Source organism: Microcoleus sp. AT3-D2 (genome assembly GCF_036705715.1).
Classification (GTDB): Bacteria; Cyanobacteriota; Cyanobacteriia; order Cyanobacteriales; family Microcoleaceae; genus Microcoleus.
The window spans coordinates 76973-134643 of record NZ_JAUBVE010000005.1 but is presented as its reverse complement, the minus strand read 5'-3'; the positions used below and the strand labels follow the sequence as shown (position 1 = coordinate 134643).

Here is a 57671-nt window from a genome sequence, read left to right as displayed (position 1 = left end):
CGATCGCCCCTGGTGTAGGTACAGCTTGCTTTTCCAGTAGTAGGCGCTGTTTGTTCCGATATTCTGTGGCCGCATCGTTCAAATTTTGGCGCTGTTCGGTATTAAATTCTTCCATGCTGCGGCCGCCTCCCAATCTGGATCTATGAATTAAATCCAAGATTGCGCTTCCGCTGCTGCCGCCGGAAAATGGGTCGGTATTGTCTTGAGTTTGAAAGTCTTGCAGCGGTTGGGCATTAGTTACACCGCTGGCTTGAGCGAAGCTTGCTTGAGGGGAGAACAGAGCACAGGATGCGATCGCGCTTGCAGCAATCCCCACCATCAATTTGCCAGATTTGGAAGTTTTGGTCTTCATAATTTATTAGTTGAACCTTCAAAAAAACAATTCTATCTAAACAATATTCTGACTTGTGACTAAATATTATATTACTTCGCTGGGGCTAAGGACAGGGCAATGCCCATTGGTGTCAACTTAAGCCTGAAAGCCTTGATAAATCTCGTTTTTACCTGAGTCCAGATCCCCCTAAATCCCCCTTAAGAAGGGGAGTAGGGGTTGACTTTGATCCATTTCCGGTTCCCCCCTTCTTAAGGGGGGCTAGGGGGGATCTAGGCTTAATAGTCCAACACCATTCTGTGACTGGGTTTGACGTTAAGTTGACACCAATGGGCTTTTGGAGTGTCCCTACAATTGATGGTGCAGGTTAAACGATCGCCCGCAGATAGGCCGCGATCGCCCTAACTAAGCAAACCGTCGCCGCAGCAGCGGTTGAATGCTCAGCAGCGCCACCAAATCAAACGCCAGCAGCACTAATAGCGCTCCTCCAAAGCTAACATTACCCCAAGGAGCGTGCATCACGACACTGGCTAGCGACCAATCGCTGTGCAGGTACAGGTAGCGGATGGGTTCGATCGCGTAACTCAGAGGATTGAGAGTCACCACAACTTGCAGCCACTCTGGCATAAATGACAGCGGCGCGAGGGCTGTGCTGGCAAATAACAGCGGCAGGTTAGTAACAAAAATTACCGCTATTAATTCTACGTGACCGGGAAGAGCGAAGGCTAAACCCAGACTCAAGCCGGTGACGCCCAAAACTAATAGTAGGACAATTAGGGCGATCGCCCCCAGTCCGGCAATTCCGGGGAATCCCGCGCCCAAAAACGCTCCCGCTGTAACGATTGTGCCGGTTTGGATAAAGCTGAGGGTGACGATAAAAATAGCCGAAGCCAGGACGATCGAAAATCTGGAAGCCAACGGCGCGACTAATAAGCGGTTGAGAAATCCGAACTCGCGATCGAACATGATTGGCAAACCGGCATTCAGCGCCCCGGCAAAGGCAGTAAAAACGATTACACCAGCGCCGAGAAATTGTCCGTAATTCTGGCTTTCGCCGAACAAGCCTGCGGGTGCATTTTCAAACAGAGCTCCGAACAAAACCAACCACATCAGGGGCTGAATAATGCCTGCAACTAGCGTCGAGGGGCGGCGCTGCAATTGAATAAACAGGCGCTTGGTTAAGGCTAGTGTTTCTTGGATGAAGTCGCCCAGCAGGGAACTGGAAGTGTCAGCGGATGCCGTGGAGAGTGGCCGCTGCTGGTTGAGGTTGTTGGGGGATGTAACAGTACCGCTCATAATTGCTTGTTGATTAAATCTAACTCTCTTTACAGTAGCAAGTCTGGAGGTATTGGTGCTGTTGGGCGGGCGATCGGTCTTTGTGTAGGGTTTTGGTAAACTGAATGTCCTGTTACCTGTCTAATTAGTTGATGAGTGGCATTAAACGCGAACTAACACCAGACGCTAGAAGTAGTTTATTTGACAAACATCTTCCCGGTACGTCACAGGTGGAACGACTGCTAAGGAAAGAGGGAAAAGCTCATGTTTTCAATGACAGAGCTACACTAGATGCAGTGACGGAAGCTATTATAGACAGAGGATATCTGACAGGAGTTGAGGATGAAACCGATGACTACGAACGTTATGGACTCTTCTTTGACGATGCGATCGGCTATCAAATTAGATCAGAGGGTAGTCGTATTCCCCTTTATTACGCTGAAATAAAAATTATCAAAGGAACAGATAAATATCATGTTATCCCACGCACCCGACCTCGCCGAACAAATTAATGACTGGGAATTTATCGAATTGTGGGTAGACCCGATTGTTTTTCCCCCTCGTATTGTGATGTTAGTGAGTGGAAAGAATGGAAGTTTTTGTATTTATGACCCATCAGCAAACTATACGTCTCTGTTTTTAAGTTCAAGCTATGATGAGGCTCATTCATGGCTTTTGGAAGATGAGTATGAGCGCTGCGATGGTCGGCTTTTAGCGGAGGAAATTGCTTGAGTCTTTTAGAAGAAATATTGTGGTAAAATTAAGGAGATCGGCATTATCAAAACTTGATAATTATCGAAACTTTAGGATATAATTGTTTTGATTAAAAATTGACTTCTTCCACCAATATGCCAGCCAAAAACCTCTATCACAATGTTGTCAAAAATGCCCTCCTTAAAGACGGATAGAGAATTACCCACGATCCCTTGCGATTAAAATGGGGAATTAAAGATATGTACGTGGATTTGGGCGCAGAGCGGATTTTAAGTGCTGAGAAGGCTGGACAGAAGATAGCTGTAGAAGTCAAAAGTTTTGTTGGCGCATCAGACATGAATGACCTGGAGAATGCCCTGGGTCAATACTTAGTTTACCGTTCTGTAATAGCTAGAACTGAACCAGATAGAAAGCTCTATCTAGCTATTACACAATCAGTTTTTAGCGAATTATTGTCTGAACCGCTTGGTCAAATTATTAGAGCAGATTATCAAGTATGTTTAATCGTTTTTGCTGAAAAAAATGAGGAGATAGTACAATGGGAACCTTAGAAAATTATCGTTGCATTATCAAAAAGATTCTGACTGAATATGCTCAAATACCTTATGCTTATGGAGATATTCAGATTCAAACGGTTTTTGATAGCGATTCAGACCGTTATTTGCTAATAATATTGGGGCGCGAAAACGATATTAGGGTTCACGGATGTTTAGTTCATGTTGATATTATTGAGGGAAAAATTTGGATTCAAAGAGATGGAACTGAAGAGGGAATTGCGAATGAGTTAGTAGCGGGGGGAATCCCAAAAGAACAGATTGTTTTGGGATTTCGTTCTCCCAATATTCGGCAGTACACCGGATTTGCGGTAAATTAAATAATGTTTTGGGATCTGGTAGGGCTTAGGGGATGATTGGGGCGATCGCTCTTGCTGTGACAGTGCTATGCTAGATAAGAGAGCGATCAGAAATTGGCGGGGAAAAAATCTTGTCAACTATCACGGATATAGGAACTTTAATTAGCCGTCACCCTGACATACATGGTGGCTGTCCAATTATTGCCGGAACGGGTGTTACAGTTCGGCGCATTGCTATTTGGTACAAGCAAAGTTTGAGTGCAGAAGAAATTGCCGATCGCATCGGGCATTTAACTCTCACCCAAGTCTATGCAGCTTTGACTTATTATCATGCTAACCGAGAGGAAATTGATGCTGATATTGCAGCGGAAGAAGCTGAGGGCGATCGAATAGAAGCATTGAATTCTCAGCGTAAGATTCAGAAGCAGCCGACGGATATAGCTTTGGAAATACCAACAGTAGCCAACTATCCCAGTCGCCGAGAATTTATGAAATTACCGCTGGAAGAGAGGGGAAGGATTTTAGAAAGACAAGCTGAGGCAATGTTGCAACATTACCAGGAAGATAGAGAATGGCAAGAATTAGAGTATGAGTAGTCTCTTATAAAAAGGGATAGTCAGGGCCGGGAGGTTGGTCCAGGCCGGGAGGTTGGTCAATGCTGGGAGGTTGTGAGTTGGGGTTAAAAAAGGGAGATTGTGGGTAAGGGCTGAGAGGTTGTGGAATCGAGGTGACTGAGTGTCCACAGTCTTTTAGTCGCTGCAAAATACTTAGCGTATGTATATCATAAAGAGTCGTACCATGATCATAGACGGGGAGTTGACCTTTTGGAGCACTTAGACTGTAGTTGAGATCAGGAATATCTCGGTTAAAATAAGTGTATCTGCCATCAGTGTAACCACGAGTAATCCATCCTAAGCGTTCCCAAAGAATTACCAATTCCACTGGATCGGCGAGTGGAGAGAACCCGTAACCTTGGAAATAACTGTGAACTCTACCACCCTGTATACCGTAACCGCTGCTATTTATTCTATCAAATTCCTGTACTTCTTTTTTTTTCCAATCATCCGCTTTTTTACATTCTTCCAAGATACCTAACTGGATGCTGAAACCAAAACGTCCGTCACTGTATTGTACCCAAAGCTGGTCAACAGTGCGTAAAATAGAACAAGGAATGCAACGTTGTAATGTTTTCGGATTTAAACGATACCTCTCCTGATTTCTGGGTAAACCCATAGCTCGATTTGTCGTCACAGCGAGGAGTCGCTCAGTTTCTTTATTAGCCTCTCTCCACTTTCCAGAGGCGAGTAAGTCCCGCAAAGTATTCGTGCTTGCTTGGCTTTTGTATTCGTATATGTTGACTAAAGTGACAAAGGCAGCGATCGCGATCGCAAGCCCAATTAAAATTCCCATCGTTTGGAAGTCCTAAATCTTAAAGTTTTTAGCTTGAGTTTAGTAGAGAAGGATTTTCACAAATCCCTCTCTGTTGTCTTTGTCAACACTATTGCGAGCGGCATAAATTATCCGATTATCACAATAATTTAATTTAATATCTAAGCGATCGCCTCTTATCGAAAATGTTTCCAGTAAAGAAATTGTGCAACATTAAAAAAATGGCTCTCGCTCGCTTCTATCTGCTAAGGATTAACTAACACATCCTAATTTTGGATAATTTTCGCTTTAGTTTTAGACAGAAATTCTCATAAATCCATCTATTTTACCTTGATAAACACGATTGCCATCAACATAAACTGTGCCATTAGCCCAAGGATCTATAGAGAACTCAACTTCTCCCTGCTGATTAGTTCGTTTGCGATCTGTTTGTCCCTGCTTTAAAAAATCATTGTTTCCAACGCCAACCTCTTTCCCTTTGATGGGTTGTCCAGTTTTCGCCGAAATCAGTTGAATGACTACCATCTTTAGCTACCTCGATTATCCAAAAAGCTTTTACATATCCTAATTATTCACATCAGAGCTTGGTTATGACTATCGGAAAAAGTCAGATTTTGTCTGATCTTGAAAAACTACGATTGTTGGCAAATGTTAGAAAATGTCAGAAGATGTCAGATATAATTGGCAAAACCTCTAGCAGCTAGCCGACTAATGGATGTTAAAGAAGTGTTGAGATTTACCGACAACCTAGTTTTCGCCAAAACAGGAAAACACCTAGCCGATGTGCAAGAGACTGTACTGCGGGGTGTTTGGCAAGGTAAGACATACATTCAGATCGCCGAGGAATCTGGCTACAGTGAGGGTTACACTAGGGATGTTACCTCAAAATTATTGAAAGTTTTGTCAAAGTTATTAAGAGAAGATATAAATAAATCAAATTTTCGATCGACAATGGAAAGATATCAAGTTTCTCACAATTCTAATTTCCTCAATTATAATTTTTTAGAACAGGGTAACATCAACTTCTGCACAGAAGCCTCACAGCCTCCCCAAACTTCACAACACTCACCCCCAACACAAACCTCAACTGAAGACAAAACCCAACAGAAACCGCGACTCGATTTAAGAGATGCACCGGCTCTCAAAACATTCTACGATCGCCATTCATTTCCCCTCAGCGCCCTCGAAACCTGGATTCTAGAGCAAAACTGCCGCCTCCTCACCATCACAGGCATGGCAGGCACCGGCAAAAGTGCGATCGCCCGTCACCTCATCCCCCAAATTCAAACTCAATTCGATCGCATCATCTGGCGCAGTCTCCGCACCTCCCCACCCCTCGAAACAACCCTCAAAACCCTCATTCAATTTCTCTCAAATCAACCAGAAATTAACATACCCGCCAACACCGATGTTCAGTTGTCAATCCTAATAGAAACATTGCGCGAAAATCCCTGTCTCATCATCCTCGATGACGTGCAGCAAATTCTCAGCAGCGGGCAACTTGCAGGACATTATAAACTCGGATATGAAAACTACGGAACCTTATTTAAACTTATCGGCGAAATTCCCCACAATAGCTGCTTAATTCTCAATAGTTGGGAACCTCCCTCAGACATCATCACATTCACCGACGATAATTCAGCAGTACGTTTATTGCAGTTAACAGGTTTAGGTGAAGCAGCAACAGAAATTCTTAGACAAAAGGGTTTGTTGGATGAAGAATACTGGTCAGAATTGATTAACCTTTATCAAGGTAATCCCCTCTGGTTAAAATTAGTCGCTCAAACCATTAACAACTTATTTGGCGGTAGAGTCTCTCAATATTTAAGCTATCAACCAGTATTTTTAAGCGATGAATTGACACCGATATTGCAGCAGCATTATCAGCGGTTGTCCGAAATAGAAAAACAGGCTATTTCGCAACTTAGTAATGAAATCGAACCTGTTTCCTTTACTCAATTTCTGGCAAAATGTCAAGGTTCGCAGGGCGAATTATTTAAAGCAATTCAATCTTTAGCCAGACGGGGAATGATCGAAAAATTGAGCGGTGAAACTGAAACCGTTTTCACGATTCCACCTGTGTTAAAACAGTATGTTAAAATGGTGGCAGAATAGTCTTAAATATCTAGCTAAATGAGAGAAAACCATGACCGCAACTCCTACCCAACCTAAGCAGATTCTCAGTTTCGAGCAATTTGTGAAGCAACTTCCCGATGAAGAAGGCCGCTATGAACTTGTCAATGGAGAAATTGTGAAAATATTACCAATAAGATTGCATGAGGATGTTGCTGATTTTCTGATAAAACAATTTGATAGAGAAGTCGATCGCGTTCCGCTCAATTACAGGGTATCTGGCAGATTTATGCTGAGGACATTAACCCCGAATGGTAAAGAACAAGGCCGCCATCCTGATGTTACAGTAGTAGACAAAACCCTCTGGGAATCGCAGCCCTTCGCCTATTCAGCCCTAACTGAACCACCACAATTAGTTGTAGAAGTTGTCTCAACAAATTGGGAAGATGATTATATCGACAAGCTGGATGAATATCAACGGCTGGGAATTTCTGAATATTGGATTGTCGATTATTTAGCTTTGGGTAGCAGAAACTATTTGGGCAACCCGAAAGAGCCAACTGTTTTTGTTTACCTGCTTGATGAAAATGGGGTTTATCAAATGACTGCTTACAGAGGAACTGAGCGAATTATATCTCGAACTTTCCCCGAATTAGCATTGACAGCAGAGCAAGTGTTAGATGTATGATATCAAATCCACCTTGAATATCGGTTTATCTCTTAGTCTGCGAAGGCAGAATTCGTTTGTGTAGACTCGGTTTCTACCGCCGAAATACTTAACCCTCAAGATTGTTTTTGGGCTAACAAGCGCGATCGCACAACGCTGAGATCCGGTGGAATACCTAACAAAAGCTGACGGACGGAATCGGCTAATTGCTCGCGATAATTGAGATAAGCTTCTACTGCTTCTTGGTGTCGGAGATAATAGCCGATCGCACTATAGACATCGGACAACGACAGAGTTGAATAACGCTGTACAATAGATTCTGGCGACGCACCATCCTGAAAAGCTCTAATCACCAATTCCAGCAAAACTCTTGAGTTTCCCACCCGAATAGCACCTGTTGCATCTTCTCGGAAAGGAGGCGCTTCAACTTCTAAAACAAGATTCATCTATTAATATCTCCCAAAATTAGCATCTTATTTTTTCGCTCCCCTCTTAAGATTGTAGCTAAAAAAACCATCGCCCCTTCCTTGAATCAAAAAGTGCGTGAAGCGGAGCTATCCCCAAAGAGAATCGCCCGCATTAACTTAAATAGGACTAAGGCCAAAGAAACCCGGTTTCTGAGGAAAATCTGGTTTGGCGACCAGAAATCTGTCAAGAAACCGGGTTTCTGACCCCGCGCGCGGAGCTTCCCATTAAACTAAACTACGATCGCATCGCCTGTTTTTGCTCGGCCTTCAAATCGCGGTTGCTAGCAGCAGCCAACTCCGCATCCAACAGCGTCTTACCTGTCGCCGCCAAATACACATCATCCAAACTCGGCCGAGATTGAGCAATCCCAAAAGTAGGAAGTCCCGCATTTTTTAAAGCTTGCTGAATAGTCACCAGCGCATCGCTTTGCGGTGTTACTACTAAATTGAGAGAATTTCCTTGAGCGGTATTGACAATTACTTCCTGCACAAAAGGCAGCGATTGCATCAGATTTTTAGCTTTTTCGGCTTCTTCGATCGGCGAAAACTCCCGAATCCGCAAAGTCACCCGATCGCCCCCAACCCGATTTTTTAACTCCTCCGGCGTCCCCTCAGCAATCACCGTACCCTTGTCAATAATCGCCACGCGATCGGCCAAAGCATCCACTTCTTCGAGATAGTGGCTGGTAATCAACACCGTCGTACCTTCCTCCCGCAAGCGACGCAGGAAATCCCACACTACCACCCGGCTTTCAATATCGAGCCCGACAGTCGGTTCGTCTAACACCAAAACATCCGGCTGGTGAAGCAACCCAGCAGCTAAGTCGAGGCGTTTGCGGATACCGCCGGAATAAGTGCCCGTCTTTTTATTTTCCCACTCCTCCAAACCGAGGAGTTTCACCATTTTCTCAATCCGCCCTTTAATCGTATGGCGCGGCAAATGGTAAAGCGCTGCTTGCAGTTGCAGGAGTTCCCGCCCCGTCAGCACCTTATCGAGAGCCACTTCTTGGGCGACATAGCCTAGTCTTTGTCTGGCAATTCTCGGCTGGCTGACAGCAGAAATGCCAGACACTTCAATGCGTCCGCTATCGGGCGCACTCAAAGTACAAAGTACCCGCAGGGTTGTGGTTTTGCCTGCACCGTTGGGGCCTAGCAAACCAAATATTTCCCCCGGTTCTACCTTGAAGGAAACATCTTTAACGGCTTCTACAGTGCCGTAGCGTTTCTGAAGATTTTCAATTAAAACGGCGGGAGCCATATATTTTGGGGATGAACTGGTTGTTAATATTTTGACACTTCCGGACTCAAATTGCCGGAATGGTCGATCGACCAATGCGACTCGCTATGCTTGTAACGATCGCACCATCCTCCTCAACCGGAAACTGCTTATTGTTTTGATTTTTAATACCCGTTTATAAAATATCAACTTTCTAAAGGCTCCCAGCCCCTACCCCATCAGTCTTTCCCTATCTCAAATCTCAAATCTCACCTCCAAAAAATTATGAGTTTTGAGTTAATTTTAACCTCTGGGTTAACAACTCAAAACTCACAATTTTTCAACAAGTAGAGATGCACCCGAAACCTGTTATTTTATAATAATCTCTACCTATAGGCTGATGTGTAAGGCGATTTTGATAATTCACACCGCTCTCTCACGCCTCAAACTTTCGATCCAAGTATTAAACACAAAAAACTTCCTGAAGTGGCCATTTCTACTTTTAACCAGTTCGCCAAAAAATGTAACTGTAGCCCCGTGCTCTAAACCCCGATAGTTATCAGTCATTACCAATTCTTTAATCGATTTAATCGAAAATCGAAAATCGAAAATCGAAAATCGTATTAACTCCTCCTCAAGGAGGTTGACGGCCGCCTCTTTAATCGATAATTTTTACCCAACCGCGGCGCACGTTGTACAGAAGTCGGTTGATGATGGCATACTCATCTTCATTCAGCGTTCTTTCTAAGAGTGCAGATCTGAGCTGGCTCCGGTCGTGGCGAGTCACGACGCTGGAGAACATTATCTGACCAAATAACTCTTCGAGTGTCATTTGGGAGAGTGACATGATAAACCTCCTAGTTGATTGAGACATATAAAATTTTTACACCCTGACTTTAATAATCCTATTATGAGCTCTGGGAGCGACTCCAAAGGCGATCGAAAACAGTGACACAGTGTGATTTTTGCGCTACAAATCTGTGACCGAGACTTAGATGGCAAGTGACTCGGATCTTTTAAATTTGTGATGTTTGTCACGGAACTCAGAAGGAATAAGTCAAGGGTGAAGAAGTTAAGCGTGAAGAAGTCACCGGTCCGAAGGAAAAAAGTCATCAAGCGCGATCGGCAAATGATAGCTTCGCTTATCGCCCTCAAAAAATCTCAATCCCGTCCTCATGGCTTCTCAACCTCATTTTCCCCATAGCTAATTTTCCACCTTATTGAGGCATCGGTCAATAGTCGCCACAACCGACTGGGCCAACTCTTTGAGCGCGTAACCCCCCTCCAAACCAAAGGCGATGCGGCGGGTGATTTGCAGGCAATATCCCGTGAAAGTACCGTAATCTGACGGACCCAGAGTCATGCTCGCCAGCGGATCCGACGCAGTAGCGTCGTAACCGGCGCTGACAATCAACAAATCCGGTTCAAATTTTGACAAAAAAGGCACGACAAGAGATTCAAAGGCGCTCAGGTATTCAGCTATGCCGCCGCCCGGATACAGGGGGATGTTCAGCACGTTGCCGTAGGCCCCGTGCTCGTCGGCATCTCCCGTTCCCGGATAGCACGGAGATTGGTGCAGGGAACAGTAGGCAATTTGCCGGCTGTTTTCCACCACAGATTGAGTGCCGTTGCCGTGGTGCACGTCCCAGTCGAGGACGGCAACGCGGTTAATTCCCGGCTGTTCCAGGGCGTAGTTCGCTGCGATGGCAGCATTGGAAAACAAGCAAAAACCCATCGCGCGGGCTTTTTCGGCATGGTGTCCCGGCGGTCTGGCCAGCACAAAAGCCGGTTCCCCCGCAGCCAGCACTCGATCGACCCCATCGAGCCAAGCACTCGCCGCTAGCAGCGCTACGTCGTAACTTTCAGCAGAAATCGGCGTATCACCGTCGAGGTAGCCGCCTCCCCGATGAGCCAAATGTTCGACTTCTTTGATGTATCTTTGCGCGTGAACTTTTTTGAGAGCCGAGAACAGTGCTTGTTCGCGCTGCGCCACTGGGGTGGGCAGTTGCCACTCAATTTGGGCAGCCCAAGGAGCAGCTTTCAGAGCATTGACGATCGCCGTTAAACGTTCTGGTCGCTCTGGGTGAAGCATTCCAGTCTTGTGCAGCAAGAAATCTTCGGAGTAGATGACGGGTAGCATCGGCTGATTTTAGATTTTAGATTTTAGATTTTTAGTTGGCTTTAAGAAGGCCTTCGGTTTTGTGAAATTAAAATTGCGATCGAGTAACCATTTTAATTTCTTATATGGCCGTCAAAAAAACTCACGAAAGCATGAAACCCGACCGCCTAAAAAAACCTTTTTAGCTTGTGCCAACTGCTGACAAAATCACCAACTGACAAATCATCAATTGTGCTTGTTTCGTTCCTTAATTTTTCTGGCAACTTTCCCATAAAGTTCAAGGCAAATTGTGATATAATTTCAGGAGTAATTGGCAATATTTGGCAGCTCTACTGAATCCAAACCGATTTTATCGCATTTTTGAGATTTATAGCCGTCAAATTTAAATTTTTAACGGAGTTTTTCAACCTATGAGCACCTCTGAGTCGCGGATAATCCCGACGGATCTGGGTAATGAGATGTCCCGATCGTACTTGGAATACGCCATGAGCGTAATAGTCGGTCGGGCGCTACCAGATGCCAGGGACGGTCTCAAGCCCGTTCACCGACGCATTCTCTACGCCATGAACGAATTGGGCTTGACTCCCGATCGACCTTTCCGCAAATGCGCCCGCGTCGTGGGGGAGGTGCTGGGCAAGTATCACCCGCACGGAGATACAGCGGTTTACGACGCCCTGGTGCGGATGGCTCAGGATTTTTCCATGCGGGAACGCCTGATCAACGGCCACGGCAACTTCGGCTCCGTTGACAACGACCCGCCCGCTGCCATGCGTTACACCGAGTGTCGCCTGACAGCTTTGACGAGCGACTCCATGCTGCGCGATATCGACTCGGAAACAGTTGATTTCGGCGACAACTTCGACGGTTCCCAGCAAGAACCCCTCGTACTCCCGGCACGCATCCCCCAAATTTTGCTCAACGGTTCCTCCGGGATTGCTGTAGGGATGGCCACCAACATTCCGCCGCACAATTTAGGCGAAATAATTGACGGTTTAGTAGCACTAATCCACAATCCAGCAATTACTGACCTGGAATTGATGCAGTACATTCCCGGCCCGGACTTTCCCACCGGAGGGCAAATTCTCGGTAGAGGCGGCATTCGCGATGCTTACACCACCGGGCGCGGTTCGATTACAATGCGCGGAGTCGCCGGCATTGAAACCATCGAACATCCCGGCCGCCCCGACAAAGAAGCAATTATTATCACCGAATTGCCTTACCAAACAAACAAGGCAGCCCTAATTGAGAAAATTGCCGAACTTGTCAACGACAAAAGATTAGATGGAATTTCCGACATTCGCGACGAAAGCGATAGAGACGGAATGCGGATCGTGATCGAACTCAAGCGCGACGCCTATCCCCGCGTCGTCCTCAACAATCTCTATAAACAAACACCCCTCCAAGCCAACTTTGGAGCCAATATGTTAGCGCTAGTAAATGGGGAACCCCAACTACTTACGCTCTCCCAATTCCTCAATGTCTTCCTAGATTTTCGCATTGAGACAATTACTCGCCGGACTCAATATGAGCTCCGCAAAGCAGAAGAACGCGACCACCTTCTGCAAGGCTTATTAATTGCCCTAGACAACTTAGATGCAATTATTCACCTAATTCGCGCCGCTGCCGACTCCGCAGCAGCCAAACAAGAATTGATGGATAATTACGGTCTTTCTGAACAGCAATCCGACGCAATTCTGCAAATGCAGCTCCGGCGTTTGACAGCATTAGAAGCGCAAAAAATTCAGCAAGAACACGAAGAACTGCGAACTAAAATCGCAGACTTGGAAGATATCTTAGCGCGCCGGGAACGCATCTTAGAAATCGCCGAATTTGAAGCAGTCGAAATCCAAACCAAAATCGCGACTCCTAGACGCAGCGTCATCGAACACGCCGAAGGAGAAATCGATGAAAGAGATTTAATTGCCAACGAACAAGCAATTATTCTGATCACAGAGCAAGGTTACATCAAGCGGATGCCGGTCAGCACTTTCGAGGCCCAAAGTCGCGCTACTCGCGGCAAAGCAGGCGCGAAAATGAAAGAAGATGACGGAGTAGAACATTTCCTTTCTTGTTGCGATCACGACAGCGTTTTGTTCTTCAGCGACAGGGGCGTAGTTTACTCTGTCAAAGCTTATCAAATTCCCATCTGTTCCCGGACTGCCCGCGGCACTCCCGTGGTACAACTGCTGCCGATTCCGATAGAAGAAAAAATTACTTCTATGGTGTCAGTGACAGAATTTACCAGTGAAGAATACTTGGTGATGTTGACTCGCGGCGGCTACATCAAGAAAACCGCACTTTCAGCTTTTGGCAACATCCGCACTAATGGATTAATCGCCATTTCTCTAGAAGAAGGCGACCAACTGCGCTGGGTACGCAGAGCAAAAGTGGGTGACAGCATCATCATCGGTACGCGCCAAGGCATGGCAATTCATTTCCGCACCAATCACGAACAGTTGCGCCCAGTCGGCCGCGCGACGCGGGGTGTAAAATCAATGAAATTGCGATCGGGCGATGAGTTGATTAGCATGGACATTTTGCCCAGTTCAATTGTTGCCGAAATTGCTGAATTGGAAACTGAAGACTCGGAATTAGAGGGAGCTAATATTGCTCTATTAGAAACTGAAGACTCGGAATTAGAAGGAGGCGAAATTGCTGAATTGGACACTGAAGATGGGGAATTGGAAGACGAAGAATTAGAACTGCAAGCCGAGGAAATTGAAGGCGAAGAGGTCGAAGAAATTTCGACAGTTAGCAGCGAAGTTCCTTCGGTGTTGGTAATCACCACTAACGGCTATGGCAAGCGGGTTCCAGTTTCTCAATTCCGCCTACAAAGACGGGCTGGCAAGGGATTGACGGCTACTAAATTCAAGTCGAAAAAGGGTAAGGATCAGGTAGCTGCGCTGCGAATTGTCAACGAAGATGACGAGTTGATGATCATTACCAACCGAGGTATTATTATCCGTCAGGCTGTGAGTGCAATTTCCACGCAATCGCGCACAGCAACGGGTGTGCGGGTGCAGCGGTTAGATGAGGATGATTCGATCGTAGCTGTGGCTTTAGTGCCGCCTGCTGGTGAAGAATCGGCAGAAGAATTGGAATGTGACGAAGTGGCAGAATAGTCATAGGTTAATAGTTTGTAAGGTGCGCGTTGCGTACCTTACTGCTGAATGGTAAAAATGCGATCGTTTGTAGGGCGCTCCGTGGGTACTTTACTGCTGAATGGTAAAAATGCGATCGCGCCTACTCATATCAATTCCGGCTGCGCCACAATGATATCAAATCCGCGTTTCATCGTCCTGATAAAGTCGAATCAAGCTGCCAACAAATAATTCGCGCCATTTTCAGTTTTTTGACTCACAGTCAACAGTCAACAGTCAACAGTCAACAATCATTCCGGTGCAACCGGAATGGATATCAGAAGTTTTCCCTCAAAAGTCAAAGATTTTTTCCGGTGAGGTAATGATGAGTCAACTCCAAACCAAACTACTAACTGATACCTGGGTTACAGCGACTTGGGATGAATATATAGAAATTATTAAACAGCCGGAGTACGATCGAGCAAAATGCTACTATTACAACGGACAGTTGAGGATTGAAATGGCAGCAGTCGGGCCAGATCATGCTGATGACAACGGAATTATCGTCATCTTAATCAATTTATTTGGCATTGCTAAAGGTATAAAAATGAGACTGCTGGTCAACTGTAGCTACGCCAAAACGGGTGTCAGAGGCGCTCAACCTGATGCTTCTTACTACATCGGAGACCGGGTGCAAACGGCACCTCGCGGCAGTTCTGTAGTGAATTTAGATAGCCTAGTTTCCCCAGATTTAGCGATTGAAATTGCCGACAGTTCTCTCGTAGACGATTTGGGTACCAAAAGAATGATTTATGAAGAATTAGGAGTGTCTGAGTATTGGGTAGTAGACGTACAAAAAGCGCAAGTTATTGCTTTCAAAATAATTGCTAACCGTGGAAGCGAACGTCTGACGGAATCTCAAGTTTTGCCGGGGCTAAAAGTTGCTTTATTAGAGGAAGGTTTGCGCCGCAGTCGCCAGACGGACAATACAGAAGTAGGTAACTGGTTCTTAGAGGAAGTTCGCGGGAATCCTCAATAGTGCGATCGACTGCATTCTTTTTTTAGCTGGAGGCTAAAAACCCGGTTTCTACGAGTTTTGTGAACAGGAACGAGAAATATAGGAACAAACCGGATTTCTGAGGTCTGCGTGTGTCCAAGACACGGCAATGCCATGTCCGGCGCTTGAATCGTTGACAATCGATCCGATAATTGCTATAGCATAATAGAATCAAAAAGTTAATAGCAAAAGTCGGTAAAAATGCCTTATTTAACAGTAGCAAACGACATCACAGCACTCATCGCTCAATTTTCCAAAGCTAAAATCCTGTGGGTGGATACAGAAATCGCTGACTATAAATCCAACCCCAGATTATCTCTGATTCAGGTGTTAGCTGACTCCACAGATTCGACTGGAGATGCCACTTTTCTACTAGATGTCTTGGATAAACCTGAATTGGCAAAAGATTTCATTAACCAAATCATGGTCAATCCAGATATAGAAAAAGTCTTGCACAACGCCAGCTATGACATCAGATTTCTCGGCAATGACGACGCTCAAAATGTCACTTGCACATTGAAAATGGCGAGAAAGATTCCAGCTTACATTCTGCCCTTACCTAATCGACAACTCAAAACTTTAATAGAAACACTTTGCGGCATTGCTTATGTAGATAAAACAGAACAAAGCGGCGATTGGGCAAAGCGTCCCCTGACCCAGAAGCAGCTAGAATATGCCAAGATGGACGCGGTTTATTTAGCTGGATTGCATCGCCGCCTGCTAGAAATTATTGCCCAATGTTACCCCGAACCCGCAACAGAAAACTTGACAGCATTGGGCGAAAAATATCAGGAAATAGAGTCTCAGTGGAAGCCGCTAGATTCAGAAATCGCTGAAGTTAAAGAACGATTTAAAGCGGGGATGCTGGCGCAAAATCTCAAAGACAGTTCTTATTTTCAGCTTTCCAGTTCGATAACGATGAAAGTTGATTTTATGACGCTGGCCAGACTGACGCAAGCTGAGGGAATTGAGTTAAATTTTCCGGTGACGCTGACGAAAGAAATTCAAAAACAGTTAGGCAAACTCATCGATCATCCATCTTTGGAGGTGGAGGATATTGCTAGTTGGCGGTTGAATTCTAATGTACAGCAGCGGCGAAAATCTACTAAGAAAATTGCGCCGGAACCGGAGAGTGAGGATTTAACAGCATTGGGGGAAAGGTACAAAGAAATTTTGCCTGAATGGAAGTTGCTGGATTCTGAAGTTGAGCATTTGAAAGAGCGCATTAAAAAAGCAATGTTGGTGCAAAATCAGGAAAATACTCCCCATTTTAAGTTATCCAGTTCCTCAATTTTAAAGGTAGATTTTGCTAGCTTGGCAAAACTTGCGCTATCTGCAGGAGTTGAGTTAGATTTTATGGTGACGCTGACTCAATACATCCAAAAGCGGTTAGGGGAAGCAATTAACAAAATTGATGTGAAAATTGATTATATTACCAGTTGGCGGATGACGGCGAAGACTGTGGAAGATGAAGATGAGGAAATCCCGTTTTAAGTCCTAGGGTGCGTCGCCATGAAAAATATCCAAAGAAATATCGATAATATTACAGCGACGCACCTGATACAATAAACGAATAGTGTTTCGTTTTTGCTGTTTGTACCGATCGCAATTAACCTTGTTCTTCCAAATACTCTGCAACTGCTTGCAAATCTTCCAATCCTCGATTCAAGCTGTTAAGCATAGCTTCCCCAGTTTCAGTATCAAAGTTGAGTTTAGGATTTTGCAAAGCTAACTCTTGAATTGCTTCTAGCCATAGTGAAAGCGGTACCTGGCGAACAGCTTCCCGTAACCCCATATTTGCCAATACTGCAAGATAAAAACCTGTCAAGTCTTGCCCTCCATAGCCATAGAAACCATGCCGCAGTTCTAGCTTTTGGGGGGTGTAGGCTGCATATTGATCGAAAGTGATCGGTGTGCGATCGAGTTTTGGTTGTGGGAGTGGTGGTGTATCCATATTTTTTGACCTGATTTGTTACTAGGGGCTGCGCCTTTGCGGTTGATTTCAATCCGCCATATTTAACCAAGGTGGGCAAAAGCCCACCCTAATTCCTACTTCCCTACCGTGAAATACTCATTCTTAGCATACACGCTAATAATGCAGTCTCCCACTTCAAAAAACATCCCCTCTTGCTCATCTTTAGAAAATTGCAAGTTGCCGTATTTAGAATTAATTTCCTCAGCAGTCGCCGCTTTTGCCTCCATTTCATCCGGGATAAGTCCGGTAGAACCGATATAGAAAACCAGCGGTGAAACTTTTTCCCTGTACACTTTTTCGGCATAAGCTTCCAGTCGCTCATTCGCATTAGCTAAAGCAGCGACAAACTCCTCTCGCTTGACATCTTCTCCCTGCCATTTCGCTTGCAAAAGCCGCAGCAAACTATCTGCACCCACTTTGGCTAAAGTAGCGCTAATAATTCCGTTATCCTCCAACCCCAAAAACTCATCGAAAATCAGTTTCATCAAGTCGTCAACTTTGGTGATTTTTGTTCGGGATGACAGCGTTTTGTGGGCGAAGACAACAGGCTCATCTAAGGTGATGTCAAATGTCGGTTTGGCTAGCTTTTCGCCCGTGTTTTTGTGGTAAACTTCATAAAGGCGATCGAGAAATTTGTTGGCGGAGTGCAATTTGCCGAAGTTGAGGATGTTTTTGCTGCCGATGTCGATTTTGTAGCTGACTCGCGAATCTACTGAACCGTTGGCGATCGCACTTTTTAAATCTGTGTATTCCGTCGTCGTCGGAAAATTGATGTAAAGGCTTTTTGACAGATAATGCTGTTTCAATTCTTCCAATTGTTCCGCTGTGTAAGCCTCGGATTCCTCCTTCAAATGAGCCGAGAGAATGCTAGAGAGAATTTTGATTTCTGCGAGTTCCTCAAACACTCCGTCAAGGCTACCGTAACGCCCATCAAAAGGCACGAGAGGCAAAGTCTCTAACTTAATATCGTACTCGGAACGGAAGTCAAATTCTTGCACAGGCGAACCGTCTTTTTCAAGGACACCGCATTTTTTGAGCAAATCAAACACTGGTTTGCTGCTGATTTTGGTTCGCAGCGACTTAATATTAACTTCGCCGTCGCTGACAATGGTATAATTGTTGAAAGTATTGAGGTCTGTAACTAGAATTCCCGCCACTTCTGCGATTAAAGTTCCATCCTCAACTTTTACCAGCTTAGCTTTTCGGGTAATCAGCATATTGATGGTAGCGGTATTTTGATTGATGGCAAAGGAACCCATTTGCACGTATTCGCCACCATCTAAGAATTCAGTTTTCAGCCAAGGCTTGATAAGGTTGCCGTTTTCGTCTCGCTTTCCTTCAATTCGCTTCAAACCTTTTCGCTGATAATTTTCTTGCAAGTGTTTCAAGTTGATGATGATGCTGTTGCTGTTTTCCTCCAATATCTTGATTAACTCCAGCAGGGAAATTTTATCGCTGACTTTTACCCGATCGCCAATTTCATGATTTTTCAACACATCAGGCGCAAAGACAGCCTGTTCCAAATCTTCCGTAAACTCCGCTATTTGGGCATTTGTCAAAGCTTTCGCGTGTTTTTCCGTCAAAGTAGCGTCGAAGGTACTCACCAGCGCATACTTAGCCGTATTTAAATTGCCGTCAGCCAGGTTAGCTTTCGCAAAAGCGAACACCGACTCATCAGTTTGAGCAACGGGAACCTCTAGTTTGTCATACTCATCTTTGGCGACTTTCTGATATTTGTAAAACAGTCCCGGATCGTCTGCTTTCAGCCCGCAGATTTTCAGCGTACTCGATGAACCGTTGATTTTCTTGCCGCTTTTGGAAACAAAAACTTGATAATCATATTCCTTAATTAACGGTTCTTCCAGCGGAGGTGCAACGGAACTGCCTAACAGTTTTGTGCTGTCGTAAAGAGCATCATAAACCATTTTGACTTCGCCAGCGCGGATGCAATTTCCCGATAATGTGTTGGCGATTTTGGAGAGAAGTTTGAAGTCAGCACAGGCATAGGAGATAGTGTTAGCAAACACATCCATTTCTTTAAGTTCTTCGCAAATTTCCCCTAGTTTTGCAGCTTCGGAATTGGCACTGGGGTCATTTGCATAGCCGTCTGTGTGCAAATTGATCGCTGTCAATTCTCCCGCTTTAACCAGAGATTTAGCGAGTTCCATCGACTGCGATATGCAGGTAGAGCCAGCCGTGTGGATTTTTTGAATTTCTTTGATGTATGGAGAGTCAAACTTCAGCACTTCTTGAATGGGAATTCGCTGGAAATGACAAATTACGTTCCCCTTGTCAGCATAGGAAATCAGGCTGACAATTAGCTGGTAATTGTTGTATTCGTCTAAGGTCAAAAGCTTGATTAGGGTTTCTTTCAGCGGTTTTAAGTCATAATACATTGAGCCGGAACGGTCGATGATAATGATGCTGTGAGCGACGGATTTTTCTGGGATATCGCCTGGTGTTCTTTCTAAATTAATGCGATCGACTAGATAGAATGCCTTGGCGTTTCCGGCAAAATTGTAGAGGGTAAATTTGGTGCGAGTATTGGAGGCTGCTTGGCTGCTGGAACTTTTGACTTGAGATGATTGTTTCGCTTGCCGTGCCATAGTTTTCACCTATGTTGATTTTTTCCTCAACTTAATCATGACACGCGCTTATGTGGATGTCAAGGCCTGTGTGGAAAATTATTTGCGAAACTGAATAAGCATTAATATTGAGCGCTGCGGTGCAAGGGAAAATTGCGGCGCTAGGCTAAAGGTGGGCTGTTTTGACAAAAGTAGTGGATCTGCGTAAGTCGTTTAGTAAATATTTAGTCAATCATGGTTTATTTAGAAAATCCGCTGCTCAAACTTTATCTAAATCTGATCGGATGGGTGACGTTGGGATTTTTTCTCGGTCGCCAGCTACCGAGAAGCTATTCTACATATTTAGCCAAGTTTCTTTTCTTCTTTGGCACGCCATTGAGCATTGTTGCTTTTATCCGCAGCGCCAATTTGTCTGGCGCTATTTGGATGGCGCCGCTGATAGCTTGGGCGGCAATTCTAGCAGGTGCAGGACTCGCTGGGATTTTGATAATTTTCGGTGTCGGCGAGGAACGTTTCAAGACTCTTAATCCGATCGCCCAAAATAGCCCGGAACACACCAGCGCTTGGAGTTTGCCCACTCAAGGCAGCTTCTTATTGGCAACGATGGTGGGTAATACGGGTTTTTTAGGCATTCCCGTCACCTTGTCCTTATTAGGCTCGGAACACTTTGCCTGGGCGTTGTTTTACGACTTGCTAGGCACTACTATGGGAATCAATATACTGGGAGTTGCTATTGCTTCTCACTGCGGTAAAAGCGATCGCCGTCAGAGTTGGTTAACTCCCCTGCGGGCAATTTTTCAGAATCCGGCATTGTGGGCTTTTGGTTTAGGATTTGTCTCGCGAAGCTTGCCGCTGTCGGCACCAATCGAAGAATTGTTAACAACAGGTGCTTGGACTATAATTACTTTAGCTTTAATTACGATCGGGATGCAGTTGAGCAAGTTGAATTCCTTGCATAACCTCAAACAAGTTGTGGCTTGTCTCGTGATTAAAATGTTGTTAATTCCCTTGGTAATTGGCACGGGATTAACGTTTTTGGGGATCGCGGGTGCGCCGCGACTTGTGCTAGTGCTGCAAATGGCAATGCCTCCTGCTTTTGGTACTACATTGCTGGCAGAAGCTTTCAATCTCGATCGCGAATTAGCCGTAACTGCGATCGGCATCGGCTGCGTTAGTTTATTATTCACTATTCCCCTATGGATGAGGCTATTTAATTTTTAATAAAAATAGGGCTACTTCATTTTGAAAAATACTTGATTTCAGTGATCCCCATCACAAATATTGATGGTTAATGTCATATTAATTTAATAATTACTGGACTGGGAAACTGTATTGGCTTCTGTTAATGTGGAAATAGCCTGCGGAGGAAGGGAAGAATAAAAGTATGGCAAGTATAAATTTTACATTGACAGGTTATCAAATTCTCGATCGCATTTACTCAGGAACTCGCACCCTAGTTTATCGAGCTTTCCGCACTGGCGACAAACAGCCCGTCGCCATCAAAGTCTTGCGGAACCAGTATCCCAGCTTCAGCGAACTGGTGCAATTTCGCAATCAGTACACGATCGCCAAAAATCTCAACTTGCCCGGAATCATCGAAACCTACAGTTTAGAACCCTACCAAAACAGCTATGCGCTGGTAATGGAAGACTTTGGGGGAATTTCTCTGAACGAATGGATGGAAAAAGGGGAAACAGGGCCGTCTCTGAGCGAGTTTTTGCAAGTGGCGATCGACCTGAGCAATACATTAGATATACTCTACCGCCACCGGATAATTCACAAAGACATTAAACCAGCCAATATTTTAATTAATCCCCAAACAAAACAAGTCAAACTCATTGACTTTAGTATTGCATCTTTGCTGCCCAGGGAAACTCAAACCCTGATGAATCCTAACGTCCTGGAAGGGACACTCGGCTATTTGTCTCCCGAACAAACGGGAAGGATGAATCGGGGGATTGACTACCGGACAGACTTTTACTCTTTGGGGGTGACTTTTTACGCATTGCTGGCGGGACAATTGCCGTTTCAATCTAACGATGCGATGGAATTGGTACATTGTCATATTGCCAAGCAACCGCCATCACTGCATGAAATAAATCCCGCAATCCCGCCCGTCCTTTCGGAGATTGTCAGCAAATTAATGGCAAAGAATGCCGAAGACCGCTATCAGAGTGCGTTGGGACTGAAATTCGATTTAGAATTTTGTTTGAAGCAACTTGAAGAAAACGGTAGGATAGAGAGTTTTACGATCGCGCAGAGGGATGTGGGCGATCGCTTCCTCATACCCGAAAAACTCTACGGCCGCGAAACCGAAGTTGCCGAATTACTGGCAGCATTCGATCGAGTAGCAGGTTTTTCCCAGCAGCCATCAGAACAGGGTGGAGGCTGTGAGTTAATGTTAGTCGCGGGTTTTTCTGGGATTGGCAAAACTGCAATTGTCAATGAAGTTCATAAACCAATTGCCCGCCAGCGTGGCTATTTCATCAAAGGCAAATTCGACCAATTTAACCGCAACATTCCTTTTTCAGCTTTTGTCCAAGCATTTCGAGATTTAATGGGACAATTGTTGACCGCAAGTGACCAGGAGTTGAAAAATTGGCAAACTCAAATATTGCAAGCAGTGGGCGATAACGGACAAGTCATTATTGAAGTAATCCCAGAACTCGAAAGAATTATTGGGCCACAACCGCCCGCACTCGAATTATCAGGAACGGCTGCCCAAAATCGGTTTGATTTGCTGTTTCAAACTTTTATTCGCGTGTTCACCAAACCAGAACATCCCCTGGTGATGTTTTTGGATGACTTGCAGTGGGCTGATTCCGCCTCGCTGCGGTTAATGCAACTGCTGGTTGCCGAGTCAGCAACCGGCTATTTATTAGTAATTGGTGCCTACCGAGATAATGAAGTGTTTGCAGCACATCCGTTGATGCTGACACTGGATGCAATGGCAAAAGCTGGGGCCACGGTGAATACTCTGACGCTGGAACCGTTGAGCTCAGAAAGTCTAAATCATTTGGTTGCTGATACGCTCAATTGCGATCCATATTGGGCAAAACCTTTGGCTGATTTGGTGGCACAAAAAACCAAAGGAAATCCCTTTTTTGCAACGCAGTTTCTCAAAGCACTGCATCAGGATGGGCTGATTGACTTTGACCGGGTTGCTGGTTTTTGGCAGTGCGATATTGTGCGAGTTCGGGAGGCAGCGCTGACGGATGATGTGGTCGAGTTTATGGCGTTGCAGTTGCAAAAATTGCCGCCAGGAACTCAGAATGTGTTGAAGTTGGCTGCTTGTGTGGGGAATCAGTTTGATTTGGGGACTTTGGCAGTTGTCTCCCAGCAATTGGAAACGGAAACGGCGGCGGATTTGTGGAAGGCTTTGCAAGAGGGGTTAATTTTGCCTGAAAGTGAAGTCTACAAGTTTTATATGGGGCGAGAAAGACGGGAAGAAACCGACAATTCGGAGGTGGTGAATTACAAGTTTTTGCACGATCGCGTTCAGCAAGCCGCCTATTCCTTAATTCCCCAACAAGAGCGATCGCGTGCTCACTATCAGATTGGACAATTGCTGAGCCAGCAAATTTCACCCGCAGCTATAGAAGAGCAAATTTTTTCAGTCGTCAATCAGTTGAATTATGGTATTGCGCTGATTGAAGACCAAACAGAACGCGACCATCTGGCACAACTCAACCTCACGGCTTGCCACAAAGCCAGAGGCGCTACTGCTTATCAAGCTGCTCGCGAGTATGCTGCGATCGGGCTAAATTTGCTGGGAGAGAGCGCTTGGCAACGACAGTACGAGATGACCTTGAACTTGCACGACATAGCAGCAGAAGTGGCCTCACTCTGTGGCGAATTTGACCAGATGAATGAGTGGATTGACACTGTGATTCATCATACCAGAACTCCCCTAGAGCGAGTGAGCGTTTACATCGTCAAAATTCAGGCCTTATCGTCCCAGAACAAGTTTTTAGAAGCAATTGCTATCGGTTTGTTGAGTCTCAAAGAATTAGGAGTTGAATTGCCCGATAGCGCTACATCAGAAGATATTCAGCAAGCAGTGCAGGAAGTTAATAGTTCGATCGGCGATCGACCGATTGAAGAGTTATTTGATCTGCCAGGGATGGTGGATGCCCAAAAACTGGCCACGATGCAAGTGGCGGCAAGTATGGCGTCAACTTGTTATCTTGTTGGTTCGTCTTTGTTTCCACTGGTGACTGCCTTACAGGTAAATTTATCTATCCAATATGGCAACAGTCGTACTTCAGCTTATAGCTATAGTTGTTATGGTATTATTCTCAACAACTTTCTACAAGATGTGACGGTAGCCGATCAGTTTGGCCGATTAGCTTATCGTCTTGCCAGTAGCGCGGAGGCCAAAAATATTCGCTCTGCAAGTTGTGTTGTGATCGGATTCTGTTTGCATCATCGCAAATCGCATTTGCGGGAAACCCTCCCCATTCTTCAGGCAGGCTATCAAGCCGGATTAGAAACAGGAAATTTAGAGTTTGTCGGGTATAATCTGTATTCTTTTTGTCTAAATGCCTACTGCTGCGGTCAGTCTTTAGCAGAACTTGAACCCCAAATTCGGGCATACCGTCAGCAATTACTCGACCTCAACCAACTAACAACGGCAAATTATTGTTCGATTTATTGGGAAACAACCCTGTTTTTATTGGGTAATCCAGACAAGTTTGAGGTTTCCTTTGAACAAGAAGGCTATGAGGAGAAGCTGGTTTCTCAGTCCCTTGCCTCTAAAGATTTTGCCCGACTCTTGAGCTTCTATCTGTACAGGGCGACGTTGAGATTCCTGCTGGAAGACATTGCTCGGGCCTTCTGGGATGTCAATCGAGCAAGACAGTATCTAGCGGCAGGCGTAGGAACTACTTGCGAAGCTGGTTTATATTTCTATGACTCACTCATAGCCCTGGCCACTCCTGAGTCCGAGACTGAGTTAGAAACTTCGTTGCAACGAGTTCAGGAAAATCAAACTTCTTTGCAGCATTGGGCAGAACACGCCCCCATGAATTATTTGCATAAGTGGCAGTTGGTAGAAGCAGAGAAATACCGAGTTGCCAGACAGAGGGCAGAAGCTATTGAAATGTACGATCGCGCGATCGTCGGAGCGAAAGAAAACGAATACATCCAAGAAGAAGCCCTCGCTAACGAACTAGCAGCTAAATTCTACCTCGACTGGGGCAAAGAAAAAGTGGCGCAAGCTTATATGCAAGAAGCCTACTACTGTTATGCTCGCTGGGGTGCCAAAGCCAAAATCGATGACTTAGAAAAACGCTATCCCCAACTTCTTGCTCCCATATTGCAAGCAAGAGAAAATCGTTTTGGAATCAGCGAAACTCGCCTCCACACAATCAATAAATCGTCAGTTTTACATCAAACCTTCCAAACGAGTCTATCTAGCAGCAACAGTATTTACGAAACCCTGGATTTCGCGGCTATTCTCAAAGCCGCCCAAACTCTATCAAGTGAAATTCAATTAGAAAAATTACTGGCTGCACTGATGTGTGTGGTGATGGAAAATGCCGGGGCAAAAAAAGCAGTTCTCCTGTTGCTTAAGGATGGGAATCTCGCCATCGAAGCTGTAGCCTCCTTCAATCAAGATGTCATCTCAATATCTGTACCGCTGTCAGCCAGCGACGAGTTCCCCCCTGCTGTGGTCAACTATGTTAAGCGGACTTGGAAAACTGTCGTTTTGGATAATGCAGCAGTACAAAATGATTTTATTGCCGATCCGTATTTGATGCAGAAAAAGCCCAAAAGTGTGCTGTGCGTGCCAATTTTAAATCAGGGTAAATTAATCGGGTTGCTATATCTAGAAAATAACTTGACAATTGGTGCATTTACAGAAAATCGCACTGAAGTCATCCAACTTTTGTGCGCCCAAGCGGCTATTTCTCTAGAAAATGCCCGCTTGTACCAACAATCTCAAGCTTATGCACAAGAATTAGAGCGATCGCTCTTTGATTTGCAGCAAGCACAGTTACAGATCGTGCAAAGCGAAAAAATGTCCACATTGGGCAATTTAGTGACAGGAATAGCCCACGAAATTAATAATCCGGTCGGCTTTATTAGCGGCAATATTGAGGAAGCAACCATCACGATTAAAGATGTGATTTCCCACTTAAAATTATATCAAGAAAAACTGCCGAATCCAGGGGAGGAAATTGAAGAAGATGCGGAGGATATTGATTTAGAGTATGCCTTAGAAGATTTGCCAAAGATGCTGTTGTCGATGAAAGTGGGGTGCGATCGCATTCGCGGCATTAGCACCAGCCTCCGCACCTTTTCCAGAGCCGATAAAGACTACAAAGTTCCGTTTAATATCCATGAGGGCATTGACAGCACTATCTTAATTTTGAAACACCGGCTGAAAGCCAACGAACACCATCCTGCGATCGAAGTCGTCACAGACTACGGCAATCTCCCCCAAATCGAATGCTTTCCCGGTCAACTGAACCAAGTCTTTATGAACCTGCTTGCTAACGCGATCGATGCTCTAGAAGAATCAAACCAAGGACGCAGTTTCGAGGCTCTTAAAGCAAATCCCTACTGTATCACAGTTCGTACCAGTCAGTCGGACGATATGCACATCAAAATTCAGATTGCCGATAACGGTGCGGGCATGACAGAAGCGGTGAAACAGCGGATTTTTGACCATCTGTTCACAACGAAGGCAGTAGGAAAAGGTACGGGGTTAGGATTGGCGATAGCCCGCCAGATTGTAGTCGAAACCCACGGTGGAACAATTAATGTCAATTCTATTTTGGGGGGAGGGAGTGAATTTGAGATAGTGTTACCTGTTACTGAATAAAAGTTGACTGTTGACTGTTAACTCATGACGGTTGACTGTTGACTGTTGACTGTTGACTGATGACTGATGACTGTTGACTAATGACTAATGACTAATGACTGATGACTAATGACTAATCGGGCATTATACCAGCCCCGATCGCAACTCCGGATACGGACAAAACTTCCAGCGCCCCTTCGCCAGATTGCCAAAATCTCAATTATGCTAACCTAGGCAAGCAGCAATCCCTTGTCACGAAGGCGATTAACATAATTTCAAACAATTTATTTTATTGAGGACCGGTGTATCCCGTATGGCAAACCTGATCGGCACAGACAGCAACGACTTTATTCTAGGAACTCCGCTGGGCGATCGAATTCGCGGCTTAGATGGCGATGACACGGCCCTGGGTGCGGGAGGAGATGACACCCTAGAGGGCGACGCCGGCAACGACCAGCTTCTTGGAGCTGACGGATCAGATTCGCTGCTTGGCGGTGAAGGAAATGACGAACTCATTGGCAACCAAGGCCGCGATTCTGCGAGCGGCGGGAACGGCGACGACTCGATCCGCGGCGGTTTGGGCAACGACATCCTCGAAGGCAACGACGGGATAGACAGCGTGGTGGGAGACGCTGGGGACGACTTAGTTTTTGGCAACGCAGGCTCGGATGTGATTGCCGGCGGTACTGGCAACGACACCCTCACAGGGGCTGACGGCGACGATTCCGTGTTCGGGAATGCTGATGACGACTTTCTCTACGGGGATTTTGGGAACGATTCTCTCAACGGCGGTAGCGGCAGCGATCAAATTTTGGGCGGTGGCGGCAACGATTTCTTTACCGCCGGCGAGGGTGACGACACTTTGTACGGCAATGCCGACAACGATTCGCTTTTGGGAGACGCTGGTAATGACCAGATATTCAGCGGCAAGGATAACGATACAGCTTTTGGCGGCAGCGGTTCCGATACCCTTCGCGGCGATGAAGGCGATGACTCGGTACTGGGAGAAGAAGGTAATGACTTCCTGTTTGGCGGCAAAGCTAATGATGGTCTCGACGGCGGTTTTGGCGATGACTCCTTGGCCGGAGGTATCGGCGACGATACCATTTTGGGCAGTTTCGGCAATGACAATTTATTTGGGGCAGAGGGTAATGATTCTTTAATCGGAGGCGAGGGTTCGGATACTCTGACTGGCGGCAGCGGCAGCGATGTCTTTGGATTGGGAGCCGGGCCTGGCAGCTTGAGTTTAATTACTGATTACAATGACACAGAGGATTTCTTTGGACTGCCGAGCAATTTATCTTTCGCTCAACTGCTAGTTACTCAAGGCAACGGTGCAAATGTCAGGGATACAGTAATTACGACGCTCGATGGCAAGCTTTTAGCAATTTTGATCGACACTCCAGCGGCGCTGATCGAGGCGAATGATTTTATCGCTGTGACTGGGACGGCTACTCCCAGGCCAACCACCATTACCACTACAACTACAACTACAGTTACAAGCACAATTACAGATCCAGCTCAACCTCCAACTCCAACTCCGCCTCCAACTCCAACTCCGCCTCCAACTCCAACTCCGCCTTCCACGGAAGCACCGACTCCGACTCTTACGGAACCAGAGACTCCGACTCTTACGGAACCAGAGACTCCGACTCCGACTCCGACTCCGACTCCGACTCCGACTCCGACTCCGACTCCCACAGCAGCACCGACTCCGACTCCCACGGAAGCACCGACTCCGACTCCCACAGCAGCACCGACTCCGACTCCCACGCCGACTGCTGCGAGGATTCCTACTGCCCCGACAGTTAGCGCGCCTGATGATTCGCCTCTGGTGTCAATGAGTTCGATCGCCCCGACGCAGACTCCCGGACTATTGCCAATGCCGGGCCAGACGCCGATATTCCCGCCGGCGGGGCAGATCCCGATACCTTTTCCTACACCTGTTCCTTCACCTTACGGGTCCTAGGTGCGATCGCGCCGCTGTGTGATGAGTTATGAGTTAATGTAAAACTCACTCAACTCATAACTCAAAACTATTTAACGTCTTGGGGAGTTTCGGCCGAGTCTTCTGGCGACTCGGCTGGAGAATCTTCTAGGGGAGATAATTGTTGGCTGTACCCCAAGAGCGCTCGAAGTTTCATGCGCTCGATGTAAGGCCAGCCGCCATTGGCTTCAATATTCCTGAGCAGTTTGTAAAGTGCTTGGCGGTTGTCGGGAAAAGACGCTTGAAACAAACCGTCCCGAATTTCCCGGTGCGAAGCTTCCAGCCTCCGCAGCAGGGCCAAAAGCAGCAGACTGTCTCCCTGACAACTTTCGGCTAAAGTCCGAATCGCCTCTGTCAGCGATTGCATTTGAGACTGCAACTTTTCTGACTCTAAATCTTTGCCGTTGTCCATACTGCTGCTTCCTTTGAAATCTACAAGGCCTTTGTCCCCAGCCTTTTGGTCAACCGACTAATCGAGCTAGTCGCGATCGCCATTCGGGGTCATAAGCAAAGTAACTTAAGTAGGTTGACTTAAGCAATATTAATTTGCAGTCCAAGTCAGGAAAAGAGCACAACCCGTCGTACCATGTGTATTGGGCTGCGATCCGAACATGATTGAGAAATCATAAGTTCTTGCTTATTTTCACGGCGCACTAGCTTGATTTTTTGAGTCAATGCCGGTCTCAGTGAAGCGAGGGATCAGGATCTAAATGCTACCCTAAGCGCTGGCCTAGCCTGCCGGCGGGCAATTATATTTTGCTCGAACTAGGGCTTTTTCTTAATATAATCCGATGTTGGATATTGAGGTTTGCAATGAAATATCGTGCTTTAATTGTTGCACTTTTAGCTTTTTGCATGAGTGCGCTGGTTGCTTGTTCTTCTGCTCCTGACACGACGGTGGCGACTACCGAGTTGCTCACCTACGACCAGATTAGAGGTACTGGATTGGCTAATAACTGCCCTAGCTTGGCAGAAACTTCTCGGGGATCGATCCCCATCGAAGCGGACGCCACCTATAAACTGACTGGTTTGTGTTTGCAGCCCACAACTTATTTTGTCAAGGAAGAACCAGCAAACAAACGCCAAGAAGCGGAATTTGTGCCTGGTAAATTGCTGACCCGGTTCACGTCGAGCATTGACCAAGTTCAAGGTACGCTCAAGGTCGGTACTGACGGAACTCTGACTTTCACAGAAGAAGACGGCTTGGATTTTCAAGCTATTACGATTCAGTTACCGGGCGGAGAGCAAGTACCTTTCTTGTTTACCATTAAACAGCTAGTGGCCAGTTCCGAACCGGGAGTGGTTGCTATCAATACTTCCACCGATTTGCGAGGGGAGTTTAACGTTCCTTCTTACCGCAGCGCAGGCTTTTTAGACCCTAAAGCTCGCGGGGTATCGACTGGCTATGACAATGCTGTAGCGCTTCCGGCTTCTGACAATTCCAAACGCGTGCGGGCTAATGTTAAGGTGGCTGACACTCGCACCAAGGCGGGCAAAATTTCTCTCCAAGTTGCTAAAGTCAACAGTGCCACTGGCGAAGTTGGCGGGATTTTTGAGAGCACGCAGCCTTCTGATACTGATTTGGGAGCTAGACCGGCTCTGGACGTGAAAATTCGGGGTTTATTTTACGCTCGCATTGAGCCTTCTGTGTCATAAAATTGGCTTTCAGGATCGATCGAACTTAAGCAGTTTTTTGCCCTAAAGATACTGCTCGCCCTTCATTAGCCAACAGTCTTGAGCAACATAACTTAGGACTGTTGACTAATGACTAAATTTATGATTAAATTGTGGTCAGTCGCAAGTTATTAAGTTTGGATTTTTAATTAATTAAAGTATTGTATTCAAACCGCTTTCAGATTATAATATAGTGTGAAAAAATTCCGGTTAAATTCGGGATTCTGCCGAAAGCCTTCTACCTGGTAAAATTCTGCCTTTTGCCGAAAACCTTCGGATAATCCCGCTAAATCCCTGCACCTTCCCAAAGTTAAACTGGTGTGTCCGCTATCACACCTATTAAGTGCTAGGATTACACTACAATCAAGATGAATTTTTTAGACTAGATTGGAAACTCGATTTAAAGCAAGCTCAGTCCTCTGCTCTACCAACCCTTATGCCACCATGTCTACCACACTGCCGAACGAGCTAAAAAGCGAAAATTTGCAATTGTTGCGCGAGTATCAACTTTCTGGAGCCAATGAAACCCGCAATCAGTTAGTTAAACTGAATATTGGACTGGTGAGAAAAGAAGTTTACCACTGGCTAAACCAGTGCGGTGAAAGCTACGACGATTTGCTGCAAGTCGGATGTATTGGGTTGATCAGGGCGATCGAGCGGTTTGATATCGCGAAGGGACATGCTTTTAGTTCCTTTGCAATTCCCTACATTCGGGGCGAAATTCAACACTACTTGCGGGACAAAAGCCCTTCGGTGCGATTTCCCCGCCACTGGCAGTCCTTGGAACGCAAATCTGTAGCAGCGATCAAGGATTTGCAGGTGCAGTTAAACCGCAAACCTACGGATGCTGAAGTAGCAGCAGTCCTTGAGGTTTCTGTACAAGAATGGCAAGAAATTAAGTTGGCCCATCTCAACAGATCGCCTCTGAGTTTGGATGCGCCGATGCAAGATGAAGATGAGGGGGCTACTTGTCTGGGAGAATTGGTGCCCGATAGCAAGTATCGGAGTTTTCAGTTGGCGCAAGAGGATCAAATTCGCGTACAGCAAGCTTTGGCTATGTTGGAACAACGGACTCGCGAGATATTGGAGTTTGTTTTTCTCTACGATTTGACGCAGAAGGAAACCGCTGAACGTTTGGGTATCAGTGCGGTGACTGTTTCCCGGCGAGTTAAGAAGGGGCTGGATTTGCTCAAAGAGATTATGACTAAACAGCATTAGTCATTAGTCATTAGTCATTGGTCATTGGTCATTGGTCAGCAGTAGTTATACCAATTCTGAAAAGTAGTGCGACATATAAATTATCAGCTATCCTCTGTAGGGAAACGGCACTGCCGTGTCCGGCCGGTGGTGAGAGCGAATGAACGATAATTTATATAAGACAATTACTGTAGCAAGAATTTTTAAAATTGGTATTAGTTAACAGTCAGCATTAGTCAGTCAACAGTCAATAGTCAACAGTGAGCGGTAATTAGTCAGTTGCTACCAAGAACAAATAACAAATGACTAATGACTAATGACTAATGACTAATGACTACTAACTAATTTTTAGATGCTGCGGACAAATTTATCTAGCCTTTCTACGGCTTTTTTAATTGTGCCTAAATCGGTGGCGTAAGACAAACGAATATGGTCGTCTGCACCAAACGCAATCCCCGGAATAACTGCTACTTGCTGCTGTTCTAAGAAACCGTCGCAAAATTCCAGAGAATTCATTCCAGTCTTGCTGATGTTGACAAACATATAGAAAGCACCGTCTGGTTTAATACAGCTAATTCCAGGGACAGCATCGAGTAATTCAAATATTACCTGACGCCTTTCGGCAAATGCTAGACGCATTTTTTCGACAGATTCTTGGCTGCTTTCCAAAGCTGCGATCGCGCCGTACTGTGCAAAGGTACACACGTTTGAGGTACTGTGACCTTGAATGGTGCTGGTGGCTTTGATTAATTTGATCGGCCCGGCCAAATAACCGATTCGCCAGCCTGTCATCGAGTAAGCTTTAGCAAAACCGCTGCTGATCAGGGTGCGATCGAAGATTTCTTGGCCTAGGGAACCGATGCTGACGTGTTGGGCGCCGTCATATATAATTTTTTCGTAAATCTCGTCAGAAACGACTAAAATATCTCGATCGACTATCACCTCAGCCAATGCTTTTATTTCCGCCGGAGAGTAAACCATTCCCGTCGGGTTAGAAGGCGAATTCAGTACAAATAACTTGGTTTTGGGAGTAATCGCTCGACTCAGTTGTTCCGGTGTAATTTTATATCCTGTAGAAGCATCAGTCCGTACAATTACTGGCTTGCCGCTGGCGAGTTTCACCATTTCAGGGTAGCTTAGCCAGTAGGGAGCCGGAATAATTACTTCATCTCCAGGCTCGATCAGAGCCATCATCAGATTGTAGAGCGAATGCTTGCCGCCGTTGGTGACAATGATATTTTCCGGTTGATAGTTAAGATTGTTGTCGGATTGGAGTTTGCGGGCGATCGCAGCTTTTAACTGCGGTTCCCCAGCCACAGGGCCGTACTTAGTCTTCCCCTCGTCTAAAGCTTGTTTTGCCGCTGCTTTAACGTGTTCGGGGGTATCAAAGTCGGGTTCTCCCGTACTCAAACTACAGACATCAATCCCTTCGGCCTTCATGGCTTTAGCCTTAGCTGCGATCGCCAAGGTTATAGAAGGAGAAACCTCACCCACTCGTGCTGCCAACTTAATCATTGGATTTTAGATATTAGATTTTTGACTTTAGATCATAGGGTGACAAATGTTGATATTCAACCCTGTTGTTAGGGAATTATGACATTTGTTTACATAGTACGTAAAGGATTAAGCAATTAAAGAATAAAAATTAAAGAAGCTCTTAGTTTTAATTTTTATTTTTTAATTTTTAAATTTTGACGTTATTATTGTAGCATTTTTGATGTCTCGTTACCCTCAACGCCGATCTGCAAACTTATGGATCTCAAATCTCTGATTCGCGACATTCCTGATTTCCCAAAGCCGGGAATTATGTTTCGAGACATTACAACTTTGCTGCGCGACCCGCAAGGGCTGAGCTACACCATTGACAGCTTAGCCGAAAAATGCTCAGCAATGTCTGTTGACTATGTGGTGGGCATGGAATCGCGGGGCTTCATCTTTGGGGCGCCTTTGGCTTATAAAATGGGAGCAGGCTTTATTCCTGTCCGCAAGCCGGGGAAACTGCCAGGTGCGATTCATTTTGCTGAGTACGAGTTGGAGTATGGTGTCGATCGACTGGAGATGCACCGAGATGCGATGACATCCGGTAGCCGAGTGCTGGTTGTGGACGATTTAATCGCCACTGGCGGAACAGCGGCAGCGACGGCTAAATTGTTAGAGCAAGCTGGCTGCGAGCTTGTCGGGTTTGCTTTTATCATTGAATTGCAGGCTTTGGGCGGCAGGCAGAAATTGCCCGATGTGCCGATCGTCACGCTAGTGGAGTATTAGTTAGTTAACTGTTGACTGTTGACTGTTGACAGTTGACTGTTGACAGTTGACTGTTGACTGCTGACTGCTGAGTAAAAACTACTGACAAATAATATCCTTGACCTTTGCATCGGAATTATTCATCTCTCTCTTCTCTTTCTCTGCGATCTCTGCGTTCTCTGTGGTTAAATCATTCCGATACAACCGGAATTAATATCCTTCACAATTCTTCAATTCTTCAATTCTTCAATTCAAAAATCTAAAATCTAAAATCTAAAATCTAAAATCCTATGACTTCTATTAAATCTAATCGAAATTGGCAATTATTGAATTCTCTGTTTGCTGGGGAAACATTTACTTATGTTGTCAAGCGACTGTTGCAGGCACTTTTAACGCTATTTTTGGCATCGATGCTTTGTTTTGCAATTATTGAACTGGCACCGGGCAATTACTTGGATACTTTGAGCCAAAATCCCAAGATTTCGCCGGAGACTCTCAAGCAACTCGAACAGCAGTTCGGCTTAGATAAACCAGCGATTGTGCAGTATTGGCTGTGGCTGCAACAAATTGTGACGCGGGGGAATTTTGGCACGAGTTTTGTGTATCAGCGATCCGTAGCTTCGCTGCTGTGGGAACGGGTACCGGCGACGTTATTGATGGCGATCGCATCTATGTTTGTAACTTGGGCGATCGCGATTCCCTTGGGAATTGTCGCGGCCGTCAATCAAAACCGCACAGTCGATCGAGTTCTGCAAATAGTTAGCTACACCGGACAAGGATTTCCCAGCTTTATCACAGCTTTGCTGCTGCTATTTTTTGCTCAGAATACTTCGCCTCTGTTTCCCATCGGAGGAATGACGAGTATTGACCACGCAGACTTACCTTGGTGGGGTCAAATCCTCGATTACGGCTGGCACTTAATTTTGCCAACTGTCGCCCTCAGCCTTACTGGTTTTGCGGGTTTGCAAAGATTGATGCGCGGACAATTTTTGGACGTGCTGCGTCAAGATTATATCCGAACAGCACGGGCTAAAGGTTTGCCGGACGATCGAGTAATTTACGTTCATGCTTTGCGGAATGCTGTTAATCCGTTGATTACGCTATTGGGTTTTGAGTTTGCTAGTTTGTTGAGCGGTGCGTTTATTGCCGAATATTTCTTTAATTGGCCGGGTTTGGGAAAGCTGACTCTGGAGGCTGTGACTAATCAAGATTTGTATTTAGTAATGGCAAGTTTGATGATGGGTGCGACCATGTTGATTGTTGGGAATTTGTTGGCAGATTTGCTGCTGAAGGCGATCGATCCTCGGATTAAGCTGGAAGATTTGAAATAGAAGACTTCACTCAGCGATCGGATGTCAATTGTTACTCAAATTTTGTCGCCCTCGGAGTGTTTTATGTCAGAAAAACAACCAAACGAGCCAATGACTTTTAGCCGCTTTGCGGACTGGTGCAGGCATATTGACAGTCTTTCACAAGAGGCAAGGCACACAGTTAAAGTGTTGTTAGAAAAGGCTGGCACTGATGACCCTGAAGCAGCGGAGCAGATACTTTCAAGCATGACAACACTCGATCTCAGTGACAATAGAATTACCGACATCAGCTTCCTCGGATCGCTCACCAATCTGACAACACTGCATCTGGGCCACAATGAAATTACCGACATCAGCATCCTCGGCTCGCTCACCAATCTGACAACACTGCATCTGGGCGGCAATAAAATTACCGACATCAGCATCCTCGGCTCGCTCACCAATCTGACAACACTGCATCTGGACTACAATCAAATTACCGATATCAGCATCCTCGGCTCGCTCACCAATCTGACAACACTGAATCTGGGCGACCATCGAACAATTACCGACTTCAGCATCCTCGGCCCGCTCACCAATCTGACAACACTGTATCTGGCAAACAATAGAATTACCGACATCAGCTTCCTCGGCTCGCTCACTAATCTGACAACACTCGATCTGGACTACAATCAAATTACCGACATCAGCTTCCTCGGCTCGCTCACCCATCTGACAACACTCGATCTCGGCAGAAATAAAATTACCGACATCAGCTTCCTCGGCCCGCTCACCAATCTGACAAAACTGGATCTCGGCAGAAATAAAATTACCGACATCAGCTTCCTCGGCTCGCTCACCAATCTGACAACACTTGATCTCAGCAGAAATAGAATTACCGACATCAGCTTCCTCGGCTCGCTCACCAATCTGACAACACTTGATCTCAACAACAATCAAATTACCGATATCAGCGCCTTGCGTAAGCTCACCAATCTGACCACACTTGATCTTTACAGCAATCAAATTACCGATATTAGCGCCTTGCGTAAGCTCACCAATCTGACCACACTGAATCTGGCCAACAATCAAATTACCCCTGTGTGCGTGTTAGGTCTCCTCGCACAGAAACGTCTTACTCTCTCGACTAGACCAATTGATGGCCAAAAAGCCACAGAAGCCATCAAAGTTGCCTATGCCGCTATTGGGCTAGAAGAACCCTCCGTTATTATTTGCAGCAGTCCCCGCGACGTTTGCCTCCAAATCTTCAACTTGCTCAAAGGCGACGATTCACAAAACTGCTCAGACGAATACAGCAATAGATTGGGGAAAAATCTAGACCAGAGATGGATGTCCCCTGTGGGAGAATTTGCCAGTCCGGGCCTGTGGAAGTATGAGCTCGATAGCATGACGATCGAGCCCGAAGCAGACAGAACACTGAGTTCGCTAATTTACGAATTGGTTGAAAGCTATGTGCGTTCGGCACAAACGATGTGGAATCTTTTTTCCAATAATTTGTTCGACCTTAACTTTTTTGAAACCCCCACGACTTTGTTTAAAGAAATCTATTTGACTCAATGGTATATCTCTTCATTAGGCGTCAATCTTTCCCAAAAAGCACAAGAAATACTTCGCTCCCAAAAGCAGCTTTTCGAGCATTGCGGTTTTATATTTCCCTTTGAAAAGATTTGCGCGGTGTGCGATCGCCCCCGCCATCTGCGCTTTGACAGTCAAAAGCGCTGGCACGCTGAAGGAGAACCTGCGATCGAGTTTGCTGACGGATGGAATTTTTACTATTATCACGGCGTCAGATTGCCAGAAAAATACGGTCAAATACACCCCGATCGATGGCAATCAGAATGGATTTTATCAGAAAACAATGCCGAACTGAGGCGAGTGTTAATTCAAGGAATTGGTTACGATCGCATTTGTCAAGAGTTGCAAGCCAAACAAATAGATAGTTGGCAGGAATATGCACTCTTACAAATAGATAAAGCCGATGTCGAGCCGATTTGTTTGTTAAAAATGACTTGTCCGAGTACGGAATTCATTCACGCTTTGAGAGTTCCACCTAACCTGACATCAGCTAGGGAGGCAATTCGCTGGGTAAATGGGGGTATCGATCCCAATGAATTTTCCGTGCAGACTTAATCTATAACAACTCTCAATCATTCATGAACATTTGTAGGCGTAGTGTCCCCGTGCCTACCCCGATTGGGGCAATTTACACACGGGCGATCGGAAACGGTTTTTTTTGGGAATACTTAGTTATAGCACCCAAAAGCGACAAAAACCCGGTTTCTTTGGTGTTGATGCGTAATATCCTGTGCGGTAGATTAGCGATTTGTCGTCGAGGGGGCAGGTTTATGAGATTGTCGGTTTTCGGCAATTATTGTCGGTGAACCTGCCCCTACAAGACATGGCGTTTGTAATAACGGATCGGATCTATCTGAGATATTGCAGCATTCTTCATTAGCTGTAGGGGCGGGTTCGCCAGTAGGCTTAAACGTTTGCAGACAGGTTAAATAAACCCGCCCTCCCCCACGAATAATCCCCTCAAATCAATCGGACTCGATATAAATCCTATTATTCCCAGAAATGCACAGATAAAACTTCATTCACCATCCAAACATGGCAAAACAACTAGCAATAGAAACTCGCGGGCTGACGAAACAATTCGATCGCCATATAGCCGTCAATGACATCGATTTGCAAGTAGCAGCAGGCGAAGTATGCGGACTGATCGGCCCCAACGGTGCCGGCAAAACTACTTTGCTGCGGATGTTGGCGGCGGCTGAGGAACCGACTATAGGGGAAATTTACATCAACGGCGATAGGTTATTGCGCGATCGATCGCACCCGATTCTCAAACAGCGCATCGGCTTTCTTCCCGACGACTTTCCCCTCTACGACGACTTGACTGTTTGGGATTATTTAGACTATTTTGCCCGACTCTACAACCTCCAGCAACCGCGCCGCCGATCGCGAATCAACTCTGTGTTAGAACTCGTGCAACTAACCAACAAGCGCAACAGCTTAATTTCTACCCTTTCGCGGGGGATGAAACAGCGCCTGAGTTTGGGGAGAACTATTATCCACGAACCGCTATTGTTGTTGTTAGACGAACCAGTTTCTGGCTTAGATCCGATCGCCCGAATGCAGTTCCGCGAAATTATCAAAGTTTTGCAAGAAGCCGGCATGACCGTAGTCATATCATCTCACGTCCTCAGCGACTTAGCCGAACTTTGTACCTGGGTTGGTATCATGGAACTCGGATATCTGGTCGAAAGCGCACCGTTACAAGAACTTTACAAACGCCTCAGCCGCCAGCAAATTTTCCTGTCGGTTTTAGGAAATAAATTAGCAGCGCTAACATCGGAATTAAAAAACTTTCCTTGGGTGGAAAATTGGGCAATAATCCCAGAAACTCAACAGGTATGCGTAGATTTTTCAGGAAGCCCGGAAGATGCCGCCAATTTATTACGCGAACTCGTCGCCGCCAACATTCCCCTAACCGAATTCCACTGCACTCAAGAAGACTTAGAAACCATCTTCCTCAAGATGGGGCACCAGCAAGCATCCTAATTTGCTCGTTTCCGGTTTACCAGAATAAACAGTGAGTTATAACTAAGTCGTCACCCATTCCTAATCACCAATAACCCATGACACTCCACTTACTAGACAAAATAGGCAACTGGAATCCCCAGTTATTTCGAGAAATCAAAGGGCGCTTGAATACTGGCAATATGGCGATCGCCTCTGCCCTTTCCCTAGGCGCTCAACTGCTGCTATTCATGTATTACAGCGCCCAGATACCCGTTCCCCCTGCTAATGGCGAGTACACTTATCCCACCTATCACAGATTTTGCTTAGAGACTGCCGATTCCTCTACGAGAAAGTGTGTCAGAGATGCCTTGGGCAACTTTGTCATTAACTGGCGGGAGTGGTGGCTAGAGATATTCATTTTGCTGAGCATATCGAGCGTGTTAGCTTTATTAGTAGCAGGGACTTATATGCTGGTCAGTGACTTAGACAAGGAGGAACGCCGCGGGACACTCAACTTTATTCGCCTCAGTCCCCAGTCTGCCAAAACAATTTTTCTGGGCAAAATTCTTGGCGTACCAATTTTACTTTATTTAGCAACAATTCTGGCCGTACCCCTGCACCTGTACGCTGGATTAGCTGCTCAAATAGCTCTGAATGAAATTTTATGTTTCTACATAGCAGTGGCAGCTAGTTGTGCTTTGTTTTACAGCACTGCCATGCTATTTGGATTGACAACCAGTTGGTTGGGAGGATTTCAACCTTGGTTGGCTAGCGCTACGGTTTTTGTTATGTTGGGGATTTCTTGGCTTCCGCTCACGCGAACTGCTTGGGATGTGTTACATTTTTTGTCTCCCCTTGCTATGCTGAGATATCCGCTTTTTCTAGTTGATAAAACTGATTTCGATTCGTTAGCTGAAAACTTAGACAAGTTGCAATGGTTTTACTCGCCAGTGGGTACAAATATTGCGATGGGCATTGCTTTGTCTCTCTTAGTTTGTGGTACAGGAATCTACTGGATGTGGCAGGGATGGCAGCGCCGCTTTCCCAATCCCAGTGCTACAGTTTTGAGCAAGCGGCAAAGTTATTTGCTAGTTATCTGCTGTCAGGTAATATTTTTAGGGTTTGCACTCCAATCAGACCCCCCAAACGACGGTAATCTCATCTGTTTACTTATCTTGAATTTGGTGATGTTCTTAGCTTTAATTGCAGCTTTAACATCTGACAGACAATCCTTGTACGATTGGGCGAGGTATCGGAAACAAATCGTTCCCAGCAGTCAGAAGCTGTGGCGACGCTACCCACTACTCGATTTAATTTGGAGCGATAAAAGTCCGGCTGTAGTTGCGATCGCGATCAATTTCCTCAGCTCAGTAATAATTTTAACACCTTGGGCGCTGTTGGAAAAAAATGAGATAAACGGATTTGGGGGTGTAATTGGCTGTCTGAATCTCATCCTAATTTACGCAGCCATCACCCAACTATTCCTATTTACCAAAACCCAAAATCAGGAAATTTGGGCCGTCGGGACAGTCGGCAGCGCTATCTTGTTGCCACCTCTGATTTTATCGATGCTCTTGCTAACCCCAGAAAAAGCTCCTATTCTCTGGTTGTCTTTAACATTTGGTGGCTTTTGGTCTTCGTCGTCTGTCGCAGCGTCAGGAAATACGATTTTGCTCTCCATACTGAGTCAGTGGAGTGTCTTGGTGTTGTTGAACTTCAAATTGCGATCGCAACTGAGACTCGCAGGGCAATCAGCTTCTAAAGCACTGCTGAAAGCTTGAAAAAGCAGGGGAAGGGATCAAACGTGAAACTCCGATTCAGGCAGGGATTTAAACCCCTGCCTGAAAGCTTAAGTCGTATTCAGACGACTGTTCGACTAACTTATTATGCCAATTCCGCATTTATACTCCACTTTATATTAACCGATGGTGGTCGCCGCTACACAGACAAAGCCCACCTTCGCAGGCTTTAAGATTAAAGTAGAAAAATAATTTCTGACTGTACAGATCCAAAATTATAGCGTCAGCGTATATTACTAATGAACGCAGTACAAAATTTCATAAGTTCGCACCGCTAAAAATTTCAGCTTGCCTGTTTGCAGTTAAGGTGCGATCGCCCGCCAGCTACACACCCAACTATAAAATACGGCTAAGCGATCTGTATTTAGGAGTGGGTTTATTTGAATCCGGGGGCTGGTTTATATATCATTTTAGCTGCGTGTAATACTTTTATGGCAAGCCACCCCTACAGCCGAAAATAAGAAAAACTATCCTAAAAGTGCGAATTTGTGATATTTTGACTGAGAATACCGCTGCCGTTAGGCAACAGAAGTATCAAATTTAGAGGGTAATTAGATCATGGCAGACATTAGAGGCACCGCCCAAGCAGAATTGCTAGCAGGAACTCCAGAAAATGACCTGATTTTTGGTTTGATGGGCAATGACACCATTGCCGGAAACTCGGGTAATGACAGCATTTATGGAGGTAAGCAAAGCGATTTAATTGATGGCAATTCAGGTCAAGATTCGCTTTTTGGAGATTTAGAAAACGATACTGTTAACGGCGGAGAAGGTAACGATTTTTTAGTGGGCGGAAAAGGCAGCGATTCTATATCGGGAAACTCCGGCAATGATGTTTTGTCCGGGGATAGAGATACTGATATCCTGATAGGGGGAGAGGGGGCCGACCTATTTGTTTTGAGGCGCTACGCTGAGGCAGATCCTGGTCGTACCAGCGGCGGTGTTAATTTGGCAAATGCCGACGCGATCGCCGATTTTGTACCAGGTACAGATTTAATCGGCTTGGGGGAAGGTCTCAGTTTTAGCGACTTAAATATTTTGGAAGCTGGAAACAATACTGTTATTCAAGACCGGGTAACAGGAGAATTTCTCGCTACTCTCCAAGGAGTGAGACGAAGTGCGATTAATCAGGCAAGTTTCACTAATAATATTAGCAGCGTTGTTCCCAATCCCCCGCCTCCAGCGCGGACAACGGCTTATGCTTTAACTCCTGCTAATCGGATTGTCGGTTTTAGTCTTTCCAATCCCGGAAGTGTCATCACAGATTTGCCCGTGACTGGATTGCCAGCGGGAGAAAGTTTGCTGGGAATTGATTATCGGCCGGCTAACGGTTTGCTTTACGGTGTGGGTTCTAGCAATCGCTTGTATACTGTCAATCCGATGACTGGGGAAGCAAGTCCAGTCGGTAACGGGCAGTTTGCTGTTCCCCTAACTCCGGGGGCTGCGGGTTTTGATTTCAATCCGACAGTCGATCGAATTCGGTTTGTCAATGAAGCCGATCAAAACGCCCGCCTCAACCCGGATAACGGGGCACTTGTGGATTTTGACACGGTGGCGGGGGGAATTCAACTCGACGGGAATTTAGCTTATGTTGCGGGCGATCGCAATTTTGGGTCAAATCCGGCTGCTGCAGGGGCTGCGTACACGAATAACTTTGCGGGCGCAACTTCGACCACACTATTTGCAATTGACAGCGATTTGGATGTTTTGGTGCGACAAGATCCGCCGAATAATGGAGGGTTGAATACGATCGGATCTTTGGGAGTTGATGCTACTAGCGTTCTCGGCTTTGATGTCAGGAGTATTGGCGGCCGCGAGGTGGCAGTGGCGGCGCTGGAAGTTGGGGGCGTTTCGGGCTTGTACAATATCAATTTAAGTAGCGGTCAAGCTTCCTTTGTCGGTCAAATTGCCGACGGGAGACAGATTAACGGTTTGGCTTTGCCTTTGCCTACAGCTTACGCTTTAACTGTCAGAAATGGCGCTGAAACAATTGTCGGTTTTAATGAGGCGGCACCGCGGGCAATTCTCAGCGACGCGGCAGTTACAGGGTTGCAGCCGGGAGAAAGTTTGCTGGGAATTGATTTTCGCCCCGCTAACGGTTTGCTATACGGTGTGGGTTCTAGCAATCGCTTGTACGCGATCGATCCGGTGACTGGGCAAGCAAGTTCAGTCGGTAGCGGGCAGTTTGCTGTTCCCCTAACTCCGGGGGCTGCGGGTTTTGATTTCAATCCGACAGTCGATCGAATTCGGTTTGTCAATCAAGCCGGTCAAAACGCCCGCCTCAACCCGGATACCGGGGCAACTGTCGATTTTGACACGCTGACGGGGGGAATTCAACTCGACGGGAATTTGGCTTATGCTGCGGGCGATCGCAATTTTGGCAATCCCGGCGCGGCTGCTGCTGCTGCGTATGTGAATAACTTAGCAGGGGCAAATTCGACTACGCTGTTTGCAATTGATACCAATTTAGACATTTTGGTGCGGCAAGATCCGCCGAATAATGGAGTGTTGAATACGATCGGATCTTTGGGAATTGATGCTGGTACCGTTCTCGGCTTTGATGTCAGGAGTGTTGGCGGTAACGAGACGGCTTTGGCTGCGATCGAGGTTGGCGGAGTTTCCAGCCTGTACAATATCAATTTGACGACCGGTCAAGCTTCGATCGTCGGTCAAATTGGCGACGGGCGAGGCATTAAAGGCTTAGCACTGACTTTGATTTAAATGGTGAAGTCCGATCGGCGATCGAGTCCGGTTGAGCAGTCGTAATTATTTCGCAGTGCGAGCTTCTAGCTCGCGAGCTAGAAGCTCGCACTGCAATTGCGATCGGGCAATTCTCAATTCCCAATTCCCAATTTCCATTCCCAATTTCCATTCCCAATTCCCAATTCCCAATTCCCAATTCCCAATTCCCAATTTAAGTTAATCTATTATTTTGACAACCAAGATAAGATGTTATCTCAAGTTTTTTACTTGCTACGTTCCCGCAGTGATGGCAAATATCTGTCCGCGAATCCCAATCCAGATGCGGCAGTGAGTTACCTGCTGATGTTTCGCGAAGACTATGACGCTTTGAGTTATCTCAATGCCCACGCTGCTGATGTTGCCGATCGATTCGGAGTAGAATCGATTTCCGGTTCTCAGGTAAAAAAGCTACTCGAACGTTGGGGATTTAACGGTGTGGGGGTTGTTCAAGACCCGCTGTTACCCAATATTGAGTTTTTATTGACAAAGAATTGACAATTGACAACATTTGCGATTAACCCGGTTTCTGGAAGAAATCGGGTTTTTTCGTCAAGTTTTGAGTATCTCGCCCGATCAAGCTTGTACACTTCTATGCTCCATATTTAGTGCAAATTGTCAAATTTGTCCAGCTTTCACCCTAAAATCTCAAATCTCAAATCCCAAATCCCAAATCGAAGTAGGATGGCTTTCTGCAATCGAAAATCTAAAATCTAAAATCTAAAATCGACAGATGCCCCATATTTAGTGCAAATTGTCAAATTTGTCAAGCTTTCACCCTAAATCTGAATCCTGTTGTATATTCGTAGTTTGATATATTCCGACACGTCAGTACACAACCTATGGTTCGAGAATTAGAGCGATCGAGTGCCAGCGAGAAACGCAACCTGTCCGATTTTCCCGAAACAGCACCCGCAGCCAATCCAGTATTTTTTAGGACTTACAGTCGCCGTACCGAGACAGGGCGGGAGACTTGGGAGGAAGTGTGCGATCGAACAGTCAAGGGGCTGCAAAAGCTGGGAAACCTCACCCCCGAAGAAACACAACTGCTGCACCGGATGCAAAACCAGCTCAAAACCCTCGCTTCAGGCCGCTGGCTGTGGGTAGGTGGCAGCAAATGGATCGAGCAACCAGAGAATTTTTCCGGCGCATATAATTGCTCCTCAACAAATATTCTCGATTGGCGCGCCTTTGGTTTGTTGATGGATTTGGCAATGATGGGCTGTGGCACAGGGGCAGTCTTGGAACCACAATATATCAACCAACTGCCGCCGATTCGCAACCGTTTAACCCTAACCATGCAAGGCGAAATCGGCTCTACACCCGCCGAGTTGCGCCGTCAAGAAACCGAGGTAAAAATAGTAGAAAAAACCGCCACTATTTATGTCGGAGATTCTCGCCAGGGTTGGGTAAACTCCTATCAAACTTTGCTGGAATTATCCACAGATGAAAGATTTGCAGGAGAAGTTCAAGTATTCATCGATTTGAGCGATGTTCGCCCCGTGGGAGAACCTTTAAAAGGTTTTGGCGGAGTAGCAAATCCGGTGAAATTGCCCGACCTTTATCAGCGCTGTGCGGCAATTTTGAATAAAGCTTTAGGGCGGCAGTTAAATTCAGTTGAATGCTGCATTTTGATAGATGAAGCGGCGGTCACGATCGTCGCTGGAAATATTAGAAGATCGGCCGGAATGCGTCAGTTTTCTTTTGAGGACGAACTGGCCGCAAATGCTAAAAACAATCTGTGGCAACAAGATGAAAGCGGCAACTGGAGAATAGATCCAGAACGCGATGCCCTTCGGATGGCTAACCATACGCGAGTTTTCCATACCAAACCTACATTAGAAGAATGTATTGATGCTGTCCGCAAACAGTATTATAGCGGCGAAGGTGCGATTCAATGGGCCGGGGAAGCTGTAGCTCGATCTAACGTTGATTTACTTTCAACACCGAGTCTTAGAAGTGAGTTTTTGAAAGCTTACGACGAAGGAAAAGCTAAAGAGTGGTTGCAGGAACGCCATCCTAACATGACTGCTGGCGAGTTAGAGCATCGGTTAGTCCGTGTGGGCTTAAACCCGTGTGGTGAAATCATCGGCTCTAATTTTCATTGTGTCAGTGGCGACACTCTGCTAATTACTAGAGACGGACTGCATAAAATAAAGGACGTTCTTGGAACTGAAATTGAGATTTGGAATGGTAAAAGATGGAGCTGCGTCACACCATTTAAGACAGCGAGTGATAATTGTGGCGGGCGACGCAAACTTTATCGTGTAAAGTTTGGTGATGGTACTTATCTGGATGCCACAGAATATCATCGCTTTTTTGTCAAGGATCGCTTTGGTAAAGTTTACAGAGAAGTTCAAACCAAAGACTTGATGGATACAAGTCGGTATAGCATTCATACTGAACCTTTTACAATTCAGTATGAAGATGGCTTGAATATCGATTCAAGTTATGCTTACACTTTGGGGGTGGCTGTAGGAGATGGGACTACAGACAAAAATGACAATGCGAAAGTTCGACTTTACGAACACAAAATGGCATTATCAGTAGCAGGAAATAAGTTTCCAGAAAGAAGCTATGACTATTTACCTGCTTTTACCGATGTAACTAACTTGAGCTTTTCTGGAGAGTTGCTGAAAAGTTTGAAAGTTAACCCAGAAGCACTAAATTTAATTGCGAGCTGGAATCGGCAAGCAATTTTACATTTTATTGCTGGATTAGCCGATACTGACGGCTCGAATACCCACAGTAATGGTATCAGAATTTATATTTCTGACCGCGATCGCGCTTTCAGAGTTCAGTTACTTTTGACCAAATGTGGTATTCGTTCGTCGCTAAATCTTTGCGCTCATCAAGGGTCAATTACTAATTACGGTGTCCGAAGTCGGGATTTGTATTACTTGCAAATTACTGACTGTGGTGAAATTCCTTGTCAGCGGTTAGATGTGAGCAAAGGGACGAATGCTAAACACAAAGGTAAATGGCAAGTGGTCAGAAGTGTCGAAGAATTACCAGGATTGCACGATACTTACTGCTTCAACGAACCAGAGTTTCATAAGGGAGTTTTCGGCAATACCCTAGCTGGAAACTGTAATCTTTCTGAGATCCACCTCAATCAAATTGACCCTTACAACTTCAAAGAACAGGAGGAAGCTTTCAAGGCGGCGGCTCTATCTGTCGCGGTACTTCTCAATCACAAATTTCTTGAACCCCGCTATCAATACAGCCGCGAACTAGACCCGATTGTCGGCGTATCTTTCACGGGATTGTTCGATTTCTTCGTTCACGCTTTTGGCGTTGAGTGGCTGCGCTGGTGGGTGGAAGGTCGCCCGCAAACTCCGCAAGGAATCGCTTTTAAACAGCGGGAAGAAGAGTATTTGAGTGGTTGGCGCGAGATTGTGAATCGGGTAGTATGGGATTATTGCGATCGCCATTCCTTAAAACGCCCAAATCGCTGCACAACGGTTCAACCATCGGGTACTAAATCTCTGCTGACAGGTGCTTCGCCGGGGTGGCATCCGCCGAAAGCCCAGCGTTTCATTCGCCGAATCACTTTCGGCAAAAACGACCCCGTAGCCCTCGCCTGCATCGACTACGGATACAACGTGATTCCGTCTCAATCCGACAAAGATGAAAACGGCAATTTGCTGAACAATCCCTTCGATGAACGCTGTACAGAATGGCTGGTAGAAATACCTGTTGCGGTAAGTTGGGCTGACTTGCCGGGAGCCGATGAAATTGACATTAACAAGTTCTCAGCGGCGGCACAAATGGACTTTTATATGCAGGTGCAAAAGTTCTATGTCAGACATAACACTTCTGCCACGATTGAGTTGCGGGAAAATGAAGTTGAAAGTTTGGGTACGCGGATTTACGAAGCCATTCGCGATGATGAAGGCTACATTTCCGCAGCGCTTTTGGCTAGGTTTGATGCTCTTGAAACTTTCCCGCGTCTGCCCTTTGAACCGGTGAGCAAGGAAATTTACACCAAGATGGTTGAAGAGACTTTAGCGCGCCGCGAAATTGATATTTTTCACGCGGCTTTGAGTCGCTATGACTTGGGTGAAATGATGGATTCGGGGCCGGCGGGCTGCGATTCAGATAAGTGTTTGATGCCGGAGACTAAGGCTATGTAATAGCCAATAGCCAAATCCCCGACTTCTGAAATTACTTCGATATTTCACGAACATAACCAGAAGAAGTCGGGGATTTTATTTCTCAACCGTTCACATAATAATCCCGCGTTCCCTTCGCATTCATCGCTTCTCCGAGTCGATTTAACCCGTACACATAAGCAGCAGTTCTCATGGAAACTGACAATTCCTGAGATTTTTTCCAAATTGCTTCTGTTTCTTCGACCATTTTATGCTTCAACCGCTGGTTGACTTCCTCCAGCGTCCAATAAAGCCCGCTGCGATTTTGCACCCACTCAAAATAACTAACCGTTACGCCTCCGGCATTGACTAAAATATCAGGAATTACCTGAATTCCCCTCGCTTCTAAAACCAAATCAGCAGCAGAATCAATCGGCCCGTTAGCTACTTCAAAAATAAACTTAGCCTTAACATCATTAACATTCGCTTCAGTTATTTGATTCTCCAAAGCTGCTGGAACCAGCACGTCTACATCTAATGCTAAAAGCTGTTCATTTGTCAAGATTTCGTGTTCGATAATATTGCAAACCGAACCTTCGCAGTAAAGAGCTTTGATACCTTTGTGAGAGTCTTTAAAGCCTCGAATACTGGGGATATCCAGCCCTTGTTTAGCATAAATGCCCCCTTGGGAATCGCTGACAGCAACAATTTTGTAACCTGCTTTCCAGAGCAGTTCAGCTATTTCGGCACCTGCATTACCAAAACCTTGTACCGCTACAGTTGTATCTTGAGGATTTAGCTCAAATTTGGGTAGAATAGTTTGTACTACAAAAAAAGCACCCATTGCTGTTGCCGTATCTCTGCCCAAACTGCCGCCAATTGTCACTGGTTTACCAGTCACAACCGCTGGAGAAAGCTGCCGCTTAATAATATTGTACTGATCCATCATCCAACCCATAATCATGGGGTTGGTGTAGACATCCGGCGCGGGAATATCTACATCGGGCCCGATGAAATCTGCGATCGCATCGACATAGCCCCGGCTCAACCGTTCCAATTCCAGTTTGGACAATTCCTTGGGATTGAGAGTAATTCCGCCCTTGGCTCCTCCAAAAGGCAAGTTCAAAACTGCACATTTAAACGTCATCCAAAATGCTAAGGATTGCACTTCATCAAGGGATACTCCCGGATGATAGCGCACTCCTCCTTTAGACGGGCCTCTGGTATTGTCGTAGCGCACCCGATAACCTTGGAAAATTCGCAGGGAACCGTCATCCATCCGCACCGGAATCGATACAATTAAACTAGATTTGGGGTGTTTCAGCCTTTCAATCGTATCCTCGGAAAGCGACACATATTTTAAGGCTCGTTCTAATCGGCGGCTGGCATCGGCAAATAATGATTCAGACATAAGAAGTTAGTTGACTGTTGACTGTTGACTGTTGACTGTTGTCAGAAGAAGGCTTCGGGTGCTTAAGCTAATTTAATCACAATCCTGGTTGAATGCTGCCTCCTTTCTTCTGACAACAGTCAACTGCCTTGTGTCGATCAACAATATCGCAGTGCCAAGCAGCGATTAAGCAGATACACTTACAATAGAAGGTGATATTAAAGCTCAAGCCGAAATTTGAGTTAGCTAGTTCAAATCACAACCAGCCATCAGGGAAATTAAATTCTGAAATAGATCGAGGCTTTAGCTGACGTTAGAAACTGAATTATTATTATTATGGTTGGACTCCTAGCCGCGCTCTCTGCGTCTGCGGCAGGGGGTATGAGAATTGCCCTGCCCCTGCTGTTAATTGGTTTGTTGCGGATTGACAAACTGTGGTCGGAAATACCTTTATTGTCGGGGGTTCCCCCCCAGGTGGCTATCACCATCTTGGTGAGTTGGTCGCTGTTAGAGTTATTTGCTTCTAAAACCTTTGTAGGACAGCGGGTACTGCAAATTGTGCAAATTATTTTCAGCCCTATTGTAGGAGCAATTATGGGAATTGCGATCGCTCAAGTAAGTTCGATCGAGGAAATTATTGTTCACCCTTGGATGCTGTGGATTATTGGTGTTGTCGGAGGTTTGTTGGCTTTCGTGCTGCAACTGGTACAAGCAGGATGGCTTTACCGGCTGCGGGGTTTGCCGATTTGGGTGATTTTCCTCCAAGATGTTCTGTGCATTTCCTTGGTTTTGTTTGCCTTTGACGCACCACGGCAGGGAGGGTTAGTTGCGATGACGCTGCTGTGGCTGGCAATTCGCAGTTCTAAAGAGTGGTATCGCTGGTACAAAAGTCAGGGAATACCGGGCGATAGGGGAAATCCCCGCCGCCACAAGCGCGATCCTGATTAATTAGTGATTAGTTATTGGTGATTAGCTATTGGTGATTAGTCATATCGTTTACGGTTGTTTCGGAATGATTTAACCGCAGAGACCGCAGAGGGCGCCCAGGAAGAGAAGAGAGAGATGAATAATTCCGATCGCAACTGATTTTATATCATTAGTCATTTGTCACAACAGTCAACTGTCAACAGTCAACAGTCAACTGTCAACAGCCAACAGTCAACTGTCAACTGTCAACTGTCAACTGTCAATTTAAAGCAATCCGATCGAGTGTAGCGGGCCCTGACCCGTAATTAACTCCAGCAATAGTGCCACAAAACCAATCATCGCCACACGACCGTTCCAGACTTCCGCCCCCGTGGTCAAACCCCACTCCCACTGCTCTTGAGGGTACATTTTCACTGTCTTGGAAGGGCGTATAACATCAGAGAATTTAACGCTGGGAGATTCGATCGACTCGATGACTAAATCGGCCAAGGCTTCAATAAACACCGGATGAGTATTCAGGGCGGGCACTCGGTAGAAATTCTCAATCCCCGATTCTTCTGCTAATTCTCGATACTCCATGTCAATTTCTTGTAGAGTCTCGATGTGTTCGGAAACGAAACTAATTGGAACTACCAACAAATCTTGCACTCCATTCTCTGCCAATTCGGTAATGGCGTCTTCGGTGTAAGGCTTGAGCCATTCCACCGGGCCAACCCGACTTTGATAAGCTAGAGTGTGTTCGTTCGATCGATCCAAATGTTCCATAATCAGACGAGTGCAATCTTCAATCTCGCGCTGATAGGGGTCTCCAGCCTCTTCTACGTAGCTGAGGGGGACGCCGTGGGCGCTAAAAAAGATGTGAACGCGATCGGGATTCGGATTGTGGTCTAGTTGTTGGGCTATCAATTCCGACATTGCCTGAATGTAACCAGGCCGCTGATACCAAGAAGGAATCGCGGTATATTGTATATCCTTGAGGTCAGGATCTTTGCCCCACATTTCTTCTAGCTGCCGGAAGCTAGAACCGCTGGTGCTGATGGAAAATTGAGGATACAGCGGCAAGATTGTCAAGTGTTCGATACGATCGCGCTTAATTTTGGCGATCGCCTCTTCAGTAAAAGGATGCCAGTAGCGCATCCCCACGTATACTCGAGCATCCTGTCCCTTTTCTTGCAAGAGTTCTTGCAGGGCTAGGGCTTGTTCCTCGGTAATCCGCCGCAAAGGAGAGCCGCCCCCGATTTGGCGGTAGTTTTCCTGGGATTTTTGAAAGCGCAGGGTCGAAATCAACCAGGCGAGCGGTTTTTGCATCCACGGAAACGGAATGCGAATGATTTCCGGGTCAGCAAACAAGTTGAACAGGAAAGGACGGACATCCTCGATTTGATCTGGCCCGCCCAAGTTTAATAGCAATACTCCCACACGACCCATAGCGGTTACAGCTCTCCCATCGTCTCAGTTCTGTTACTTATCTTTATCATATAACTTAATAATATCTTAAGTCGATAGCAAGGTATACATAATTTTGACTATGGCAACAATTTTTAGAGATTTAAGTTATCGGTATCAGTGTCTCTAGGATTGCGATCGCGCGTCTTGCTGCTTTGAGCGTAGGCGGCGAGGCTCGTTTGGGCCAACTAGCCTTACAAAATTTGACCGTCAGCGCAGAAACTAAAGTTTTAGACCTTTGCTGCTGCAGCGGTCAAACTACGCAATTTCTGGTGCAATATTCCCAGGATGTCACAGGGCTTGACGCTTCGCCATTATCTCTGCAACGGGCAAGGAAAAATGTACCATCAGCCAATTATTATTTAGAAGCTTTTGCCGACTGTCAGTTTGACAGGAGTACACAGCAGCGTTGCGATGCACGAAATGCAATGGGCGCAATTGCGACAAATCTTTCAGGCAGTATACCGCGCGATCGAATCCGGTGGTCTATTCATTTTGGTAGATTTTCATCGACCCACAAATCCGGTATTTTTGCCAGGGTTGGCTGTATTTTTGTGGTTGTTTGAGACTGAAACTGACTTGGGGAGTTTGTTGGCAGAGGTAGGATGGCGATCGTACAATTCCGAAGTAACTGCACAACCCAAACTTTATGCTGGCGCCAGCATTCAAGTAATCCAAGTTCAAAAGTCATTAGTCAGCAGTTATTAGTCATTAGTCAGCAGTCATTAGTCATTAGTAATGGACGCGCAAATTATTGACTAAATACTGCTGAATTCTTACTTTTAAAATGAAGAATGTCTACTCATCGCTAATCCTTCATGACTAATGACTAATGACTAATGACTAAACAAACTTTTTCGCTTCTGCCAAAGCCGCCTCAAACTTGAGCAATACATCCTTTTCGGTGTGAATAGCTTTCTCTTGTTCCAGCAGCGGGCGGCCAAAGCGAAAAATGCCGTCCTGTTCTACGTGTTCGACATAAGGCAGCGTTTCTGGATGCGGCAAAAATTTTCTGCCTATGGTGTAAGGCGTGTGGAAAGAAAAGCTATAATCGGGAAACTTGTCGCTTTTGATTTCCAGGTAGTAAAGCGAGTAATAATCTTTGGTTTCGCAGTACACACATTCGCGGCACTTATTTACAAGTTTGCGGTTCTGATAGAAAAAATCCCACTTATCCCAATAGTAGGCATCTTTCATCATTTCCTCGTGGTCGTCGCACAGTTCGAGATATAATTTGTCAGAATCCGCCGGACGGTAGAAGTAAAGCATGGCGTAGGGCATTTCAATCAGTAACTTGACTGCTTGATTTTTTCGCTGATACCATTCCTGCTGGTGAGTTTCGTAGATTTCCTTATATTTAATTGCTTTAAAGCTGTTGAGCTGATTTTCTTTGGCCCACCGCGACGCCCAAACTGTCCAGTAAGCTAGCTGGAAGGTTGCTGAAATTTCCGCCGAACCTTGTTCTTTCCAGTCGGCAATGATTTTTTCCCAAGCTGAACTAAAAGCTAATCGCGATTGTTCGTTTTCTTCAGGCTTTTCTATATTGATTGGGGTGGGTATTTGGTGATTACTTTTAATCAGTCCTTTGGGTTCTTGGCGCCAATTATTAATATCGGTTGGCGTTAGACTTAAGATGAATCTTCTGTCGTGAACGGGATATTCTAGATGGATTCCTGATTTGCGGAAAGAGCGGTATTCTAAAATAGGGAGTTTTTCTTGTTCAATCCACTGCTGGCGTTCTGCTGGCGAACACTTGAGTATTGTTTCTAATTCTACCGGATCGACGGCTAATTCACTTTTGAATGTCTCCCAAAATCTTTCTTGTTCGGCGGGATTTGCTTCCAGCAGGGATACAATTCGGTTGACGAGATGATCTGTTTTGTCTGGGCAATTTTCGGGAAGTCCTAAGAAGTCGAGGAGTTTGGTCTTGAGTATTCGTCTGGCTGAGATTAGCTCGGCTAACATGAGAAGCTCCAGTAGAGTCATGACTTGCGCCCTTGAACTGGCAAGATTTGCACAAGTCTTATATATCTTAATAGATTCTCCTGGGTTGTCGGCAATTGAAATGTCTGCGCGAGCGAAGCTATCCCCAACGTGCCTGCGGGCCCGTTGCGGTAGGGAATCGCCCAACCTCGGCCCCATCCCTAAGCTAAAATACTCAAAACAAGGGCAAAAGACCGATCGACCTTTTGGCCTTATTGGCTAAAATCGATAATTACGATCGCGCACCCACAAACTCACAGGCACAGCATGGCCTGTTTTGTCAACCTTTACTTCTACCAAAAAAGATTGTCGCTGGCTGCTTTGAGCTTGGCTAATCTCCTGATTGACTTTTTCCCTTTGATCCTCTGGCATATAATAAGTTTCTAAGCCGTATTCCATCAGGAAACCGTTATATTTGCCCTTAATTGCGATTTGGTTGGCGGGCAAATTAACGGGATTTTCCAGACTGACGCGGACGGGTTTCCAAGCTTGGGGGCGGCCGGGATTAGTCGCCGCTTTTGGCGCTTCTAAGATTACATAAAAACTGGTTTGTGGCGTGATACTGTGCGTATTTTGTGGACAAACAACTGCGGGCGGACAAGGTGTTTTTTCGGCAGGTAAATCTTTCCAGCCGGGGAGTTTTTGCAGATTTGTGCGATCGGAAATATCATATCTCAAAACTTGGTAATATCCGCGCAAAAAGTCGTAAGGATCTACTGGTGCTGTTTGCAGGACAACTGTTTTGCCAGTAATAAAAGTGTAAACGGCGGTGGCGGGTACGGCGGCAATTAGTCCGATTTGCAAGAGTAAAGGAACCCACATTCGCCACGCAGGAAGGCGTTTTGCTTCCGGGGGAAGGGTGAATGATGGGGGATTAGCGCTGGTATTTGCTATTTCGGAACTGGGAGGTGTTAAATCTGGATGTTCGGTGTTCATATTGGGAATTGGGAATTGGTTCGCAGAATAATATCGTTGAGCTTTGAATCGGCATAATCATCTTCCGAGTGCAGTGCAAGGGGGACGATCGCACTATAGTAGAATGCTCCTATTCATCGGGGATTTTTGCGAAGTGACGCTCGAACCACAAACCCGCAGCAATTACGCCTATTCCGCACAAAACAAAGACAAAAGATTTGAGCAACAATCCTGTGTTATATTCAAAGACTCGGTTGATAATTTGCAGGGTAATTAATACCATGCCTCCCCAAAAAGTCTGGCGGTTTCCTAATGCTAAACCTTCTCGAATTAAGCCGAACGCGAGCAGAAATGATAAAACATTGAACAGAAAAGTCGCTAATTGCGGAATGGGAGTAAAATTGAGGTGAAAAAGCGGTATTAAGGCACTGGCGAGGATGAAAATGCCGATCGCACTTGTGGTCAAATCCACTGCTTTTTGTTTTGGTCGCCGGAGTTCCAAACGTCCCAAACGCAGCCACTCAAACAGCGTGAAACCGCCCAAAACAGCCACATTTGTCAGCAAAACCCAATCCGGCTCAGTTTGCCCAGGATTCGGCGAATCTTGCCACAACCAGTGGAAAGAAAGAACATAAAACAAACCGGCGAGAAACAGCAGGGCTAAACTGCGGGCGGTAGGTTGAAACAGCTTGCTGCGTACCTGTGGCCAGATTGCATCGTCGTATCCCCACAGCAAAGCGGGCGGTAGGGCACAAAAAATTGCAGCACTCCAGGTTGGATTTAACCCTTGGACTATAGAAACTTGTAGGGAAAAAATTATCGCGATCGCACTTATGGCAAAAATAGCACGCGATCGACACCAATAAGCCAGCGGCACAAACATTATACTGGCTGCGATCGGCATTTGCCGCACCAAAACTTCCAGCCAAGAAAACTCGACTTTGGAAGACCAATCTAACACGGCAAACCAATAGCCCCAACCGATTAAAAGTGCGGACAAAACGCCCAAGGAAGTCAACCGCAAACTGTAAGCCATTCCGAGCACGCCGATTCCCCAAGTGAGGTAAAGTCCGTAGGAAGAACCGCCAATGTGGAACATTTGCGCCATCAATGCCATATTTGCTCCTAAAATCAGAGATCCTAATAGCAACAATCCTTCACCTAGGAGTTTGTTTCGCCCTTTTGTTGCGGGCATATTTGGATGGGAGTTTTGGCTTCGGGATGGGGGAATTCGCCACAGATAGAAACCTGCTGCATTGACTGCTACGAAAAGACTTAGCAGCAGTGCAACTCTCACTTCTCGTGACCAAACTTGCCAGTTTGCCGCTACAAAGGTGATGACTCCTATACCGAGGAGAATGCCGCCGAGACTCATCAGAATGCTGAGGAATCGGTTGCGGGAGGCGGTTTCGAGTGTGTTGAATTGGTAGCGTTCGGAAAGTTGTTGGTAGAATGAAGTGTCGATGAGTCCTTCTGCTTGCCAGAGTTTGGCTTGTTCTCGCAACTCGCGTCGAAATTTATCTGAAATCATTTTTAATATTCCAGAGGATTTGAACTGTGATAGTTATTAATATGTCACTTGTGGGTTGATTGTCGATGGAGGCTGGGACACCTGTCTAACTTGCACAGCAGATTTGATTGAGATCCTTCGGCGGTTGAAACCGTTTCTATATAAACAAACTCCCAGCAGCAAGGGACGAATAAATTAAGGAAGGTAATTTTATGGTACAAGCTCAATCTAAAAAATTAACTTTTGACGAGTACCTTAATTACTCAAATGATACGGATCAACGCTATGAGTTAATTGATGGGGAGTTAATCGCTTTGCCGCCAGAATCTGAACCTAATAATTTCATTGCTAATTATCTATTTTTCTATCTGGCTAGCAGCGGGCTAGTGCCACTTAGACTGATTAAAACGCATAATTGCGAGGTTCAAGTTGCCGTTTTGCGTTGGCGAAGCCCTCGAAGAGGATCGGGAGATGCCGCCAACCGCTACCCAGATTTGATAATTCTGGAACCTGAACACATTCCGCTGACAGCAACCAGGCTAACTATCACTTTCGATATGTTGCCTCCTCGGTTTGTTGTGGAGGTAGTCAGTCCGGGTAGACTGGGCAGGGATCGGGATTACGATCGCAAACGAGCTCAGTACGCAGCGCGGGGCATCGCAGAGTATTGGGCGATCGATCCAATTGAACAAGTAGTGACGGTTTTGCGGCTTGAGGAGGGGCAATATGTTGAGGTTGGGGTATTTCGGGATGGAGAGGCGATCGTATCTCCGATGTTTCCACAGCTAAGTTTGACGGTTCAACAGATTTTGAGTGGAGAGGTTTAAGGGCGGATCAATAGCTAATTGGTTAGCATTCATCTAACCACCTACCGATTAGTGAAAATCTCCACCCTCAACCTGATTAAGGCCATGTTTCAATCCCTGATAGGGATTTAGGTTGATTGCAACTTGAATCCGTTCAAGGCTCTATGAGAGAATTTGGGGTATTTCCCCGCCTAGAGCCTGTAAGTATTGAAACCACATCAGGAAACCTTCATATCCTGATTTAGAACGTCAAACATCTATAAAGTAATCTAGGGTAGCAACCTCTACCTTAGTTCTCTCGATCCGAATCGAATAAGGAGTCATCAATACCCCCCTTGCTAAAAATCAAATTCACAAAATCGTAAATATTGATAGCTTGAGTCCCAAATCGCATGAAATTGTCATCCACAAGATAATAACCATCGTATTCATCTCCTTCATGATTAGATACTGACCCTCGAACAATAAGTTCTAATTTTTCTCGAAGTTGAGGTCTGGGCATCACGTCTCCAAACTCAGCTTTTTCCAGAAACTCTAATAAAACTTGTTGACAACGATAGATGGCAGCACCAACTAAAAATGAATTAGCTCCAAAATCGATTACCCAATTATTTCGATTGTTATCATATATGCGGTTAGCGTGTTTCGGCGCACGAACTAGAGAACCTGTAGGATGATCCCAATACGCCGATTCCCTAATAAACTCTTTAGCAAGCTCTAACTCTACCTCACCCTGTACTGAGAGCTGTTGGACTTTAGCTCTGACAGCCTTAACTACTTCTTTCTTGTGTTCTTGTGGTTGCATTTGTTTCCGAATTGCCTCTATTTTTTAAATGGTCTTTCAAGTATATCTTATAACACTGTCATTCAAATAACACTTCTCCTCATCTCTCGTAACCTATACCGAGGTTATCTATATCAAACTCGTTAAGCGGTTATCAATACCACCTTTGCTAAAAATCAAATTCACAAAATCGTAAATATTGATAGCTTGAGTCCCAAATCGCATGAAATTGTCATCCACAGGATAATAACCATTGTATTCATCACCTCCGTGATTAGATACTGACCCTCGAACAATAAGTTCTAATTTTTCTCGAAGTTGAAGTATAGGCATCACGTCTCTACACTCAGCTTTTTCCAGAAACTCTAATAAAACTTGTTGACAACGATAGATGGCAGCACCAACTAAAAATGAATTAGCTCCAAAATCGATTACCCAATTATTACGATAGCTATCATATATGCGCTTAGCGTGTTTCGGCGCACGAACTAGAGAACCAGTAGGATGATCCCAATACGCCGATTCCCTAATAAACTCTTTAGCAAGCTCTAACTCTACCACTCCCTGTACTGAGAGCTGTTGGACTCGATTCCTAGCAAGATTAATTACTGTTATCCTCTGTAATTCTAGTTGTCTCTGTCTCTGTTCTTCTCGTTGTCTCTGTTCTTCTCGTTGTCTCTGTTCTTCTCGTTGTCTCTGTTCTTCTCGTTGTCTCTGTTCTTCTCGTTGTCT

At 45.6% G+C, this 57671-nt stretch carries 46 protein-coding genes and 1 pseudogene (1 of these 47 cut by a window edge); 27 read left to right on the top strand and 20 right to left on the bottom strand.

Annotation, left to right across the window (positions count from 1 at the left end; genetic code table 11):
- Positions 1-352: the 5' portion of a hypothetical protein gene (locus QUB44_RS04075; RefSeq protein WP_333363375.1), read on the bottom strand. 32 nt of this gene lie to the left of the window's left edge; only the first 352 of its 384 coding nucleotides appear in the window; the start codon lies at positions 350-352; the stop codon falls past the left edge of the window.
- A gap of 384 nt (positions 353-736) precedes the next feature.
- Positions 737-1627: an ABC transporter permease gene (locus QUB44_RS04070; RefSeq protein ID WP_333363373.1), complete on the bottom strand. Its 891-nt coding sequence runs from the start codon at positions 1625-1627 to the stop codon at positions 737-739.
- A 131-nt stretch (positions 1628-1758) separates the two neighbouring features.
- On the opposite strand from QUB44_RS04070, the gene QUB44_RS04065 reads away from it, so the two are divergent.
- From QUB44_RS04065 to QUB44_RS04045, 5 genes are all read left to right on the top strand, one after another.
- Positions 1759-2118 carry a DUF6972 family protein gene (locus tag QUB44_RS04065; RefSeq protein WP_333363370.1) on the top strand — a complete coding sequence of 120 codons (360 nt, stop codon included), beginning with the start codon at positions 1759-1761 and terminating at the stop codon, positions 2116-2118.
- Positions 2081-2338, top strand: coding sequence for a hypothetical protein (locus QUB44_RS04060; protein WP_333363367.1), 258 nt, complete (start codon positions 2081-2083; stop codon positions 2336-2338). The genes QUB44_RS04065 and QUB44_RS04060 overlap by 38 nt, the downstream gene beginning before the upstream one ends.
- 179 nt (positions 2339-2517) lie before the next feature.
- Positions 2518-2871 (top strand): element excision factor XisH family protein, encoded by a 354-nt coding sequence (locus QUB44_RS04055; protein ID WP_333363505.1) that lies wholly within the window; start codon positions 2518-2520, stop codon positions 2869-2871.
- The gene (locus tag QUB44_RS04050) at positions 2859-3194 is read left to right on the top strand and encodes a XisI protein (RefSeq protein ID WP_333363364.1); all 336 of its coding nucleotides are present in this window, start codon (positions 2859-2861) and stop codon (positions 3192-3194) included. Before QUB44_RS04055 ends, QUB44_RS04050 begins: the two co-directional genes overlap by 13 nt.
- A gap of 110 nt (positions 3195-3304) precedes the next feature.
- Complete coding sequence (locus QUB44_RS04045; protein ID WP_333363362.1) at positions 3305-3769, top strand: DUF433 domain-containing protein; 465 nt, start codon at positions 3305-3307, stop codon at positions 3767-3769.
- A 4-nt stretch (positions 3770-3773) separates the two neighbouring features.
- Here the strand turns inward: QUB44_RS04045 and QUB44_RS04040 are convergent, their stop codons facing one another.
- Both QUB44_RS04040 and QUB44_RS04035 read right to left on the bottom strand, forming a co-directional pair.
- Positions 3774-4583: a GUN4 domain-containing protein gene (locus QUB44_RS04040; RefSeq protein ID WP_333363359.1), complete on the bottom strand. Its 810-nt coding sequence runs from the start codon at positions 4581-4583 to the stop codon at positions 3774-3776.
- A 273-nt stretch (positions 4584-4856) separates the two neighbouring features.
- Entirely contained in the window at positions 4857-5087 is a 231-nt protein-coding gene (locus tag QUB44_RS04035; RefSeq protein ID WP_333363357.1) for a hypothetical protein, read from the bottom strand.
- Between the two features lie 186 nt (positions 5088-5273).
- Here QUB44_RS04035 and QUB44_RS04030 point away from each other — a divergent pair, with 186 nt between their 5' ends.
- The gene (locus QUB44_RS04030; protein WP_333363354.1) at positions 5274-6677 is read left to right on the top strand and encodes an NB-ARC domain-containing protein; all 1404 of its coding nucleotides are present in this window, start codon (positions 5274-5276) and stop codon (positions 6675-6677) included.
- A gap of 31 nt (positions 6678-6708) precedes the next feature.
- The gene (locus QUB44_RS04025) at positions 6709-7323 is read left to right on the top strand and encodes a Uma2 family endonuclease (RefSeq protein ID WP_333363351.1); all 615 of its coding nucleotides are present in this window, start codon (positions 6709-6711) and stop codon (positions 7321-7323) included.
- Positions 7324-7418: 95 nt separating this feature from the next.
- Here QUB44_RS04025 and QUB44_RS04020 read toward each other — a convergent pair whose 3' ends face one another.
- The 4 genes from QUB44_RS04020 to QUB44_RS04005 all read right to left on the bottom strand — a co-directional run bounded on the left by QUB44_RS04020 (position 7419) and on the right by QUB44_RS04005 (position 11125).
- A complete protein-coding gene (locus tag QUB44_RS04020; RefSeq protein ID WP_333363348.1) occupies positions 7419-7748 on the bottom strand; it encodes a DUF433 domain-containing protein in 330 nt (109 codons plus the stop codon).
- Between the two features lie 256 nt (positions 7749-8004).
- Complete coding sequence (locus QUB44_RS04015) at positions 8005-9027, bottom strand: ATP-binding cassette domain-containing protein (protein ID WP_333363346.1); 1023 nt, start codon at positions 9025-9027, stop codon at positions 8005-8007.
- A gap of 616 nt (positions 9028-9643) precedes the next feature.
- The gene (locus tag QUB44_RS04010; protein WP_333363343.1) at positions 9644-9832 is read right to left on the bottom strand and encodes a hypothetical protein; all 189 of its coding nucleotides are present in this window, start codon (positions 9830-9832) and stop codon (positions 9644-9646) included.
- A gap of 357 nt (positions 9833-10189) precedes the next feature.
- A complete protein-coding gene (locus QUB44_RS04005; protein WP_333363341.1) occupies positions 10190-11125 on the bottom strand; it encodes a histone deacetylase in 936 nt (311 codons plus the stop codon).
- Between the two features lie 389 nt (positions 11126-11514).
- Between QUB44_RS04005 and gyrA the strand changes: the two genes are divergently transcribed.
- The 4 genes from gyrA to QUB44_RS03985 all read left to right on the top strand — a co-directional run bounded on the left by gyrA (position 11515) and on the right by QUB44_RS03985 (position 16735).
- Entirely contained in the window at positions 11515-14226 is a 2712-nt protein-coding gene (gyrA, locus tag QUB44_RS04000; protein WP_333363338.1) for a DNA gyrase subunit A, read from the top strand.
- A gap of 57 nt (positions 14227-14283) precedes the next feature.
- Positions 14284-14436: a hypothetical protein gene (locus QUB44_RS03995; protein ID WP_333363336.1), complete on the top strand. Its 153-nt coding sequence runs from the start codon at positions 14284-14286 to the stop codon at positions 14434-14436.
- Positions 14437-14566: 130 nt separating this feature from the next.
- Positions 14567-15223, top strand: a complete 657-nt coding sequence (locus tag QUB44_RS03990) for a Uma2 family endonuclease (protein ID WP_333363333.1) — start codon at positions 14567-14569, stop codon at positions 15221-15223.
- A 219-nt stretch (positions 15224-15442) separates the two neighbouring features.
- Positions 15443-16735: a ribonuclease D gene (locus QUB44_RS03985; protein ID WP_333363330.1), complete on the top strand. Its 1293-nt coding sequence runs from the start codon at positions 15443-15445 to the stop codon at positions 16733-16735.
- A 115-nt stretch (positions 16736-16850) separates the two neighbouring features.
- Here the strand turns inward: QUB44_RS03985 and QUB44_RS03980 are convergent, their stop codons facing one another.
- Together QUB44_RS03980 and QUB44_RS03975 are read right to left on the bottom strand one after the other, a co-directional pair.
- Positions 16851-17195, bottom strand: coding sequence for a hypothetical protein (locus tag QUB44_RS03980; RefSeq protein ID WP_333363329.1), 345 nt, complete (start codon positions 17193-17195; stop codon positions 16851-16853).
- A gap of 95 nt (positions 17196-17290) precedes the next feature.
- Positions 17291-19822 carry a vWA domain-containing protein gene (locus QUB44_RS03975; protein ID WP_333363328.1) on the bottom strand — a complete coding sequence of 844 codons (2532 nt, stop codon included), beginning with the start codon at positions 19820-19822 and terminating at the stop codon, positions 17291-17293.
- Positions 19823-20035: 213 nt separating this feature from the next.
- On the opposite strand from QUB44_RS03975, the gene QUB44_RS03970 reads away from it, so the two are divergent.
- The 3 genes from QUB44_RS03970 (at position 20036) to QUB44_RS03960 (ending at position 28578) form a co-directional block, all read left to right on the top strand.
- Positions 20036-21022 carry an AEC family transporter gene (locus tag QUB44_RS03970; RefSeq protein ID WP_333363327.1) on the top strand — a complete coding sequence of 329 codons (987 nt, stop codon included), beginning with the start codon at positions 20036-20038 and terminating at the stop codon, positions 21020-21022.
- A gap of 163 nt (positions 21023-21185) precedes the next feature.
- Positions 21186-26630: an AAA family ATPase gene (locus tag QUB44_RS03965; protein WP_333363326.1), complete on the top strand. Its 5445-nt coding sequence runs from the start codon at positions 21186-21188 to the stop codon at positions 26628-26630.
- Between the two features lie 292 nt (positions 26631-26922).
- The gene (locus QUB44_RS03960; protein WP_333363325.1) at positions 26923-28578 is read left to right on the top strand and encodes a calcium-binding protein; all 1656 of its coding nucleotides are present in this window, start codon (positions 26923-26925) and stop codon (positions 28576-28578) included.
- Between the two features lie 67 nt (positions 28579-28645).
- Here QUB44_RS03960 and QUB44_RS03955 read toward each other — a convergent pair whose 3' ends face one another.
- On the bottom strand, positions 28646-29008 hold the full coding sequence (locus QUB44_RS03955) for a hypothetical protein (RefSeq protein WP_333363324.1): 363 nt from the start codon (positions 29006-29008) through the stop codon (positions 28646-28648).
- A 401-nt stretch (positions 29009-29409) separates the two neighbouring features.
- Between QUB44_RS03955 and QUB44_RS03950 the strand changes: the two genes are divergently transcribed.
- Together QUB44_RS03950 and QUB44_RS03945 are read left to right on the top strand one after the other, a co-directional pair.
- The gene (locus QUB44_RS03950; protein WP_333363323.1) at positions 29410-30252 is read left to right on the top strand and encodes a photosystem II manganese-stabilizing polypeptide; all 843 of its coding nucleotides are present in this window, start codon (positions 29410-29412) and stop codon (positions 30250-30252) included.
- Between the two features lie 462 nt (positions 30253-30714).
- Positions 30715-31488 (top strand): RNA polymerase sigma factor SigF, encoded by a 774-nt coding sequence (locus QUB44_RS03945; RefSeq protein WP_333363322.1) that lies wholly within the window; start codon positions 30715-30717, stop codon positions 31486-31488.
- Between the two features lie 327 nt (positions 31489-31815).
- Here QUB44_RS03945 and QUB44_RS03940 read toward each other — a convergent pair whose 3' ends face one another.
- A complete protein-coding gene (locus QUB44_RS03940) occupies positions 31816-32982 on the bottom strand; it encodes a pyridoxal phosphate-dependent aminotransferase (protein ID WP_333363321.1) in 1167 nt (388 codons plus the stop codon).
- A 237-nt stretch (positions 32983-33219) separates the two neighbouring features.
- On the opposite strand from QUB44_RS03940, the gene QUB44_RS03935 reads away from it, so the two are divergent.
- The 6 genes from QUB44_RS03935 (at position 33220) to QUB44_RS03910 (ending at position 43066) form a co-directional block, all read left to right on the top strand.
- Positions 33220-33732, top strand: a complete 513-nt coding sequence (locus tag QUB44_RS03935) for an adenine phosphoribosyltransferase (protein ID WP_333363320.1) — start codon at positions 33220-33222, stop codon at positions 33730-33732.
- A 269-nt stretch (positions 33733-34001) separates the two neighbouring features.
- On the top strand, positions 34002-35042 hold the full coding sequence (locus QUB44_RS03930) for an ABC transporter permease (protein ID WP_333363319.1): 1041 nt from the start codon (positions 34002-34004) through the stop codon (positions 35040-35042).
- A gap of 63 nt (positions 35043-35105) precedes the next feature.
- The gene (locus QUB44_RS03925) at positions 35106-37151 is read left to right on the top strand and encodes a leucine-rich repeat domain-containing protein (RefSeq protein WP_333363318.1); all 2046 of its coding nucleotides are present in this window, start codon (positions 35106-35108) and stop codon (positions 37149-37151) included.
- A 480-nt stretch (positions 37152-37631) separates the two neighbouring features.
- Positions 37632-38585, top strand: coding sequence for an ABC transporter ATP-binding protein (locus QUB44_RS03920; RefSeq protein WP_333363317.1), 954 nt, complete (start codon positions 37632-37634; stop codon positions 38583-38585).
- 77 nt (positions 38586-38662) lie between these two features.
- Positions 38663-40327, top strand: coding sequence for a hypothetical protein (locus tag QUB44_RS03915; RefSeq protein WP_333363316.1), 1665 nt, complete (start codon positions 38663-38665; stop codon positions 40325-40327).
- 576 nt (positions 40328-40903) lie between these two features.
- Positions 40904-43066, top strand: coding sequence for a DUF4394 domain-containing protein (locus QUB44_RS03910; RefSeq protein ID WP_333363315.1), 2163 nt, complete (start codon positions 40904-40906; stop codon positions 43064-43066).
- 45 nt (positions 43067-43111) lie between these two features.
- Here the strand turns inward: QUB44_RS03910 and QUB44_RS03905 are convergent, their stop codons facing one another.
- Positions 43112-43258 (bottom strand): hypothetical protein, encoded by a 147-nt coding sequence (locus QUB44_RS03905; RefSeq protein WP_333363314.1) that lies wholly within the window; start codon positions 43256-43258, stop codon positions 43112-43114.
- 36 nt (positions 43259-43294) lie between these two features.
- On the opposite strand from QUB44_RS03905, the gene QUB44_RS03900 reads away from it, so the two are divergent.
- Together QUB44_RS03900 and nrdJ are read left to right on the top strand one after the other, a co-directional pair.
- Positions 43295-43582 carry a hypothetical protein gene (locus QUB44_RS03900; RefSeq protein WP_333081693.1) on the top strand — a complete coding sequence of 96 codons (288 nt, stop codon included), beginning with the start codon at positions 43295-43297 and terminating at the stop codon, positions 43580-43582.
- Between the two features lie 344 nt (positions 43583-43926).
- On the top strand, positions 43927-47220 hold the full coding sequence (gene nrdJ, locus QUB44_RS03895; protein ID WP_333363313.1) for a ribonucleoside-triphosphate reductase, adenosylcobalamin-dependent: 3294 nt from the start codon (positions 43927-43929) through the stop codon (positions 47218-47220).
- 82 nt (positions 47221-47302) lie between these two features.
- On the opposite strand, the gene QUB44_RS03890 is transcribed toward nrdJ, so the two are convergent.
- Positions 47303-48589, bottom strand: a complete 1287-nt coding sequence (locus QUB44_RS03890; protein ID WP_333363312.1) for a Glu/Leu/Phe/Val dehydrogenase — start codon at positions 48587-48589, stop codon at positions 47303-47305.
- A 315-nt stretch (positions 48590-48904) separates the two neighbouring features.
- Here QUB44_RS03890 and QUB44_RS03885 point away from each other — a divergent pair, with 315 nt between their 5' ends.
- Positions 48905-49516, top strand: a complete 612-nt coding sequence (locus tag QUB44_RS03885) for a DUF4126 domain-containing protein (RefSeq protein ID WP_333363311.1) — start codon at positions 48905-48907, stop codon at positions 49514-49516.
- 243 nt (positions 49517-49759) lie between these two features.
- Here QUB44_RS03885 and hemH read toward each other — a convergent pair whose 3' ends face one another.
- Positions 49760-50923, bottom strand: a complete 1164-nt coding sequence (gene hemH, locus QUB44_RS03880; RefSeq protein WP_333363310.1) for a ferrochelatase — start codon at positions 50921-50923, stop codon at positions 49760-49762.
- 100 nt (positions 50924-51023) lie between these two features.
- Here hemH and QUB44_RS03875 point away from each other — a divergent pair.
- Positions 51024-51649, top strand: a pseudogene (locus QUB44_RS03875) (class I SAM-dependent methyltransferase).
- 135 nt (positions 51650-51784) lie between these two features.
- Here the strand turns inward: QUB44_RS03875 and QUB44_RS03870 are convergent.
- The 3 genes from QUB44_RS03870 to QUB44_RS03860 form a co-directional block, all read right to left on the bottom strand.
- On the bottom strand, positions 51785-52906 hold the full coding sequence (locus QUB44_RS03870) for a hypothetical protein (protein WP_333363309.1): 1122 nt from the start codon (positions 52904-52906) through the stop codon (positions 51785-51787).
- A gap of 237 nt (positions 52907-53143) precedes the next feature.
- Positions 53144-53860 (bottom strand): GDYXXLXY domain-containing protein, encoded by a 717-nt coding sequence (locus tag QUB44_RS03865; RefSeq protein WP_333363308.1) that lies wholly within the window; start codon positions 53858-53860, stop codon positions 53144-53146.
- Positions 53861-53969: 109 nt separating this feature from the next.
- Positions 53970-55370, bottom strand: coding sequence for a DUF2157 domain-containing protein (locus QUB44_RS03860; protein ID WP_333363307.1), 1401 nt, complete (start codon positions 55368-55370; stop codon positions 53970-53972).
- 191 nt (positions 55371-55561) lie between these two features.
- Here QUB44_RS03860 and QUB44_RS03855 point away from each other — a divergent pair, with 191 nt between their 5' ends.
- Entirely contained in the window at positions 55562-56176 is a 615-nt protein-coding gene (locus QUB44_RS03855) for a Uma2 family endonuclease (protein ID WP_333363306.1), read from the top strand.
- A gap of 268 nt (positions 56177-56444) precedes the next feature.
- On the opposite strand, the gene QUB44_RS03850 is transcribed toward QUB44_RS03855, so the two are convergent.
- Entirely contained in the window at positions 56445-56960 is a 516-nt protein-coding gene (locus QUB44_RS03850) for a hypothetical protein (protein ID WP_333363305.1), read from the bottom strand.
- A gap of 108 nt (positions 56961-57068) precedes the next feature.
- Positions 57069-57671, bottom strand: a 603-nt coding sequence (locus QUB44_RS03845) for a hypothetical protein (RefSeq protein WP_333363304.1), incomplete at its 5' end; no start/stop codon positions are given.

Excerpts from the sequence above, each read along its gene's own strand:
- QUB44_RS03980 (WP_333363329.1), bottom strand. The coding sequence starts at position 17,195 with ATGGATACACCACCACTCCCACAACCAAAACTCGATCGCACACCGATC.
- QUB44_RS03865 (WP_333363308.1), bottom strand. The coding sequence starts at position 53,860 with ATGAACACCGAACATCCAGATTTAACACCTCCCAGTTCCGAAATAGCA.
- QUB44_RS04070 (WP_333363373.1), bottom strand. The coding sequence starts at position 1,627 with ATGAGCGGTACTGTTACATCCCCCAACAACCTCAACCAGCAGCGGCCA.
- QUB44_RS03860 (WP_333363307.1), bottom strand. The coding sequence starts at position 55,370 with ATGATTTCAGATAAATTTCGACGCGAGTTGCGAGAACAAGCCAAACTC.
- nrdJ (WP_333363313.1), top strand. The coding sequence starts at position 43,927 with ATGGTTCGAGAATTAGAGCGATCGAGTGCCAGCGAGAAACGCAACCTG.
- QUB44_RS04035 (WP_333363357.1), bottom strand. The coding sequence starts at position 5,087 with ATGGTAGTCATTCAACTGATTTCGGCGAAAACTGGACAACCCATCAAA.
- QUB44_RS03990 (WP_333363333.1), top strand. The coding sequence starts at position 14,567 with ATGATGAGTCAACTCCAAACCAAACTACTAACTGATACCTGGGTTACA.
- QUB44_RS03940 (WP_333363321.1), bottom strand. The coding sequence starts at position 32,982 with ATGATTAAGTTGGCAGCACGAGTGGGTGAGGTTTCTCCTTCTATAACC.
- QUB44_RS03885 (WP_333363311.1), top strand. The coding sequence starts at position 48,905 with ATGGTTGGACTCCTAGCCGCGCTCTCTGCGTCTGCGGCAGGGGGTATG.
- QUB44_RS03855 (WP_333363306.1), top strand. The coding sequence starts at position 55,562 with ATGGTACAAGCTCAATCTAAAAAATTAACTTTTGACGAGTACCTTAAT.
- QUB44_RS04015 (WP_333363346.1), bottom strand. The coding sequence starts at position 9,027 with ATGGCTCCCGCCGTTTTAATTGAAAATCTTCAGAAACGCTACGGCACT.
- QUB44_RS03920 (WP_333363317.1), top strand. The coding sequence starts at position 37,632 with ATGGCAAAACAACTAGCAATAGAAACTCGCGGGCTGACGAAACAATTC.
- QUB44_RS03935 (WP_333363320.1), top strand. The coding sequence starts at position 33,220 with ATGGATCTCAAATCTCTGATTCGCGACATTCCTGATTTCCCAAAGCCG.
- QUB44_RS04010 (WP_333363343.1), bottom strand. The coding sequence starts at position 9,832 with ATGTCACTCTCCCAAATGACACTCGAAGAGTTATTTGGTCAGATAATG.
- QUB44_RS03910 (WP_333363315.1), top strand. The coding sequence starts at position 40,904 with ATGGCAGACATTAGAGGCACCGCCCAAGCAGAATTGCTAGCAGGAACT.
- QUB44_RS03945 (WP_333363322.1), top strand. The coding sequence starts at position 30,715 with ATGTCTACCACACTGCCGAACGAGCTAAAAAGCGAAAATTTGCAATTG.
- QUB44_RS03955 (WP_333363324.1), bottom strand. The coding sequence starts at position 29,008 with ATGGACAACGGCAAAGATTTAGAGTCAGAAAAGTTGCAGTCTCAAATG.
- hemH (WP_333363310.1), bottom strand. The coding sequence starts at position 50,923 with ATGGGTCGTGTGGGAGTATTGCTATTAAACTTGGGCGGGCCAGATCAA.
- QUB44_RS04040 (WP_333363359.1), bottom strand. The coding sequence starts at position 4,583 with ATGGGAATTTTAATTGGGCTTGCGATCGCGATCGCTGCCTTTGTCACT.
- QUB44_RS03930 (WP_333363319.1), top strand. The coding sequence starts at position 34,002 with ATGACTTCTATTAAATCTAATCGAAATTGGCAATTATTGAATTCTCTG.
- QUB44_RS04005 (WP_333363341.1), bottom strand. The coding sequence starts at position 11,125 with ATGCTACCCGTCATCTACTCCGAAGATTTCTTGCTGCACAAGACTGGA.
- QUB44_RS04030 (WP_333363354.1), top strand. The coding sequence starts at position 5,274 with ATGGATGTTAAAGAAGTGTTGAGATTTACCGACAACCTAGTTTTCGCC.
- QUB44_RS03850 (WP_333363305.1), bottom strand. The coding sequence starts at position 56,960 with ATGCAACCACAAGAACACAAGAAAGAAGTAGTTAAGGCTGTCAGAGCT.
- QUB44_RS03985 (WP_333363330.1), top strand. The coding sequence starts at position 15,443 with ATGCCTTATTTAACAGTAGCAAACGACATCACAGCACTCATCGCTCAA.
- QUB44_RS03970 (WP_333363327.1), top strand. The coding sequence starts at position 20,036 with ATGGTTTATTTAGAAAATCCGCTGCTCAAACTTTATCTAAATCTGATC.
- QUB44_RS03890 (WP_333363312.1), bottom strand. The coding sequence starts at position 48,589 with ATGTCTGAATCATTATTTGCCGATGCCAGCCGCCGATTAGAACGAGCC.
- QUB44_RS04060 (WP_333363367.1), top strand. The coding sequence starts at position 2,081 with ATGTTATCCCACGCACCCGACCTCGCCGAACAAATTAATGACTGGGAA.
- QUB44_RS03915 (WP_333363316.1), top strand. The coding sequence starts at position 38,663 with ATGACACTCCACTTACTAGACAAAATAGGCAACTGGAATCCCCAGTTA.
- QUB44_RS03950 (WP_333363323.1), top strand. The coding sequence starts at position 29,410 with ATGAAATATCGTGCTTTAATTGTTGCACTTTTAGCTTTTTGCATGAGT.
- QUB44_RS03925 (WP_333363318.1), top strand. The coding sequence starts at position 35,106 with ATGTCAGAAAAACAACCAAACGAGCCAATGACTTTTAGCCGCTTTGCG.
- QUB44_RS04020 (WP_333363348.1), bottom strand. The coding sequence starts at position 7,748 with ATGAATCTTGTTTTAGAAGTTGAAGCGCCTCCTTTCCGAGAAGATGCA.
- QUB44_RS04065 (WP_333363370.1), top strand. The coding sequence starts at position 1,759 with ATGAGTGGCATTAAACGCGAACTAACACCAGACGCTAGAAGTAGTTTA.
- QUB44_RS03960 (WP_333363325.1), top strand. The coding sequence starts at position 26,923 with ATGGCAAACCTGATCGGCACAGACAGCAACGACTTTATTCTAGGAACT.
- QUB44_RS03900 (WP_333081693.1), top strand. The coding sequence starts at position 43,295 with ATGTTATCTCAAGTTTTTTACTTGCTACGTTCCCGCAGTGATGGCAAA.
- QUB44_RS03975 (WP_333363328.1), bottom strand. The coding sequence starts at position 19,822 with ATGGCACGGCAAGCGAAACAATCATCTCAAGTCAAAAGTTCCAGCAGC.
- QUB44_RS03995 (WP_333363336.1), top strand. The coding sequence starts at position 14,284 with ATGCGATCGTTTGTAGGGCGCTCCGTGGGTACTTTACTGCTGAATGGT.
- QUB44_RS03965 (WP_333363326.1), top strand. The coding sequence starts at position 21,186 with ATGGCAAGTATAAATTTTACATTGACAGGTTATCAAATTCTCGATCGC.
- gyrA (WP_333363338.1), top strand. The coding sequence starts at position 11,515 with ATGAGCACCTCTGAGTCGCGGATAATCCCGACGGATCTGGGTAATGAG.
- QUB44_RS04050 (WP_333363364.1), top strand. The coding sequence starts at position 2,859 with ATGGGAACCTTAGAAAATTATCGTTGCATTATCAAAAAGATTCTGACT.
- QUB44_RS04025 (WP_333363351.1), top strand. The coding sequence starts at position 6,709 with ATGACCGCAACTCCTACCCAACCTAAGCAGATTCTCAGTTTCGAGCAA.
- QUB44_RS03870 (WP_333363309.1), bottom strand. The coding sequence starts at position 52,906 with ATGTTAGCCGAGCTAATCTCAGCCAGACGAATACTCAAGACCAAACTC.